50 protein-coding genes and 1 pseudogene are annotated in these 50,908 nt (G+C 64.7%); 20 read left to right on the top strand and 31 right to left on the bottom strand.

Annotated features, from left to right (window positions below; all coding sequences use genetic code 11):
- Together Q0030_RS37315 and Q0030_RS37310 are read left to right on the top strand one after the other, a co-directional pair.
- A partial coding sequence (locus tag Q0030_RS37315) for an ABC transporter substrate-binding protein (RefSeq protein WP_298379071.1) occupies positions 1–848 on the top strand: 848 nt, incomplete at its 5' end.
- 228 nt (positions 849–1,076) lie between these two features.
- Positions 1,077–2,360: a glycerate kinase gene (locus Q0030_RS37310; RefSeq protein WP_298379069.1), complete on the top strand. Its 1,284-nt coding sequence runs from the start codon at positions 1,077–1,079 to the stop codon at positions 2,358–2,360.
- Here Q0030_RS37310 and Q0030_RS37305 read toward each other — a convergent pair.
- Positions 2,329–3,546, bottom strand: coding sequence for a GNAT family N-acetyltransferase (locus Q0030_RS37305; RefSeq protein ID WP_298379067.1), 1,218 nt, complete (start codon positions 3,544–3,546; stop codon positions 2,329–2,331). The genes Q0030_RS37310 and Q0030_RS37305 overlap by 32 nt on opposite strands.
- Positions 3,547–3,860: 314 nt before the next feature.
- Here Q0030_RS37305 and Q0030_RS37300 point away from each other — a divergent pair, with 314 nt between their 5' ends.
- The gene (locus tag Q0030_RS37300; protein ID WP_298379065.1) at positions 3,861–4,658 is read left to right on the top strand and encodes an adenosylhopane nucleosidase; all 798 of its coding nucleotides are present in this window, start codon (positions 3,861–3,863) and stop codon (positions 4,656–4,658) included.
- Between the two features lie 66 nt (positions 4,659–4,724).
- Here Q0030_RS37300 and Q0030_RS37295 read toward each other — a convergent pair whose 3' ends face one another.
- On the bottom strand, positions 4,725–5,894 hold the full coding sequence (locus Q0030_RS37295) for a saccharopine dehydrogenase NADP-binding domain-containing protein (protein WP_298379062.1): 1,170 nt from the start codon (positions 5,892–5,894) through the stop codon (positions 4,725–4,727).
- 340 nt (positions 5,895–6,234) lie between these two features.
- On the opposite strand from Q0030_RS37295, the gene Q0030_RS37290 reads away from it, so the two are divergent.
- The gene (locus tag Q0030_RS37290; protein ID WP_298379058.1) at positions 6,235–6,720 is read left to right on the top strand and encodes an adenosine-specific kinase; all 486 of its coding nucleotides are present in this window, start codon (positions 6,235–6,237) and stop codon (positions 6,718–6,720) included.
- Positions 6,721–6,811: 91 nt separating this feature from the next.
- On the opposite strand, the gene Q0030_RS37285 is transcribed toward Q0030_RS37290, so the two are convergent.
- Positions 6,812–7,330 (bottom strand): MarR family transcriptional regulator, encoded by a 519-nt coding sequence (locus Q0030_RS37285; RefSeq protein ID WP_229167285.1) that lies wholly within the window; start codon positions 7,328–7,330, stop codon positions 6,812–6,814.
- 179 nt (positions 7,331–7,509) lie between these two features.
- Between Q0030_RS37285 and Q0030_RS37280 the strand changes: the two genes are divergently transcribed.
- Genes Q0030_RS37280 through Q0030_RS37270 form a run of 3 tightly spaced genes read left to right on the top strand, consistent with a single transcriptional unit; the run spans position 7,510 to position 11,053 of the window.
- Positions 7,510–8,550, top strand: a complete 1,041-nt coding sequence (locus Q0030_RS37280) for a branched-chain amino acid ABC transporter permease (RefSeq protein WP_298379053.1) — start codon at positions 7,510–7,512, stop codon at positions 8,548–8,550.
- Between the two features lie 5 nt (positions 8,551–8,555).
- Positions 8,556–10,325, top strand: a complete 1,770-nt coding sequence (locus Q0030_RS37275; protein ID WP_298379050.1) for a branched-chain amino acid ABC transporter ATP-binding protein/permease — start codon at positions 8,556–8,558, stop codon at positions 10,323–10,325.
- Positions 10,322–11,053 (top strand): ABC transporter ATP-binding protein, encoded by a 732-nt coding sequence (locus tag Q0030_RS37270; protein ID WP_298379047.1) that lies wholly within the window; start codon positions 10,322–10,324, stop codon positions 11,051–11,053. The genes Q0030_RS37275 and Q0030_RS37270 overlap by 4 nt, the downstream gene beginning before the upstream one ends.
- Positions 11,054–11,128: 75 nt before the next feature.
- Here the strand turns inward: Q0030_RS37270 and Q0030_RS37265 are convergent, their stop codons facing one another.
- From Q0030_RS37265 to Q0030_RS37225, 9 genes are all read right to left on the bottom strand, one after another.
- Entirely contained in the window at positions 11,129–12,280 is a 1,152-nt protein-coding gene (locus tag Q0030_RS37265; RefSeq protein ID WP_298379044.1) for an ABC transporter substrate-binding protein, read from the bottom strand.
- 151 nt (positions 12,281–12,431) lie between these two features.
- On the bottom strand, positions 12,432–12,851 hold the full coding sequence (locus tag Q0030_RS37260; protein WP_095731507.1) for a thioesterase family protein: 420 nt from the start codon (positions 12,849–12,851) through the stop codon (positions 12,432–12,434).
- Between the two features lie 63 nt (positions 12,852–12,914).
- Positions 12,915–13,676, bottom strand: a complete 762-nt coding sequence (locus Q0030_RS37255; protein WP_298379039.1) for an SDR family NAD(P)-dependent oxidoreductase — start codon at positions 13,674–13,676, stop codon at positions 12,915–12,917.
- Positions 13,677–13,696: 20 nt separating this feature from the next.
- Positions 13,697–15,580: a feruloyl-CoA synthase gene (locus Q0030_RS37250; protein ID WP_298379036.1), complete on the bottom strand. Its 1,884-nt coding sequence runs from the start codon at positions 15,578–15,580 to the stop codon at positions 13,697–13,699.
- Positions 15,577–16,371, bottom strand: coding sequence for a crotonase/enoyl-CoA hydratase family protein (locus Q0030_RS37245; RefSeq protein ID WP_298379033.1), 795 nt, complete (start codon positions 16,369–16,371; stop codon positions 15,577–15,579). Before Q0030_RS37245 ends, Q0030_RS37250 begins: the two co-directional genes overlap by 4 nt.
- Positions 16,372–16,628: 257 nt before the next feature.
- The gene (locus Q0030_RS37240; RefSeq protein ID WP_298379030.1) at positions 16,629–17,090 is read right to left on the bottom strand and encodes a DUF3237 domain-containing protein; all 462 of its coding nucleotides are present in this window, start codon (positions 17,088–17,090) and stop codon (positions 16,629–16,631) included.
- A gap of 89 nt (positions 17,091–17,179) precedes the next feature.
- On the bottom strand, positions 17,180–18,484 hold the full coding sequence (locus Q0030_RS37235) for a TRAP transporter permease (RefSeq protein WP_298379083.1): 1,305 nt from the start codon (positions 18,482–18,484) through the stop codon (positions 17,180–17,182).
- Between the two features lie 18 nt (positions 18,485–18,502).
- On the bottom strand, positions 18,503–19,012 hold the full coding sequence (locus Q0030_RS37230) for a TRAP transporter small permease (protein WP_298379080.1): 510 nt from the start codon (positions 19,010–19,012) through the stop codon (positions 18,503–18,505).
- 229 nt (positions 19,013–19,241) lie between these two features.
- Positions 19,242–20,267, bottom strand: coding sequence for a TRAP transporter substrate-binding protein (locus tag Q0030_RS37225; RefSeq protein WP_298379026.1), 1,026 nt, complete (start codon positions 20,265–20,267; stop codon positions 19,242–19,244).
- 268 nt (positions 20,268–20,535) lie between these two features.
- On the opposite strand from Q0030_RS37225, the gene pobA reads away from it, so the two are divergent.
- Positions 20,536–21,705 (top strand): 4-hydroxybenzoate 3-monooxygenase, encoded by a 1,170-nt coding sequence (pobA, locus tag Q0030_RS37220; protein WP_298379077.1) that lies wholly within the window; start codon positions 20,536–20,538, stop codon positions 21,703–21,705.
- 287 nt (positions 21,706–21,992) lie between these two features.
- Positions 21,993–22,448: a PaaI family thioesterase gene (locus Q0030_RS37215; RefSeq protein WP_298379023.1), complete on the top strand. Its 456-nt coding sequence runs from the start codon at positions 21,993–21,995 to the stop codon at positions 22,446–22,448.
- On the opposite strand, the gene Q0030_RS37210 is transcribed toward Q0030_RS37215, so the two are convergent.
- Entirely contained in the window at positions 22,445–23,338 is an 894-nt protein-coding gene (locus Q0030_RS37210; RefSeq protein ID WP_092119512.1) for a LysR family transcriptional regulator, read from the bottom strand. The genes Q0030_RS37215 and Q0030_RS37210 overlap by 4 nt on opposite strands.
- A gap of 119 nt (positions 23,339–23,457) precedes the next feature.
- Between Q0030_RS37210 and Q0030_RS37205 the strand changes: the two genes are divergently transcribed.
- On the top strand, positions 23,458–24,093 hold the full coding sequence (locus Q0030_RS37205) for a pyridoxamine 5'-phosphate oxidase family protein (protein ID WP_298379017.1): 636 nt from the start codon (positions 23,458–23,460) through the stop codon (positions 24,091–24,093).
- Here Q0030_RS37205 and Q0030_RS37200 read toward each other — a convergent pair.
- Positions 24,090–24,818: a glutathione S-transferase family protein gene (locus Q0030_RS37200; RefSeq protein WP_298379014.1), complete on the bottom strand. Its 729-nt coding sequence runs from the start codon at positions 24,816–24,818 to the stop codon at positions 24,090–24,092. The two genes, Q0030_RS37205 and Q0030_RS37200, sit on opposite strands and share 4 nt — an antisense overlap.
- A gap of 64 nt (positions 24,819–24,882) precedes the next feature.
- Complete coding sequence (locus Q0030_RS37195) at positions 24,883–25,116, bottom strand: hypothetical protein (protein ID WP_097677111.1); 234 nt, start codon at positions 25,114–25,116, stop codon at positions 24,883–24,885.
- A gap of 182 nt (positions 25,117–25,298) precedes the next feature.
- On the opposite strand from Q0030_RS37195, the gene Q0030_RS37190 reads away from it, so the two are divergent.
- Together Q0030_RS37190 and Q0030_RS37185 are read left to right on the top strand one after the other, a co-directional pair.
- Positions 25,299–25,997, top strand: a complete 699-nt coding sequence (locus tag Q0030_RS37190; RefSeq protein ID WP_092119525.1) for a YafY family protein — start codon at positions 25,299–25,301, stop codon at positions 25,995–25,997.
- Positions 25,997–26,332 carry a YkgJ family cysteine cluster protein gene (locus Q0030_RS37185; RefSeq protein WP_298379007.1) on the top strand — a complete coding sequence of 112 codons (336 nt, stop codon included), beginning with the start codon at positions 25,997–25,999 and terminating at the stop codon, positions 26,330–26,332. The genes Q0030_RS37190 and Q0030_RS37185 overlap by 1 nt, the downstream gene beginning before the upstream one ends.
- Positions 26,333–26,339: 7 nt before the next feature.
- Here the strand turns inward: Q0030_RS37185 and Q0030_RS37180 are convergent, their stop codons facing one another.
- On the bottom strand, positions 26,340–26,747 hold the full coding sequence (locus Q0030_RS37180; protein ID WP_298379004.1) for a hypothetical protein: 408 nt from the start codon (positions 26,745–26,747) through the stop codon (positions 26,340–26,342).
- A gap of 174 nt (positions 26,748–26,921) precedes the next feature.
- Positions 26,922–27,275, bottom strand: a complete 354-nt coding sequence (locus tag Q0030_RS37175; RefSeq protein ID WP_083991990.1) for a DUF3307 domain-containing protein — start codon at positions 27,273–27,275, stop codon at positions 26,922–26,924.
- Positions 27,276–27,694: 419 nt separating this feature from the next.
- Here Q0030_RS37175 and Q0030_RS37170 point away from each other — a divergent pair, with 419 nt between their 5' ends.
- Positions 27,695–29,095, top strand: a complete 1,401-nt coding sequence (locus Q0030_RS37170; protein WP_298378999.1) for a TAXI family TRAP transporter solute-binding subunit — start codon at positions 27,695–27,697, stop codon at positions 29,093–29,095.
- 376 nt (positions 29,096–29,471) lie between these two features.
- On the opposite strand, the gene Q0030_RS37165 is transcribed toward Q0030_RS37170, so the two are convergent.
- Positions 29,472–30,371, bottom strand: a complete 900-nt coding sequence (locus Q0030_RS37165; RefSeq protein WP_298378996.1) for a DUF6537 domain-containing protein — start codon at positions 30,369–30,371, stop codon at positions 29,472–29,474.
- A complete protein-coding gene (locus Q0030_RS37160) occupies positions 30,368–31,036 on the bottom strand; it encodes a Crp/Fnr family transcriptional regulator (RefSeq protein WP_176528717.1) in 669 nt (222 codons plus the stop codon). The genes Q0030_RS37165 and Q0030_RS37160 overlap by 4 nt, the downstream gene beginning before the upstream one ends.
- A 317-nt stretch (positions 31,037–31,353) precedes the next feature.
- Between Q0030_RS37160 and Q0030_RS37155 the strand changes: the two genes are divergently transcribed.
- Positions 31,354–32,466: a cyclic nucleotide-gated ion channel gene (locus Q0030_RS37155; protein WP_298378992.1), complete on the top strand. Its 1,113-nt coding sequence runs from the start codon at positions 31,354–31,356 to the stop codon at positions 32,464–32,466.
- A gap of 11 nt (positions 32,467–32,477) precedes the next feature.
- Positions 32,478–33,263, top strand: coding sequence for an enoyl-CoA hydratase/isomerase family protein (locus tag Q0030_RS37150; protein WP_298379074.1), 786 nt, complete (start codon positions 32,478–32,480; stop codon positions 33,261–33,263).
- A gap of 192 nt (positions 33,264–33,455) precedes the next feature.
- Here Q0030_RS37150 and Q0030_RS37145 read toward each other — a convergent pair whose 3' ends face one another.
- Both Q0030_RS37145 and Q0030_RS37140 read right to left on the bottom strand, forming a co-directional pair.
- Complete coding sequence (locus Q0030_RS37145; RefSeq protein WP_298378991.1) at positions 33,456–33,890, bottom strand: DUF6157 family protein; 435 nt, start codon at positions 33,888–33,890, stop codon at positions 33,456–33,458.
- A 14-nt stretch (positions 33,891–33,904) separates the two neighbouring features.
- The gene (locus Q0030_RS37140) at positions 33,905–34,558 is read right to left on the bottom strand and encodes a glutathione S-transferase family protein (RefSeq protein WP_298378990.1); all 654 of its coding nucleotides are present in this window, start codon (positions 34,556–34,558) and stop codon (positions 33,905–33,907) included.
- 84 nt (positions 34,559–34,642) lie between these two features.
- Between Q0030_RS37140 and Q0030_RS37135 the strand changes: the two genes are divergently transcribed.
- The gene (locus Q0030_RS37135) at positions 34,643–35,650 is read left to right on the top strand and encodes a YafY family protein (protein ID WP_298378989.1); all 1,008 of its coding nucleotides are present in this window, start codon (positions 34,643–34,645) and stop codon (positions 35,648–35,650) included.
- 200 nt (positions 35,651–35,850) lie between these two features.
- On the opposite strand, the gene Q0030_RS37130 is transcribed toward Q0030_RS37135, so the two are convergent.
- The 9 genes from Q0030_RS37130 to Q0030_RS37090 all read right to left on the bottom strand — a co-directional run bounded on the left by Q0030_RS37130 (position 35,851) and on the right by Q0030_RS37090 (position 45,401).
- On the bottom strand, positions 35,851–36,261 hold the full coding sequence (locus Q0030_RS37130) for a hypothetical protein (RefSeq protein ID WP_298378987.1): 411 nt from the start codon (positions 36,259–36,261) through the stop codon (positions 35,851–35,853).
- A gap of 78 nt (positions 36,262–36,339) precedes the next feature.
- Positions 36,340–37,038: a nitroreductase gene (locus Q0030_RS37125; RefSeq protein WP_298378985.1), complete on the bottom strand. Its 699-nt coding sequence runs from the start codon at positions 37,036–37,038 to the stop codon at positions 36,340–36,342.
- A 135-nt stretch (positions 37,039–37,173) separates the two neighbouring features.
- Positions 37,174–38,418, bottom strand: a complete 1,245-nt coding sequence (locus Q0030_RS37120) for an acyl-CoA dehydrogenase (RefSeq protein ID WP_298378982.1) — start codon at positions 38,416–38,418, stop codon at positions 37,174–37,176.
- A gap of 28 nt (positions 38,419–38,446) precedes the next feature.
- Entirely contained in the window at positions 38,447–39,694 is a 1,248-nt protein-coding gene (locus tag Q0030_RS37115) for an acyl-CoA dehydrogenase (RefSeq protein ID WP_298378981.1), read from the bottom strand.
- Positions 39,695–39,812: 118 nt separating this feature from the next.
- Positions 39,813–40,940 (bottom strand): acyl-CoA dehydrogenase family protein, encoded by a 1,128-nt coding sequence (locus tag Q0030_RS37110; protein ID WP_298378966.1) that lies wholly within the window; start codon positions 40,938–40,940, stop codon positions 39,813–39,815.
- Between the two features lie 111 nt (positions 40,941–41,051).
- Positions 41,052–42,920, bottom strand: a complete 1,869-nt coding sequence (locus tag Q0030_RS37105; protein ID WP_298378964.1) for an AMP-binding protein — start codon at positions 42,918–42,920, stop codon at positions 41,052–41,054.
- Between the two features lie 41 nt (positions 42,921–42,961).
- A complete protein-coding gene (locus Q0030_RS37100) occupies positions 42,962–43,768 on the bottom strand; it encodes an enoyl-CoA hydratase/isomerase family protein (protein WP_298378960.1) in 807 nt (268 codons plus the stop codon).
- A gap of 162 nt (positions 43,769–43,930) precedes the next feature.
- Positions 43,931–44,689: an SDR family NAD(P)-dependent oxidoreductase gene (locus Q0030_RS37095; protein ID WP_298378957.1), complete on the bottom strand. Its 759-nt coding sequence runs from the start codon at positions 44,687–44,689 to the stop codon at positions 43,931–43,933.
- A gap of 46 nt (positions 44,690–44,735) precedes the next feature.
- Positions 44,736–45,401: a TetR family transcriptional regulator gene (locus Q0030_RS37090; RefSeq protein WP_016847446.1), complete on the bottom strand. Its 666-nt coding sequence runs from the start codon at positions 45,399–45,401 to the stop codon at positions 44,736–44,738.
- A 175-nt stretch (positions 45,402–45,576) separates the two neighbouring features.
- Here Q0030_RS37090 and Q0030_RS37085 point away from each other — a divergent pair, with 175 nt between their 5' ends.
- Both Q0030_RS37085 and Q0030_RS37080 read left to right on the top strand, forming a co-directional pair.
- Positions 45,577–46,749, top strand: a complete 1,173-nt coding sequence (locus Q0030_RS37085) for an acetyl-CoA C-acetyltransferase (RefSeq protein WP_298378953.1) — start codon at positions 45,577–45,579, stop codon at positions 46,747–46,749.
- Between the two features lie 203 nt (positions 46,750–46,952).
- A complete protein-coding gene (locus Q0030_RS37080; RefSeq protein WP_298378951.1) occupies positions 46,953–48,497 on the top strand; it encodes an acyl-CoA synthetase in 1,545 nt (514 codons plus the stop codon).
- Positions 48,498–48,721: 224 nt separating this feature from the next.
- Here Q0030_RS37080 and Q0030_RS37075 read toward each other — a convergent pair whose 3' ends face one another.
- Positions 48,722–49,228, bottom strand: coding sequence for a hypothetical protein (locus tag Q0030_RS37075; protein WP_298378948.1), 507 nt, complete (start codon positions 49,226–49,228; stop codon positions 48,722–48,724).
- A 102-nt stretch (positions 49,229–49,330) separates the two neighbouring features.
- On the opposite strand from Q0030_RS37075, the gene Q0030_RS37070 reads away from it, so the two are divergent.
- Positions 49,331–50,476 (top strand): alpha/beta hydrolase, encoded by a 1,146-nt coding sequence (locus Q0030_RS37070; RefSeq protein ID WP_298378945.1) that lies wholly within the window; start codon positions 49,331–49,333, stop codon positions 50,474–50,476.
- 211 nt (positions 50,477–50,687) lie between these two features.
- A pseudogene (locus Q0030_RS37065) lies at positions 50,688–50,908 on the top strand (hypothetical protein); the annotation flags it as partial.

Raw genomic sequence — 50,908 nt, 5'->3', positions numbered from 1 at the left:
CCAAGAAGGTGCCGCAGCTGTTCGTCGCCACCGGCGCCACCAAGTGGAACGATCCGAAGGCGTTCCCATGGACCATGGGCTGGCTGCCGAGCTACCAGAGCGAGTCGCGGATCTATGCGAAATATCTGCTCAAGGAGAAGCCCTCCGCCAAGGTCGCGGTGCTCTACCAGAACGACGACATGGGCAAGGACTACCTCAAGGGCCTGGAAGACGGCTTCGCCAGCGACCCCGCGCGGATCGCCGCCAAGGAGAGCTACGAGGTTGCCGAGCCCACCATCGATTCCCATGTGGTGCGGCTGAAATCCGCCAATCCCGACGTCATCATCTTCTTCACCACGCCGAAGTTCGGCGCCCAGGCGATCAAGAAGCTCGGCGAGATGAACTGGAAGCCGATGACGATCGTCTCCAACGTTTCGGCCTCCACCGCGACCGTGATGCGTCCGGCCGGGCTCGACAATGCGCAGGGCGTGATCTCGGCGGCCTACGCCAAGGACGCCAGCGATCCGCAGTGGAAGGACGACGCCGGCATGAAGGCGTTCGACGAGCTGCTCGCCAAGTACATGCCCGACACCAACCGCGTCGATGCCTCGGCGATGACCGGCTACAACATGGCGACCACGATGGTCGAGGTGCTGCGCCGCTGCGGCGACGACCTCACCCGCGCCAATGTGATGAAGCAGGCGGCGAGCCTGAAGCAGTTTGCGCAGGGCGGCCTGCTGCCCGGCGTGACGCTGTCGACCGGGCCTGCCGACTTCCAGCCGATCGAGCAATTGCAGCTGATGCAGTTCAAGGGCGAGCGCTGGCAGTTGTTCGGCGACGTCATCAGCGGCGAAGTCGGCGGAAACTAAAGCCGGGATGGATATTGCTTCGATCGAAGCGGTCGCGATCTTCCCTTACCTCTCCCGCTTGCGGGGGAGGTCGGATCGCATCAAAGATGCGATCCGGGTGGGGGCTTTCTCCGCAATACGACTCGTGGCAGCACCCCCACCCTAACCCTCCCCCGCAAGCGGGAGAGGGAACAGAGCATGTAATGCGGCCCAATCTACCCACGTCCCGGCTCTCGTGAAGGTATAGCCATGACCGACCGTCGTCCTTTCCTGCGTTCGATCTTCGATGCCGCGGTGGCGGCTGCGCATCCCGATGTCGTGCTGGCATCGCGGCTGCGGCCGGCGCCGAAGGGACGCGTGATCTGCCTCGCCGCCGGCAAGGGCGCCGGCGCCATGGCCGCGGCGGCGGAGCGGCACTATCTCGACACGCTCGGCCTCGAACCGTCCCGGCTGGTCGGCATCGCCACCACCCGCCACGGCCATGGCGTGCCGACCCGCCGCATCAAGGTGGTCGAGGCCGGCCATCCCGTGCCCGATGAAGCCGGCCTGCGGGCGGCCGACGATACGCTGCGGCTGGCGGCGGAAGCCACGCCCGATGATCTGCTGCTGGTGCTGCTGACCGGCGGCGGCTCGGCGAACTGGATCGCGCCCGTCGAGGGCGTGAGCTTTGCCCAGAAGCAGCAGGTCAACCGCGCACTGCTGCGCTCCGGCGCGCCGATCGGCGAGATGAACATCGTCCGCAAGCATCTGTCACGCATCAAGGGCGGACGGCTGGCACGCGCCGGCCAGCACGCCGCCGAAATCGTCACGTTGGCGATATCAGACGTGCCGCATGACGATCCCTCCGCGATCGCCTCGGGGCCGACGGTGCCGGATCCGACCACGCTGGCGGATGCCCGCGCGCTGGTCGCCAAGTACAATCTCTCCATCGACGACGCGGTCCGCCGCGCGCTCGACGATTCCCGGAACGAGAGCTGCAAGCCCGGCGATCCCGCCTTTGCACGCGCGACATTCGAGCTGCTGGCAAAGCCCAAGGCCTCGATCGACGCTGCGGTGAAGGTCGCGCAGGACGCCGGCTACGAGACCATCGCGCTCGGCGCCGATCTCGAGGGCGAGGCCCGCGACGTCGCGGCCGCGCACGCACAGCTGGCGCTGAAGGCGCGCAGCGAGGGCAAGCGCGTTGCGATCATCTCCGGCGGCGAGCTCACGGTGACCGTGCGCGGCAACGGCCGCGGCGGCCCCAACCAGGAATACGCGCTGGCGCTGGCGGACCTGCTCAAGGATACGCCCGACATCTCCGCGCTCGCGGCCGACACCGACGGCGCCGATGGCGGCGCCGGCAGCGCGACCGACCCCGCGGGGGCCGTGATCGATCAGGCAACCTTCGCGAAGATGAAGTCGATCGGCCTCGATCCCCGAGCCTATCTCGAGAACAACGATGCCACCGGCTTCTTCGCGCAGACCGGGGATTTGCTGCTGACCGGGCCGACGCTGACCAACGTCAACGACGTGCGCGTGATCCTGGTGGATTAGGCCGTGTACTCGACGGACCTGGGCTAGTCTCAGGCTGCGCCCAAAGCTCGTGATAATTGCGAAACTTCGTAAGCGTCTCGTCATATCGCGTCGGCTCAAGCGCCGGCAGAATGCGCTTCAACACTGCGTTGATCGACGTCGAGGTGTGCCGAACGTATAAGTCAATCGGGTCAAGCGAGTGCCTCAGGTGCAGCTTGGGATCATAATTCAGCCCGCTGCTGCGAAACCATTTGTACCCGTTGACGATTGCCCAGCTCACCATGTCACGAAATACATAATGATAGAGATGCAGGTCTAGGGCGACATTGTAGTCGAGTCCTATGTACTCCGCATAGATCGTGTCACCGTGCACTATGCACGCCGCAAACGCGACGATCCGCTCGTTCTGACGCCAGAGGAAGAAGCGGACCCTGTCTCCCATCCGCCGTCCCAGGCCGCGGAAGTATTGCTCCGTCAGCTTCTCGAAGTGCAGTTTCGAACGCTGATAGACTTGGAGATACAATGGATAGATCTGCGCGATCACCGGCGTCGCGTCGTTGACGACGCTCATCTCGACACGCGGGGAGGCTCGCGCCGTCGCCTCAAACTTCTTGCGTAGCTTCTTGCGGGTGGCGCTATTGAGAGCGTGATTCATATAGTCATCGAAGCTGGCGTAATCGATGCAAAGCCTGGTCATGGGCAGGCTGGGGATGCGGGTGAATCCATGAGTAGTCAGGCAGTCGAGGGGCGCTCGGTATCGCGCGGGAAACTCCTTGAATACGATCAACCGTGCCCCGAACGTGTGAGCATGTCTTGCAATCGTTGAAGTCAGCAGTTCCGCGCTGGCCCGATGGCAGGCCTCGTCCCCATCAAGATGACCTTCCCCGGCAACGCATCCCACCATGAGCGCACGGGCACGCATCAGGCGCGGCCACATCCGGCGAATGGTGTCGATGAGCATGCCAAATCGCGGGCTCGCACCGACCAGTAAATCCAGGTCCATCAGGAAAAAGGGCTGTACGGAACAAACCTGGTCAACAGCGTCCTTGATGACAAAATACCGGTAATCGAACTCAGGATGAAGGGTATCCTCGACCAATTCATAATATCGGTGATCCTTACGCTCGTTCGCGAAAGCGAACTGCCAGCGCGGACAATGCTGCAAATCATCCCGCACAATGACTTCAAGACGCCGCGCATATTGCATCGGCTCGTATCCCGAGGAGGCGCCGATTTGGCTCGTCGAGTGCGCTGTTCCAGCTTCCGGCACGATCTCGCGCTCGCCACCGATCCTGCCCGTGGGGCAGCATTTATCACAACGCCAAAACAGAACAGCTGACTTATCCGTCAGAAACTAACTCATTAGTCATTTGCGACTTGGTGTTGGAGCGGAACATCCTGCCTGACACGGCCGCATGCATTGGCATCATTGATACGAGTGGCCCGCCGATCGCCCTGCGGTGCGCGGGCACCCGCGAATTATCATGCGCGCCGTCCAGCGCGACATTCGGGAGGGGACTCATGGCAGTCGTGATTGGAGTCACGGGACTTGCATTCGAGGCGCGGATCGCTGCAGACCTGCACACGGAGGCGATCTGCGGTGGCGACGGCAGCACGCTCGCAGCGTCCATTGCGTCGGCAGTTGCCGAGGATTGCTCCGGTCTCATCAGTTTTGGTATCGCAGGCGGCCTTTCGCCCGATCTCCCGGCAGGCGCATGCATCGTAGCATCGACGATCATTTCGGAAACGATTCAGCTCTCCACTGATCGGAATTGGTCGCAAGCCTTGCTTCGGCTCATCCCCGATTCGATTTGTGGTCCTATCGCCGGTGTGACAACCGTCGCCATGCATACAGAGGCGAAGCGATCACTGCATATGAGTACGGGCGCGCTGGCGGTCGATAACGAATCCCATGTGGCGGCGAGTGTCGCTGCTGCGCACGGCCTCCCTATGACTGCCGTCCGCGTGATCATGGATCCGGCCGGTCGACAGCTTCCTGCTGCCGCCTTGGCCGCAGTGCGTGCAAACGGGACGATCGATCTCGCCGCACTGGTCCGTGCGATAATGAAACGACCGAGCGAGTTACCGATGCTGCTTCGGACCGGTCTCGATGCATTGTTCGGATTCGCGGCGCTGCTTCGCTGCCGTCAATTGCTTGGCCCGGGCTTAGGGCTGCCTTCCCTGCAAGCATGTGAGCCGGAGCCAAGCTCAAGCATCGTGTATTCCGAATGCAGCCTGGATGAGCGCAATCTGAGGTGCCCGCGATACGCAATATCGCAAGCTTGCTCGGATGGGCGCGAGCGTAGCGGCGTTCGTTGACGCTCTCTACGATGAGCAGACAGTTGAGGTGCTCAGCATCATTGGTCATGCCGACTGCGCGCGACCTCAACGCGCGCTGAAAGTGAGACCGGCACGCGCCTTCAGACGCTCGCGCAAGGCCGGTCCCATCAGCGCACCTAGCGTCCAGATGCCGCCCTCGCCCTGCACGTCGCGCACGAGGCAGAGTGCGCTCTCGGCGATCATCTTGCTGGTCGAGCCGTAGCCCGGATCGCGGTCGCCGGTGACGACGGCCTCGACCCGTCCGCCATCCGGCACCTCGCCCAGAAAGAAGATGTCGTAGAAGCCCCTCTCGCGCGCTTCCCGGGTCGGGCCTGCGCCGCGTTTGAGACCGCCGGTCCCGAACAAGGACAGCACCGTGGCGAACGTCTCCGTCGTCACGCTCGCGATGTCCCCAAGTCCCGGCGCCACCATCATCTCGTCATAAACAAAGTCCCTGCCGTACGGATGTCCCAACAGAAAGTTCGTGCGGTGCACGTTCTTGGTGTTGATCGGCGCCATTGGGAACGGCACGAGCCACGCGTGCATGCTCGTGTCATATTCGGGGACGAGGCCCGACGGCTGAGACGGCCCGGTGAAGCCCGGCGTCAACGCGAACGGATCGGTCAGCAGCCGGATCAGGGCCGGGTCGCGCGCCGCGGCGGCCAGCGTCGCCTGAGCGCTCGCTGCGGTACCACCGGACATGCCGCCCTTCACCTTGCGCAGACGGGCCTTGACCCGCCGCGCCGGGCGTCCGAATTTCTCGCGCGCTTTCTCCTGCAACGTGAGCACACCGAGGTCGAACGGGATGGAATCGAAGCCACAGGAGAAGACGATGCGCGCGCCGGTCCGTTTCGCCTCTTCGTGATGGACGTCGATCATGCGCCGCATCCAGCCCGGTTCGCCGCAAAGATCGACATAAGCCGTGCCGGTGGCCGCGCAGGCCGCCACTAGCTCGGGACCGTGGAGCTGATAGGGCCCGACCGTGGTGACGACCACGGCCGCGCGCTCGCACATCGAACGCAGGCTGGCCGGCTCGGCAGCATCCGCCTTCACCAACGGCAAATCGTCCGGTGCGCCGATATCGGCACGCACCTTCTGGAGTTTGTCGGTCGAACGTCCCGCAATTGCCCAGGACGGAGCATCGTCGCCGCGATAGGACGTCGCCAGATATTCGGCGATCAGACGGCCGGTGTAACCCGTTGCGCCATAGACGATGAGATCGAAGTCCCGCTTCACGGCGTTGATCCTCCTCGAGCCCCCCTGGAAGCGCTCCCTTCAGATCCGTCGGCAAACGCTCGGTCCGCTTCGCGGTCGCTTTGGCGAGGGGCCGTGCAACATTCGCGCACGTCCTGTCGCGCTTGATGGAGGATACCACAGTTCCCGCTCTTGGGCGCGCAACCTCCCGGCGATTTCCGGTCTTCCCTTGAGAGCCGTCGTGAGTGAGTACGGATGCTGGGTCTGATCGGCGTGAGCCGGAAAAGCAGACAGCCGGCACATTTGAGCGCCTGTGGCCGCTTGCAAACGCGCTCCGGCGGCCTACCATGGATTGGGGAGCTCACCGTGCAGGAGCGAAGCCATGGAACTCACCGTGGTGCCCATCGTCAAGCCGGATGAGACCAACTTCATCTTCGGCCAGTCGCATTTCATCAAGACCGTGGAAGACCTTCACGAAGCGCTGGTGGGCGCGGTCCCGCGCATCCGCTTTGGGGTGGCTTTCTGCGAGGCCTCCGGCAAGCGGTTGGTGCGCTGCTCCGGTAACGACGACGCCTCGCTCGCCCTGGCACGCGACAACGCATTGGCGATCGGCGCCGGTCACACCTTCCTGATTTTCCTCGGCGACGGGTTCTTTCCCGTCAACGTGCTGGCGGCGGTGCGCGCAGTGCCGGAGGTCTGCCGCATCTATTGCGCGACGGCCAATCCCACACAGGTGATCGTCGCGCAGACGGAGCTCGGGCGCGGCGTGCTCGGAGTGGTGGATGGCGCCTCGCCGCTCGGCGTCGAAACCGACGCCGACATAGTGTGGCGGAAGGATCTGCTGCGAAACATCGGCTACAAGCTTTAGACCGCGACGGGTTCGTCGCCTGGCGACGCCCGCACGTCGGATATGTATCAACCCAACGCGTCATTGCGAGCGGATGGGCCGTCACGCCCCCTCAAAACTCCTGCGCGAGCTTCGCCAGCATCTCCAGCAGCGCGGCATGGTTGGCCGGGCCGAGCACCTCGATCAGCCGTGCCTCGTGCTTGTTGGCGACCAGCTTCTTGGCGCGCGCCAGCACGGCGCGGCCCCTGTCGGTCAGGACGAGGATGTGGGAGCGGCGGTCATTGGTGGAACGCATCCGCGCGCAAAGGTCGCGGCTCTCCAGCGCGTCGAGCATCGCGACGAAGTTCGGCCTGAGGATGCCGAGCGTGTTGGCGATCTCGGTCTGGTTGCGGCCCGGATTCTTGTCGAGCAGCAGCAGCACCGAGAACTGCGCCGGCGTCAGCTGCAGCGGTGCGACGCAGCGCAGGAAGTCCTCGAACACCTTGAGCTGCGCACGCTTCAACGAATAGCCGAGCAATCCGGACAGTTCGCCCAGTTGCAGCATGCTGTCGTCCCCGGCAGGATCGACCGGTTCCCTGCGCAGGGCACGCGACGATCTGACGGCATCGGAGGCGGTTTTGGAAACAGTCATCGCTCCAGGCTCGCAATCCCGGTACAAAAACCCCGCGGGACGCTCGGGGACCTTGAGATTATATCTAATAATCGTTATGCACCATATCAAATATCGGCGGCTATCAACAGCCGGTATCGGCCGACCCGACCGGCACAGCCGGCTGCGGCGGTCCGACGCTTAAGGGGGAGCGCTCGGCCTTGAACACAACGATCATGCTGTTCCTGCTGCAGGACGGCATCACCAATGGCGCGATCTACGCACTGCTCGGGCTGGCCCTGGTGCTGGTGTTCGCGGTGACGCGGGTGATCCTGATCCCGCAGGGCGAGTTCGTCACCTACGGCGCGTTGAGCTACGCCATGCTGGCGACCGGGCAGGTGCCCGGCACGGTGCGCCTTGCCGTCGCGATGGGCCTCGTCGCCTTCGCGCTCGATCTGTTCTTCGCCCGCAAGGCGCTGCATGTCCGGCTGGTGATGCGCTCGGTCGCGCTCAACATCGTCTTCCCTGTCGCGCTGCTCGGCCTCGTCTATGCGCTGGTCGGTCCCAACACGCCGATCGCCGTCAACATCGCGCTCGCGCTGCTGATCGTGGCGGCGATCGGGCTGTTCCTCTATCGCATCGCGTTCCAGCCGATCGCGCACACTTCCGTGCTGGTGCTCCTGATCGCCTCGGTCGGCTGCCATCTGGCGCTGCAAGGCCTCGGCCTGGTGTTCTTCGGCGCCGAGGGCCTGCGCGCCCCGGCGCTGTCGAGTGCCGCGGTGACCGCAGGTCCGCTGCGCTTCACCGGCCAGAGCCTCGCCGTCTACGGCCTGACGATCGGCTTCATCGTGGGGCTGTGGCTGTTCTTCGGCTACACCAAGACCGGCAAGGCGCTGCGCGCCACCGCGGTCAATCGCCTCGGCGCCCGCCTGGTCGGCATCCGCACCACGTTGTCGGGCCAGATCGCGTTCCTGCTCGCCTCCGTGATCGGCGCGATTTCAGGCATCCTGATCGTGCCGATCACGACGCTCTATTACGACACCGGCTTCCTGATCGGCCTGAAGGGCTTTATCGCCGCCATCATCGGCGGCCTGGTCAGCTATCCCCTGACCGCGGTCGCGGCCATCGTGGTCGGCATCGTCGAGGCCTTCTCGTCGTTCTACGCGAGCAATTTCAAGGAAGTCATCGTGTTCACGCTGATCCTTCCCGTCCTGGTGCTGCGCTCGCTCGCAGCGCCCCAGGTCGAAGAAGAGAAGGACTGAGCGCGATGACGCAGCGGCTTCCTCTCATCATCTTCGCGCTCGTGATGGCGGTGATCCCGCTTCTGCCGGGCATCCCGCCGTTCTGGATCGTGCTGCTCGACAATATCGGCCTTGCCGCGCTGGTCGCGATGGGGCTGGTGCTGCTCACCGGCGTCGGCGGCCTCACCTCGTTCGGACAGGCCGCGTTCTGCGGCTTCGGTGCCTACACCACGGCGGTGCTGACCACCGCCTACGGCGTCTCGCCGTGGCTGACGCTGCCGGCTTCGCTCCTGGTCAGCGGCATTGCCGCGGTGTTGCTCGGCCTCGTCACGGTGCGACTGTCGGGCCATTATCTGCCGCTCGGCACCATCGCCTGGGGCATCGGCCTGTTCTATCTGTTCAGCAAGCTGGAATTCCTCGGCCGCAACGACGGCATTTCGGGCATTCCGCCGCTCTCGATCGGCGCATTCAAGATGCTGAGCCCGGATACGATCTATTATGCGATCTGGGTCGCGGTGCTGCTCTCTGCTCTCTTGACCATGAACCTCTTGGATTCCCGCACCGGCCGCGCCATCCGCGCGCTGCGGCGCGGCCATATTGCGGCCGAGGCATTCGGCGTGCAGACGCCGCGCGCCAAGCTCCTGGTGTTCATCTATGCCGCGGTGCTGGCCGGGCTGTCCGGCTGGCTCTACGCGCATTTCCAGCGTGCCGCCAACCCGACGCCGTTCGGCGCGCAGGCCGGCATCGAGTATCTGTTCATCGCCGTCGTCGGCGGCGCCGGTTACGTCTGGGGCGGCGTGCTCGGCGCCGGCATCGTCGTGATCCTGAAAGAGGTGCTGCAGAGCTACCTGCCCTACATCTTCGGCGGCCAGAGCCAGCTCGAGACCATCGTGTTCGGCATCATGCTGGTGCTGCTGTTGCAACTCGCACCACAGGGCGTCTGGCCCTGGCTGATGTCGCGCCTGCCGCTCAAGCCCGCCCGCAAGACGCGGGACACGTCGGTGAAGCTGGAGCACCGCGAGCGGGCGGCGGGAACCTCTCCGGTTCTCCTGCACATCGACAAGGCGCGCAAACAGTTCGGCGGCGTGCTTGCGGTGAACGATGTCTCGTTCGACGTCAACGCCCGCGAGATCGTCGCGCTGATCGGCCCGAACGGCGCCGGCAAGAGCACGACCTTCAACCTGATCACCGGCGTGCTGGCCGCAACGAGCGGCAAGATCGCCGTGCTCGGCAACGAGGTTGCGAACGCCCCGCCGCAGGAGGTGGTCAAGCTCGGCGTCGCCCGCACGTTCCAGCACGTCAAGCTGGTGCCCGACATGACCGTGCTGGAGAACGTCGCGATCGGCGCGCATCTGCGCGGCAATTCCGGCGCGATCTCCAGCATGCTGCGGCTCGACCGCGCTGACGAGGCGAAACTGCTGGCGGAAGCCGCGCGGCAGATCGAACGCGTCGGCCTGTCCGAGCAGATCGACCAGCTCGCGGGCTCGCTGTCGCTCGGGCAGCAGCGCATCGTCGAGATCGCGCGTGCGCTGTGCGTCGATCCGATGCTTCTGTTGCTCGACGAACCGGCCGCCGGCCTGCGCCACATGGAGAAGCAGCGGCTGGCCGCGCTGCTCCGGCAGTTGCGCGACGGCGGCATGTCGGTGCTGCTGGTCGAGCACGACATGGGGTTCGTGATGGATCTCGCCGACCGCATCGTGGTGCTCGATTTCGGCACCAAGATCGCCGAGGGCACGCCGGCCGCGATCAAGCGCAACCCCGACGTGATCAAGGCTTATCTCGGAGCCGCCGCATGAGTGCGCTGCTATCGGTTGCCGACGTCCATATCGCCTACGGCAAGGTCGAGGCCGTGCGCGGCGTCTCGCTCGACGTCGCCGACAACGAGATCGTCACCATCATCGGGGCCAACGGCGCCGGCAAGACCACGCTGCTCAACGCCATCATGGGCGTGCTGCCGCTGAGGGGCCGCACCACCTTTGCCGGCGTCGACATGGCGCCGCTCGATATCGAGGACCGCGTCGCCACCGGCCTGAGCCTGGTGCCCGAGCATCGCGAGTTGTTCGGCACCATGAATGTCGAGGACAATCTCGAGCTCGGTGCCTTCCGGATCGCGAAGGCTGTCGCGGCCACCTCGCTGGAGCGGGTCTACACGCTGTTTCCGCGGCTCAAGGAGCGTCGCAAGCAGCTCGCCGGCACGCTCTCCGGCGGCGAGCAGCAGATGCTGGCGATGGGCCGCGCGCTGATGGGGGCGCCGAAACTGCTGATGCTGGACGAGCCGAGCCTCGGCCTCGCCCCGATCATCGTCGCCGACATCTTCCGCATCGTCGGCGAGCTTCGCTCAGCCGGCGTCTCGGTGCTGCTGGTCGAGCAGAACGCCCAGGCCGCGCTGCAGATCGCCGACCGCGCCTATGTGATGGAGCTCGGCGAGTTCGTGCTGTCCGGCCCGGCCAGCGAGATCGCCGCCAACGAGGGCGTCGCCGCGAGCTATCTCGGCTTCCAGCACGAGGGCGAGAGCGTGATCTAGGCGCCATCGCCCGCTCATGAAGAAGCCGGCCCCTCATCGGGACCGGCTTCTTTCGTTATACGGATCGCAACCAGCTCACATCGCCGGGATGTATTTGCCGTCCTTGACCGTCAGCAGGATGCGCGAGCGGTCGTCGAGGCCGTAGCGATCCTTTTCGGTCCAGTTGTAGACGCCCTGGGACGCGACGATCTCCTTCTCGGAGATGAACGCCTGGCGAATCGCCTCGCGGAATTCCGGCGTGCCGGGCTTGGCGGTCTTCAGCGCCGTCGGGATGATGCGCTTCAGCACCTCGAAGGCGTCGAAGGAATGGCCGGCGAACTGGCTGCGGCTGTTGGCGCCGTACTTGGCTTCATAGGCCGCGTTCAGCGTCAGGCCGGGCTTCTTGGTCAGCGCGCTGTCCGCTTGCGTTTCCGGCGACATGATCGGGCCGGCCGACATGATGACGCCTTCCGCCGACGCGCCCGCGATGCGGATGAAGTCCATCGTGGCCGCACCATGGGTCTGGTAGATCAGGCCCTTGTAGCCGCGCTCGCGCAGCGCGGACTGCGGCAGCGCCGCGGCGGTGCCGGAGGCGCCGACCAGGATGGCGTCGGGATTGGCGGCGACGAGCTTCAGCACCTGGCCCGCGACCGACGTATCCGGACGCGCGAAGCGCTCCTCGTCGGTCATGGTCAGGCCCATCGGCACGGCCTGCGCCTTGAAGTCGTTGACCCAGAGATCGCCGTAGGAATCCGAATAGCCGATGTAGCCGACGGTCTTGATGTTGTGCGCCTTCATGTGCTCGTAGAGCACCTTGCCCATGATCGGAATCGACTGCGGCAGGTCGACCGACCATTTTGCGCGGGCGTCATTGATCGGGAACGGCGCGAGCCCGAGATGCGGGATGCCGGCCTCGTTGGCGACCGTCGACACCGCGATCGTCGTCGGAGTGATGCAGGAGCCCATGATGATGTCGGCCTTGGACTCGGTGACGAAGCGCCGCGTATTAGTGGTCGCAGCCGTCGGATCGCCGGCGTCGTCGAGCACGATCAGCTTCAGCGGCACGCCGCCGATCTCCTTCGGCACGAAATCGAGCGCGTTGCGCTCGGGAATGCCGAGCGCCGCGGCGGGGCCCGTGGTCGAGATCGAGATGCCGATGGTGATCTCATTGGTCTGCGCCAGCGCGGGTGCGCCCGGCAGCGCGAAAACTGCTGCGAGCGCCGCTGCGGCGAGAGTGGCCTTCCTCATTCATTCCTCCCTGCGGATATGTTTTTTGGGTTTAAACCAGTTTTGCTTTGCGGGCCAATTCAGCCCCTTCTTTAAAGCATGATCCGGAAAAGTGGAAACCGGTTTTCCGAGAGGATCATGCTCCAAAAGTCGAGTCATGAGAGGCTGCAAGTCAGCCCTTCATGAAGCGGTCGATGACCTCCTGCGGAAATGGCGCCGATTTCAGCCTGGCGGGATCATCCGGGTGGCGGCCGACCAGCACCCTTGTCTCGAACGCCTCGATCGCCAACGCCTCGCCCTTGAACACGCGATGCACCACCTCGAAGCTCGAGCGCTTGATGCTCTCGATCCGGCTCTCGATGGTAATCCAGTCGCCATGGGTTGACGGGATATGGAATTTCGCCCGCGTGTCGACCATGGGAATGCCGACAAGGCCGTATTTGTGGACGAGGTCCTGTTTCGAGCAACCGGCGGCTTCGAACATGATCGAGGTCGAGTCGTCGAACATCGCGAAGTAGCGCGGGTAATAGACGATGTTGGCGGGATCGCAATCGCCCCACTGGATCTGCACGTCGCGCCGATTGACGAACATGGTCTGTCCTCGATTGAGCGTGGGCGATCCGGAAGGGCGTTTCACGCTCTTCCGGATCATGCTTCAGCGCGGCGCCATCCGGAGCGCGGCATCGAGCCGCACCACTTCGCCGTTCAGATAGGGATTGTCGATCATGTGCAGCGCCAGCGAGGCGAACTCGTCGGCTTGCCCCAGCCGGCGCGGGAACGGGATCGCGGCGGCGAGCGAATCCTGCGCCTCCTGCGGCAGGCCGGCCAGCAAGGGTGTCATGAACAGGCCGGGCGCGATGGTCAGCACACGGATGCCGAACTGCGCGAGCTCGCGCGCGATCGGCAGCGTCATCGCGACGATGCCGCCCTTGGACGCCGAATACGCCGCCTGCCCGATCTGGCCGTCATAGGCCGCGACCGAAGCCGTCGAGATCACGACGCCGCGCTCGCCGGTCGCCAGCGGCTCGAGCTTCGCCATCTCGGCGGTCGCAACCCGCAGCATGTTGAAGGAGCCGATCAGATTGACCTTGATCACCTTGTCGAAGTCGGCGAGCGCCATCGGCCCCTCGCGCCCGATCACGCGTTTCGCCACGCCGATGCCGGCGCAGTTGACCAGCACTCGCGCCGGGCCATGCGCCTTGGCGGCGGCAGCGACCGCGGCTTCGGCAGCCGCTGCATCGGCGACGTCGCAGACGAGCGGAATGCCGCCGATCTCGGCGGCGACGCTCTCGGCGAGCTTGGCATTGAGGTCGCAGACCGCGACCTTGGCGCCCTGCGCTGCCAGCCGGCGCGCGGTAGCCGCGCCCAATCCCGATGCGCCGCCGGTGACGATGGCGGCTTGGTCCTTCAACTGCATGGCATTCTCTCCTTGAATGGTCAGACGAGTGTGATCACCGATGCCGGCGGCACCGGCGCATAGAGCGCCTCGATGATGTCAGTGCGATGCTCCAGCACCGCGCGCTGGTTGATCGAGCCCTTGTCGGTGACCTCGCCGCGATCGATCGACAGCGGCGTGTCGAGCAGGATCGCCCGCGCGATCCGGTTCGATGAACCCGTGGCGCTGGCAAGGACCCGCGCAAGACGTTCGCGGAAGGCAGCACGCACCAGCGGGTCGCTGGCCGCGGCCGCGATATCGCCAGCGGCCAGCGCCGGATTGATCAGGCGGCAGCCGTCGAGATCGAGGATCACGATTGCCGCCAGCTCGTCGCGGTTGAGCCCCGCGATCACGACGTCGCGCACCAGCGGCGCGCAGGTGCCGACGAAGCGCGCCCGCAACGGACCGACGCTGACCCAGGTGCCACTCGCCAGCTTGAAATCCTCGGCGATGCGGCCATCGAAATCGAAACCGGCATCGAGATCACCGGCATTGGCCGGCTTCAGCGCGTCGCCGAACTTGTAGAAGCCTTCCTCGTCGAACGCCTTGGCAGTCAGTTCGGGCTGCCGCCAATAGCCGGGCGTCACGTTCGGGCCCTTGGCGCGGACCTCGAGCTTGCCGTTGTTCGGAACGAGCTTGGCGTCATTGCCCGACACCGGAAGCCCGACATGGCCGGAGCGGCTGGTATCGGGCCGCACCGACATGAAGAACGGCGAAGTCTCGGTGGCTCCGAGGCCGGTCAGGACAGGCACGCGATAGCCCTTCTCCTGCACCGCGAGCGCATCGAGGCTATTCCAGATGAACGGCGACAGCGCCGCGCCCGAGAAGAACATCGCATGCAGCCGCTCGAAGAATTTCGCCCGCAGCCCGGCGTCGTCGCGCAGATAAGGCAGCAGCGATTCATAGCCCTTGGGCACGTTGAAATAGACCGTCGGCGAGATCTCGCGAAGGTTTCGCACGGTCTCCTCGATGCCGCCGGGCATCGGCTTGCCTTCGTCGAGATACATCGAACCGCCGTTGAAGAGCGTCAGCCCGACATTGTGATTGCCGCCGAAGGTGTGATTCCACGGCAGCCAGTCGACGATGACCGGCGGCTCATCTTTCAGGAACGCCAGCGTCTCGCGCAGCATCACCTGGTTGGCGCAGATCATGCGCTGGGTGTTGATGACGGCCTTGGGATTGCCGGTCGAGCCCGACGTCAGCAGGAATTTCGCGATGGTATCGGGACCGATCCCCGCATGGGTCGCGTCGAGGCGCGGATCTTCCGGCGTTGCCATCAGATCGGCGAGCCGCGTCACCTCGCGGCCGGGCACGGTCCCGCCGCTTGCCGCGATCTCGACACCGGGCCCGACATTGGCGCGCAGGGCGTCGGCGAATTTGTCGGCGTCGTCGACGAAGACGAGGCCGGGCGTGAGCAGCTTGATGACGAAGCCGAGCTTGCCGTAGTCGCGCGACACCAGCGAATAGGCCGGCGACACCGGGCAGAACGGAATCCCGGCATAGAGCGCGCCGAGCGCGATCAGCGCGTGATCGATCGAATTGCCCGACAGGATCACGATCGGCCGTTCGGCCGACAATCCGCGCGCGATCAGGGCGGAGGCGATGCGCCGCGTGGTCACGAGCAATTGCGCGTAGGTGATCTGGCGCCAGCCGCCGCCGGCTGCGCGCTCGGCCATGAACACGCGGTTCGGCTCGGCGTTTGCCCAGTGATGCAGGCGATCGGTGAGACGAACGGGGTAATCGGCGAGATTGAGCTTCGGGCGAAGATAAATCGTGCCGTCGTCGCGGCGCTCGACGGTGACGTCGGGATTGCCGAACGAGATCGGACGCAGCGGGTGCGCACCCGCGATGGACGCAGACGCAGAAATATCAGCCTTGGCGCTCATGTCGGCTTCACCTTGGCGGTCTTGCGATCCAGGAAGGCACGGATGCGCTTCTTGGCTTCCTTGTCGCTCTGCGCCACCGTCGCCATCAGCGATTCCATCAAGAGCCCGGTCTGCGGATTGGCCTCGGCGATCATCGGCAGCGCCTGCAGCACCGCGAAATTGGTCAGCGGCGCATTGGCGGCGACGCGGTCGGCCAACTCCAGCGCTTTCGGCAGCGCACCGTCCGCCTCGGTGAGATATTGCGAGAAGCCGTAGGCCGCGCCTTCGGTCGCCGAATAGACGCGGCCGGTCAGCATCATGTCCGCCATTCGCGGCACGCCGATCAGGCGCGGCAGCCGCACCGACCCACCGCCGCCGACGAAGATGCCGCGCTGGCCCTCCGGCAGCGCGAAATAGGCCGACGGCTCGGCGACCCGGATATGCGCCGCGCAGGCAAGCTCCAGCCCGCCGCCGATCACCGCGCCCTTCAGCGCCGCGATGACGGGCACGCGGCAATACTGGATGCGGTCGAACACGCGGTGCCACATCTGGGAATGCACCAGGCCCTCGGTGGCGTCGCGCTCGGTCAGTTCGGAGAGATCGAGGCCGGACGAGAAGTGATCGCCGACGCCATGGATCACGACGGCGCCGACCGCGTCGGGAATCGCGGAAAAGCAGTCCCGCAGCGCCAGGATGATGCCGTCGTTGAGCGCATTGCGCTTGGCCGGCCGGTTGAGCCCGACAGTCAGCACCGCCCCTCGCGTCTCGATCCTGAGCAGCGAGGCATCACCCGCGTCGGCAGCGTTTCCCATGGCGTTATTGTTTCCTATTCAGAATAGTTATGTTTTATAACTATCATCGCAGGAGTCAAGACGCGCATGGCGGCGCAGGACTTCACCCTCCCCTGGAGGGGGAGGGTCGGCTCACATGAAGCGAAGCGGAATGTGAGACGGGGTGGGGTGACGGTCTTTCCACCCGGACAGTGCCCGTGTGGAGAGATCACCCCACCTCGCCGCGCATTTTCATGCGCGTCGATCCTCCCCCTCCAGGGGAGGATGACGGCGGAGCCTCACAACACCTGATGCACGTCGATCACGACGCGGTCGGCGTGGCGGGCGGCGGAGCCGATGAAGATATGCTCCATCAGCCAGCGGTAGTTTTCGGCGCCGGTTTCGAATTTCGGCACGGTGCGGAAATAGATCAGCTTCGGGTCGACCGGCTCGCCGCGCTTGAGCTTCTCGAGCAGATCGACCGGCCCGAAGCGGATGCCCTTGTTCTCGACATAGACGACGGCGCCGTCATCGGTCTCGAAGGCATATTTTGCTTCCAGGTCGATCAGCTCACTCGGCCGGATGATCTGGAAGTCGGCGCCGAAGGGCAGCACCTTGCCGTTGATCCCCTCGCCTTTCACCTCGCCGCCGATGATCGGGATGATCCGGCGGACGCCGGTGCCGATGTCGCCGGCGGAGATCACCTCTGCGATCCGCGCGGTGATGGTGAAGACGTATCTGGTCTGAAGTTCGGGCGCCATGCATAACCTATATTTTTAGGCATGATCCCCGCGCAAACGCCTTGCGTTTGTCGCAGGGAAAACCGGGTCCCACTTTTCCGGGATCATGCCTAGCCTATCATGCGCTGCGGCAGCCAGGTCGCGAGCAGCGGGAACAGGATCAGGATCACCAGCCGGATCAGATCGGTGATCACGAACGGCAGCACGCCGACGAAGATCGTCGACATGTTGACGTCCTTGATCACGCTCTTGATCACGAACACGTTCATGCCGACCGGAGGATGGATCAGGCCGAGCTCCACCGTCATGACGATGATGATGCCGAACCAGATCGGGTCGAAGCCGAGCGCGGTCACCACCGGAAACACGATCGGCACGGTGAGGATCACCATCGCCATCGCGTCCATCAGGCAGCCGAGCACCAGATACATCATCAGGATCAGCGCCAGCACGCCATAGGGACCGATGCCGAGCCCGGTGAGGAATTCAGTGACGTTCTGCGGGGTCTGGGTGATGGTGAGGAAATAGCCGAAGCACAGCGCGCCGATCAGCACCGTGAACACCGCTGCCGCGGTGCGCGTCGCTTGCAGCAGCGATTGCAGGATTCCGTCCTTGGTCAGCTTGCCCCTGAGAATGCCGATGATGAAGGCACCGACCGCGCCGACTGCGCCCGCTTCGGTCGGGACAAAGAAGCCGCCATAGAGCCCGCCGATCACGAACAAAAACAGCAGCAGCGGCGACCAGACGTCGCGCATCGCAAGCACGCGCTCATGCCACGACGCCTTCTTGCCAGCCGGCAGGAACCCCGGCCGCGTCACGCCGATGATGCCGATCGTGATCATGTGCATCAGGATCGCGAGCAGACCCGGCACCACGCCGGCGATGAACAGCTTGCCAATGTCCTGCTGGGTGATGATGCCGTAGACCGCGAGCACGGTGGATGGCGGCAGCATCGCCCCGAGCGTGCCGCCGACCGCGATCACGCCGGTGGAGAACGACTGCGGATAGCCGAAGCGGCGCATCTCGGGATAGGCCACCGCCGAGAAGGTCGCGGCGGTGGCAACCGACGAGCCCGAGATCGCGGCAAAGCCGCCGCAGGCTGCGATGGTCGCAATGCCGAGCCCGCCCTTCCAGTGGCCGACAAAGGTGTTGGCGGCGCGGAACAGCTCGCGGCTGATGCCCGAGACGGACACGAAGGCGCCCATCAGGAGGAACATCGGAATCACACCGAAGGAATAATCCGTCACCGTGCGCATCGTGGTCTGGCCAACGAGCTTCAGCGCCGGGGCAAAGCCGGTGAGGTAGCCAAAGCCGGTGATGCCGACGAGGCCCATCGCCATGCCGACGGGGACACGCAACAGCATTAGCGCGAACAGGCTGACAAAGCCGATAACGGCGACGGCCTCGGGGCTCAAATCGAGACTCATGGCCGTCTACTCCGCGGTCTTGATCTTGGCATCGTGGATATCTTCCGGATGGAAGATCAGGCGGTAGGTCCGGATCGCAATCAGCAGCACCGCGGAGACGTCGCCGAGCCACGACACCAGGAAGAACGGCCAGACCGGCACGCCGAGATCCATGGTGACGATGTGGCTGTTCCTGGTGTCGATCACCTTGTCGACCAGCGTGTAGGTCTGCACCGTCACCACGAACAGCAGCACCAGCGTCGCGAAGATGTCGATCCAGCGCTGATGGCGCGGCGAGGCATTGGCCCAGACCAGATCCACGGTGATGTGGGTGCCGCGATAGCTCGTCGCCGCGATGCCCCAGAAGATCAGGATGCCGAGCAGGAACTGGCCGAAATTGTAGTAGTCGGGGATCGTCACCGCGAAGAACTTGCGCATGAACACCGCGGTGAAGGTGTTGAGCGCGACGACGCCGACGAAGAAGGCCGCCACCCATTCGATCGAATCGATGAAGCGGTCCATGAAATTCTTGCGCACCGGCTCGGGTGGACCGGTGATCGCGCCGTCCTGGGAGACTTCAGCAGATTGCGTCATGCGTTGCTTCGATGAGCCCCCTCGCCCCGCTCTTGCGGGGAGAGGGCTGGGGTGAGGGGCTGCTTCCACGAGTTGTGAACGCGGTGAGACCTGTACCCCCTCACCCGGATCGCATCTGACGATGCGATCCGACCTCTCCCCGCAAGCGGGACGAGGTGAAGGGGCAACGGGATTAGATCCCCGCCTCGTACTTCTTCAGCGTGGCCTGCAGGTCGGCCTCGATCTTCTCGGCATCGCCGCCTGCCTTCTTCACCGCCTCGGCCCAGCTGTCGCGCAGCGGCTTGGCCGCCTTCTTCCACTCGGCGAGCTGATCTGCTGTCAACGGATAAACCTCGTGGCCTTGCAGGGCCTTCATCTTGGTGCGGCCATTGGCTTCGAACTCGGTCCAGGGATCGGTGACCTTGGAGGCCCATTCCGGCGTGCAGTGATCGTCGATCACCTTTTTCTGGGCGTCCGACATCGCATTGTATTTGGCGAGGTTCATGTTGTAGGTGAACACCGTCGTGTAGAGCGGCACGTCCATATGGTACTTCACCACCTTGTCGATGCCGAACAGGAAGATCGAGCCCCAGGGGAAGGTGATCTCGTCGGCGACGCCGCGCTCGATCGCGTCGCGCGATTCCGGCGCGGAGGCCTGCACATTGGTGCCGCCGAACATCTTCACCATCTCGCCGATGGTGCTCTGCGCGGGCCGCACCTTCACGCCGGAGAGGTCGCTCGGCAGCAGGATCTTCTTCTTGCCGTGCAGCGCGCCCGGATCGTGGATGAAGGCGAAGCAGAGCTTGGTGTCCTTCATCTCGGTCGGCGCGTATTTGTGATACCACTCGTTGAGCGCCAGCGTGCCCTTCTTGCCGTCCGAGAACACGAATGGGAGCTGGCCCGCGGCCGCGATCGGGAAGCGGCCGGGCTGGTAGCCGGGATTGACATAGGTGACGTCGGCGATGCCGTCGCGCGCCATGTCGTAATGGTCGAACGCCTTGCCGAGCTGCTCGGACGGAAACACCGTGACCTTGATGGTGCCGCCCGATGCCTTCTCGATGTCGGCGGCCCAGGCCTGCGTCGCCGGAACCAGCGGATGCGCCGGCGGCACCCAGAGCGACACTTTGAGATTGACGGTCTTGTCCTGCGCCTGCGAAGGACCTGCGGCCGGCACGATGGCGGCGGCTGCCATCAGCAGCGCCAACAAACTCTTCCTCATCACCTCTCCTCCTCTCCAGGACGGGCTTCGTGCCCGGTCTCATTACTTAACATGTTATCTAATTCGCGCAGATATTCAAGACGAAATCCGCAGGGACGACGCCTCGCCGCACCCGGCCCCTCCGGCATCTTGCGCTGCGGCGAACGCAGGTCCCACGCAAATCCGCCTTGCCAAAACTGTTATATGATATAGTTGCCTTGGCAAGTTGATGACGGCCGCCCGGCGCAAGCGCCCGGCTGGAAGCCTATCCGATCGGGAGGAGCAGGTGTTGCGGACAAAAGTAGCAATCATAGGCGCAGGTCCGGCCGGACTGTTGCTTGGGCAACTACTTCATACTTTCGGCGTAGACAACGTCATTCTCGAGCGGCAGACGCCGGATTACGTGCTGGGGCGGATCCGCGCCGGCCTGCTCGAGGAAGGCACCGTGTCGCTGCTCGACAGCGTCGGCGCCGCCGCCCGGCTGCACCAAGAAGGCCTGGTTCATCACGGCGTCGAGCTGGCGTTCGGCGGGGCGCGGCACCGCATCGACATGCATGCGGCGACCGGCAAGACCGTGACCATCTACGGCCAGACCGAGGTGACGCTCGATCTGATGAACGCGCGCAAGGCGGCCGGCCTGACCACGGTCTACTCCGCCGCCGACGTCAAGCCGCACGATTTCGACACCGACCATCCGCGCGTCAGCTACGTCAAGGACGGCGTCACCCACGAGATCGCCTGCGATTTCATCGCCGGTTGCGACGGCTTCCACGGCGTCAGCCGCGCCAGCGTGCCGGCGTCGTCGATCACCAGCTATGAACGGGTGTATCCGTTCGGCTGGCTCGGCATCCTCTCGGAGACGCCGCCGGTCTCGCCGGAGCTGATCTACAACAACCATGAGCGCGGCTTTGCGCTCTGCACGATGCGCTCGACCCATCGCAGCCGCTATTACGTGCAGTGCCCGCTCGACGATCATGTCGATCAATGGTCGGACGAGCGGTTCTGGGACGAGTTGAAGCGACGCCTCGACCAGAAGGCGGCCGACGAGATCATCACTGGCCCCTCGATCGAAAAGAGCATCGCGCCGCTACGCAGCTTCGTCGCCGAGCCGATGCGGTTCGGCCGGATGTTCCTCGCCGGCGACGCCTCGCACATCGTGCCGCCGACCGGCGCCAAGGGGCTGAACCTGGCCGCCAGCGACGTGCATTATCTGTCACAGGCGCTGCGCGAATATTACGACGAGAAATCCACTGATGGCCTCGACCGCTATTCGGCCAAGGCGCTGGCGCGGGTCTGGAAGGCGGTGCGCTTCTCCTGGTGGATGACCTCGATGCTGCACAAATTCCCCGACGAAGGCGAATTCGCCGCGCGCATCCAGATCGCCGAGCTCGACTACCTCGTCAGCTCGAAGGCGGCATCGACCTCACTGTCGGAGAACTATGTGGGGCTGCCGTTCTAGGGCAGGTCGCTGTTTCCTTCGTCGAGCACCCTCGCCGATACACCCTCAGCCGTCATACCCCGCGCATGCGGGGTATCCAGTACGCCGCGGCTTCTCGATTCATGCCGTATGGTCTCTGGAATACTGGATCGCCCGGTCAAGCCGGGCGATGACAGCGGGAGATGTGGCGACAGGCCGGAGCCACATTCAAACATCTGCGCAAATCCCGTTTAAAACTTTGTAGGCGGTGAAACCGCGATCGACATCGCGTTCAATGGCGTCAACGCAACGTCATGCACGAGATTCAGATGACCACCGATACGCAAGTCGCCCCCGACATTCCCCAAGATGTCCCCGAAAGCTTCGAGCCGCTGTTCCGCAAGAGCCCGCTCACCGAGCCCTGGGAGCCGCTTTACCAGAAGAAAACCGAGCGATCCGTCATCATCGGCCTGCGGCTGGCGCGGCCGCACACCAACGGCCGCGGCCTGATCCATGGCGGGTTGATCGCAGCGCTTGCCGACAACGCGATGGGCTATAGCTGCGGCCAGGCGACCGGCTGGACCACCTCGTATGTGACGATCTCGCTCACGGTCGATTTCGTCGGCTCGGCCAATGTCGGGCAGTGGCTCGCGATCGAGAGCGACGTGATCAAGACCGGCAGCACGATCTGCTTCGCACAGAGCCTGATCAAGGCCGACGGCGTGACGATCGCCCGCGCCAGCGGCACGTTCCGCGTGGTGCCGAAGAAGGCGCCGGTGACCTAACCGAAGTGCCAGTCGGTGATCTCGGTGACGAGATCGATGAAGGTCCGCACTTTGGCCGACAACAGCCGGGATGTCGGGTAGACGACATGGATCGGCACCGGCGGCTGCTCGAATTCGGCGAGCACGATCCTGAGCCGCCGCGCTTTGAGCGATTCGGCGGCCTGGTAGGCCATCACCCGGGTCAGGCCGCCGTCCTGCTCGGCGTACTGGATGGCCGCATCCGAACTGTTGCTGGTGAAGCGCGGCGTGGGCGTGATGCGGATCTCCTGGCCGTCCTCCATGAAGCGCCAATCCGGGGTCGCGGTCATCGCGCCGAACTGGATGGTGTCATGGGCGGTGAGGTCGGCCGGCCGCTTCGGCTCGCCGCGAAGCTTGAGATAGCCGGCCGAAGCCACCACGATGCGGCGCATCTGGCCGACATGCCGCGCCACCAGTGTTGAATCCGGCAGGTGCCCGAGCCTGACCGCGAGGTCGACGCCGTCCTCGACGAGGTTGATCCGGCGATCCGACAGCCGCAGGTCGACGCCGACGTCGGGATAGCGTTTGAGGTAGGCGGTCACGACCGGGCTGACATGCAGCCGCCCGAAGCCGAACGGCGCCGAGATCACGAGCCGGCCTTCGGGGCGGGTGCGCTCGCTCTCCACCGCGTCCTCGGCCTCCTCGACGTCGGCCAGGATCCGCCGCGCCCGTTCGAGGTAGCGCGAGCCGGCGTCGGTCAGCGTCACCTGCCGCGTCGTGCGTTGCAGGAGGCGCGCACCGAGCCGCTCCTCCAGCGCCGCGATCAGCCGCGTGATGGCGGATGGCGACAGGCCGAGCTTGCGGGCCGCGGGGGCAAACCCCTCGAGGTCCGCCACCGCGACGAAGGCCTGCATGGCATCGATCCGGTCCATGGCACTATTGCATAATCGGCAACAGTGAAGTGTCAATGCACCAGATTGCCTACGATCCGGAAATACCCATGTTAGGGGCCGAGGACGGCCGCTTTGTCGCCCGTGGGCGGGAGGCTGAGATGTCAGAGGTTCACAGCTATTCGAGCGATGTCGGGTTCACCCCGGCGGTGAAGGAAATCCAGACCCGCAAGGGTTCGCGCGCGACCTATGCCGAGGTCGAGGCCCATGGCGGCTGGCAAACCGAGGTCGACGACAACCTCGCCGCCTTCCTCGCCAACACCAACAGCTTCTATCTTGCCACCGCCTCGGCCGGCGGTCAGCCCTACATCCAGCATCGCGGCGGGCCGAAGGGGTTCATCAAGGTGCTCGACAAGCACACCATCGCGTTCGCCGATTACAGCGGTAACCGGCAGTTCATCACCCAGGGCAATCTCTCGGAGAACCCGAATGCCTACATCTTCGTGATGAATTACGCGCACCGGCAGCGGGTGAAGATCTGGGGCGAGGCGCGGGTCGTGGAAGACGATCCGGCGCTGACGCGCTCGCTGATGCCGCAGGGCTATCGCGCGCGGCCTGAGCAGGTGATCCTGTTCAAGGTCGCGGCGTGGGACACCAACTGCCCGCAGCACATCCCGCAGAAGTTTGACGCCGCCGATGTGGCGACCGCCCTTGCCTCGCGCGACCAGCGCATCGCCGAGCTCGAGGCGGAGCTCGCCGCATTGAAGGGCGAGCCCGCTCCTGCACCGGCCGGTTAGGCCGCCTGCTGTAGCGGCGCCCAGGCGAATTCCGGATAATATTGCTGCATCATTCGGCCGACATAGGCGGTGAGATTGTCGAATTTCTCGGTGCGCTCGCGTAGCGGCGAATCGAAGAACGGCGTCAGGATTCCCGCCAGCGCGCCGAATGCCGTGGCGTCGGTGCCGCACGGGGCGTTGCCCATCAGGTAGGGCTTGTCGCCGAGTTGCACCGACAGCGCAAACAGCGAGCGGAGCGCGAGATCGACGTCCTCATCGGGTCCGTGACGGCCAAGCCCGCTCAACAGATAGTTCTCGGCGACGCGGAACTGGGCGTCCTCGCGCATCTTGTCGCGCAGATGATCGGGCGCGCCGTCGAAGAAATGCGCGGGCCCCTTGGCGAAATTGGTGTCGTCGACCCAGCGCGCGCCGACCAGCGCCCAGTAGACGTGATGCTCGATCATGCGCTCGAAGGCCCAGGCCTGCGCGCGCGCCTGCAGGCTCAGCGGCGCGTCGAAATCGAAGCCGTATTTGCCCTCGATATGGGCACGGATGAAGGTCGAATCGGCGATCGTCTCGCCGTCATCAGCGATGAAGGGCAGCTGGCCCTTGGGAGAAGCCGGCGGCGTCGCCTTTTCCTTGCGATACTCAAGCCCGGCCATCTTGAGCTGGACCTCGGTCTTGGTCACGAATGGGCTGATTTCCGGCAAGCCGAAGCCCGTGCCAAAGCCAAAAAGCGTAATCATATGAAGCTCCCGATCGCCTGTGGTCGTGAATTGAAGCTAGCTGCCCCCTGCTGCCAGCATGGTGTCAGCAGTAGTGGCATTCACTGTCGAGCGGGCCGACGGGCGCGAGGCGGCGAACCGCCTCGCGAACGCGCTTGACCAGCCGTGCCCGCCCGTAGGACCAGGCTGCGCTGATGGACTGAGCGACCAGCGCGACCAGGGCCCAACGCAGGTCGCCGGAGGTGGAGTAGACCGTGACCAGCTGTTCCAGCGCGAAGCTCTGCGCCTGCCTGAAACCGAGTTCGTCAAGATTCGTCATGGACAAATTCCCTTCACTTGAGGTGTTGTCCTGATATAGCCCCCACCTGCTGCCAACATGCTGTCAGCAGCAGTGACAGGGGGCGCGAAAAGACTGCGCGCCGAGACACTGCGAGACCCGTCAAGACACTCGTCAAGACAGCTGCCAAAACGACTGCCAAGAGAGCGACCGAGAGAATTGCCATGAGACGCGCCGACCGGCTGTTTCAGATCATCCAAGTGCTCCGCCGCACCCGTAAGCCTTTGACAGCGGATGCGATCGCAGCCGAACTCGAGACATCGAAGCGGACCATCTATCGCGACATCGCCAGCCTGATCGAGCAGCGGGTGCCGATCCGCGGCGAGGCCGGCATGGGCTACATCCTGGAGAAGGGCTTTGACCTGCCGCCCTTGATGCTGACACCCGACGAGATCGAGGCCTGCGTGCTCGGCGCGCAATGGGTGGTCGGTCACGCCGATCCGGCATTGGCGCGCGCGGCCGAGGACCTGATGGCCAAGATCGCCGAGACCGTGCCCGACCGGCTGCGGCCGTTCGTGCTGGAGCCGGCGAGCCGCGCCCGCTCCGCCTGGAACCGGGAGCCGGACCGCATCGACATGGTCAGGACCCGCAGCCAGATCCACGAGGGCAAGAAGATCACGCTGAACTATCGCGACGAGCACGGCCGTGACTCTGAGCGCACGATCTGGCCGATCGCGGTCGGCTATCACGAGGCGGTGCGGCTGCTCGCCGCCTGGTGCGAGCTGCGCAAGGATTTCCGCAGCTTCCGCACCGATCGCGTCGTCACGGCGATCTATCACGACGAGAAGTATCCGGAGCGGCGCGACCTGCTCAGGGCACGCTGGCGGCGCAGCCTGGTGTGGGAAGCACCGAGGGACACCTGATGACCGGCAACGCGATCGACGCGGCGGACGTGAGCCCCTGCCAATCCTGCGGCGCCTGCTGCAGCTATTCGGAGAACTGGCCGCGCTTTACCGTGGAAGACGACGCGCAGCTCGATCTGATCCCGCCGCGATTCGTCAACGCGCGACAGTCTGGGATGCGCTGCGAGGGCGACCGCTGCTCGGCGCTGTCAGGCCGGGTCGGAGAGGCAACGCGCTGCGAGGTTTATGCGGTGCGGCCGGAGGTGTGCCGAACCTGTCTGCCGGGCGACGCGGAATGCGCGATGGCGCGGCGCCGGCACGGGCTGCCGCTCATCCCGAGCGCGCAGCCGGATTGAGCACAGCTTAAGCCGTCACAGTCACCGTCTCGCTGACGTCCTCGTCGTCGAGCTCGTCATCGACAACAGGCGCGAAGCTCGACAGCGGCTTGGTCGACAGCGTGATCGGCTTGCGGCCGCCATGCGATACGGTCGCAACGCGAGCCGGCTCGCGCGACAACGCGTACAGCGTCGACCCGACACGGCCGCCGCAATTGGCCAGCTCCCACTCGCTGCAGCTCGACGCAATCGCCAGTGCGAGTGCATGCAGATGGCTGCGGCGATAGCAGAACAGCGCCAGCATCGCCCTGACGTCGGGCGCGACATTGGCAACCAGCAGCGAAAGCCCGTTCGGATTGGCGCGGTACATCTGGCCGAGCAGGTCGTCCGCAACTGGGCAGGCATCGTTCTCGAACGCGTCGCGGCTTGAAAACATTTGCAAATCCCCCTCGATCGGGAAGATGCCGCGCAATCCTCTAACGAAAGGTTAACCACGGCCTCCGGTCGCCTCCGGGGCCCCTTGCCCGTTGCACGCGAATCACATCCGCCCGCAGCAAGCCGCAGGGTCGTGGTCAGGGACGGGATGTGGAAAGAGGCGTCCGCGAGCCGCTCAGTTCGCGGCCATGTAGATCGACAGCGCGAATCCGGTGAGATGGTGCAGCGCCTGGTCGACCCCGATCAGGGTCCAGAACCAGGGATGGCCGGACTCCAGCGTCACGCCGAAATGCGAGGCGCAGATGCCCTTGCAGCGATCGACGATGATGTGGATCACGAAGTCGACGAAGGCGACGTACCAGAAGCGTGGCGCCACCACCAGGATCAGCGCCAGCGCGACCGCGAGATGGACCAGGCAATGCGCGAGCAGCGGCATGGCCCAGCCGGTCTTCTGGTCCTTGCCGATCGCCATCCAGGCGTTCTGCAGCATGAAGTCAGCGATGATGTGCTTTGCGGTGAGAAGCAACATCCATCCCACCAGCGCACCAACCGACACCGACGATGACATGGAAGGAAACAACAAGCTGACGCCCTTTTACTTCGATGAATGTGATTGCAAGAAATCCGGGTCAAGCCGTCAGCACGATTCCGCAAAGCGAAGCTTGTCTCATTTATGACATCTCCGGCGGCGGAATGCACCTGCGGCCCCTCGAAAATCACATCTGGGTTCGGACGTCGATAGTGGCGATGGTCATGTGGCATCGCGGCGCAGGCGAACCGGGATTAAGGTTACGGCGGGTGGCCGGTTTGCATTCCCGCCGGGGAGGTATATCGTCGGCGGCATAGGAAATTTTCTTTCTTTTGTAGTCATTTACGGATTCACCGGGCAGCGCCGCGCCGTTGCGGCAACGGACCGTCCCGGACGGGTGATGAGCCAGGTGATCAGCCATGAGCGCCGAAGCCCCCGCGCCTTCGCCAATGCTGCCGCGACCACGCCCTCCGGTCGCCAAGAGCAACCGCGCGCAGATCATCATCTTCACCCTGCTGACGCTGTTCTTGAGCGCGATCACCGTGGTCGGCGGCCGGGTCTGGCTGCGCAATTCGGAAACGCTGGTGTTCGCGGTCGGCGATACCAACGGCCCGGAGGCCAAGTTCGCCGCCCGCCTCGCCACCGTGCTGAAGAACAATTCGTCGCGGCTGCGGTTGAAGATCGCGCCGAACCCTGACAACGCCAAGGCGCTGGCGCAGTTCGATCGCCGGGACGCGACGCTTGCGATCCTGCGCACCGATGCGAAGGTGCCGCCGCGCGCCCGCGCCATCGCGATCCTCGAGCATGACGTGGTGCTGGTGCTGAGCCCCGGCGGCAAGAAGATCAAGTCGCTCACCGAACTGAAGAGGAAGAAGATCGCAGTCGTCGGCGACGGCGAGAACAACGTCAATTTCGTCCGCAGCGCGCTGGAGATTTCCGACAGCCCGGATGCGGCGCAGCGGGTGCAGCAGGCGCCGCCGAACACGCCGTTCGACAGATTGTTCGCCTCCGGCTTCGCCGCCGTGGTCGCGATCGAGCATGCCTCAAAGATCATCAAGGACAAGACCTACGAGCAATATGCCAAGCGCGCCGGCGGCTTCACCTTGAACGCGATCGACGAGGCCAAGGCGCTGGCACGCAAATATCCGGCAATCTCGGAGGAGACCGTCTCGACCGGCATGCTGTCATCCTCGCCGGCGATCCCCGACGACGACGTCGACACCATCGGGTTGGAATGGCTGCTGGTCGCGCAATCCTGGATGCCCACGACCACGGCGGCCGAACTCGCACGCATCGTCTATGAGAACAAGTCCGAGCTCGCGCTCGACGACGGCTTCGCCTCCAGGATCGAGCCGGCGGCGACCGACAAGGACGCCTTCATCGTCGCCCATCAGGGCGCGGCCGAATACATCAACGACGATACCAAATCGTTCATGGATCGCTACAGCGACGTGATGTATCTCGCCGCCGCCGCGCTGAGCATCATCGGCTCGATCTTCGCTGGGATCTACACCAAGATCACCCGCGTCGCGCCGGAGAAGGCCAGCGAACTGGCGGGCCGGATCCTCGACATCGGCGAGCGCGTCGCGCACACCACCTGCGCCGAACATCTCGACGAATTGCAGGACGAGCTCGAGGCGATCCTGCGCGGCGCGGTGATCGGCCTGCGGGACGGCACCGTTTCCAGCGACGGCCTCGACACCTTCAAGCTCGGCTACGAGCTGGTCCGCGACGAGATCGCCCTGCGCCGCGACCATCTCAAGCGCCACCCGCCGGCAGTCGATGACAATCTCGTGGTGGTGAAGACCGCGAACGGGTGAGAGGCAGTTGCGCTACAGACACGCCCGTCCGCGCGGTCGCGCCAAATCCACCGCTGTCGTCCTGGCGAAAGCCAGGACCCATTACCACCGCTTTCGGTGCTGAACGGGGATCGCGGCCCCGGCGCTGCGCAACAATTGAAATTGGGGTAATGGGTCCTGGCTTTCGCCAGGACGACACCGCGCATATCAAGCGATAGTCGGGCCGTCGACCCTTCGAGGGCTGCTGAAGAGCGGCCACCTCAGGGTGACGGTGATAGATTTTTCCGCGTCATTGCGAGCGAAGCGAAGCAATCCATAGCGCCGCAAGTTGAGCTGTGGATTGCTTCGTCGCTTTGCTCCTCGCAATGACGACGGAGAATATCAGGGTCCTTCACACCTACGCCGCCGGCACCCGCGCGCGAATCTCGGCGATCTTGCGCTTCAGCGCGGCCTGCCGCGGATCGGGCATCATGGCGGCGCGGGCCTCGGTGATGGCGGCGGCAAGATCGGGAAGCGCGAGCACGCCGTCGAAGGTCGGCTTGACCAGCCCATCGATGATCACGTGCCAGTCCGCGATGCCCTGACGATAGGGATCGCCGTAGCCCTGGATCATGGTCGCGGTCTCTACGACCGCCGGGGCCGCGCCCGGCTGCTTGGTCAGGCTGCGGTCGATCATGTGCAGCCAGCGCTCGACCCAGATCCGCTCCTTGGCGTAACGCCCCGAGAACAGCCGCCAGCGCTTCAGGCCCGCCTCGATCCTGAGCCGGCGAATGCTGAAGCGATTGTTGGCGCTGAAGCGGATCGAGACCCGGCGGCGCCGCCAACCGAGCTGATCGAGCGCGCCGAGGATCGGATCGGCGACCATCGCCGGCAGGGCGTCGACCAACTCGTCGAGGCGGAGCTTCTTGACGTCGTCGGCCGAGCGCGCCGCAAGGCCGCCCGCCGCGTTGACTTCGCCGAGCTTGAGCTGCGCGATGCGGATCGCGTCCTCATAGGCCATGCGCTCGGCCATCAGCCGCGCGATCTCGGCAAGCAGCGCGTCGTCAACGCCGCGGCGGCCGACGAAGCGCTTGAGCCGGTCGATATAGAGCTGGGCGTAGCTCGTGCTCTGATAGGCGATCAACAGATCAATGGCCTCGGTGACCGCCGGTCCGAGGTGATCCGGGCAGGCGTCGGGCAGCACCGGTGGCCCCTCGTCCTCATCGCCGATGATGTCGGCAAAAAGATAGCGAAGCGAAGCCAGCAGACTGTCGTCATCCGGCACTGCGGCGCCTCCAGAACTCGTCGCGGGGCTCATGCAGGTTTGGGCTCCGCGACCTGTGGGGTGGCGTGCTGCGCGAGCCGCTGCTCGAGCGTCGAGATATTCTCGAACAGGCGGGCGCTGAACAGACGCAGGAGGTAGAAGCCGAACGCCGGGTTCTGAACGTAAAGCTGCTCGACCTGGTCATAGGTCACCGACAGCACCATGCCGGTTTCGACGCACTCCAGGGTCTGGGTGCGCGTGTTCGACGGCGACAGCATGCCGAACTCGCCGACCAGGGCGCCGACCGGCAGCTCGATGCCGGATTCGACCAGGCGAAAGCGGCCGCTGACGATGTAGAACATGCTGTCGGCCTTCTCGTCCTTGTAGAACAGGACTTCGCCCGCGGTGCATTTGCGCTCCGTCGTGAACGGCCTGAGCCAATCCATCGACAGATCGCTGTTGACCGATTTCTTCACATTGCGGACCAGCTGCAGCATCTGGTGCAGCCGATAGGTGTTCACCGGCAGCAGCACGGCATGCAGGATCAGCGTCGCGTAATTGTGGGTCGGGACCGCGGTCGCGATCAGGATGATGTTGGTCAGGATGGCGAAGACGCGCAACGGGATCATGGTCCGCATCGACAGCGTGGCGACCACGAAGATCGATGCGAAGAAACTGCCGGCGGCGCCGGCGTGCTCCGCGAGATGTGAGGTATCCATCGGAAACCAACCAATTTCTCAAGAAGTGAACAAGATCGCCTTATTAGTCGCTTCATTCCGGCCGAGGTCGCATCGGTGACCAGCATCCCTGATATACGGTGAAAAAGCGACGATTTGTCTGATTTCTCACATTCGCGGGCGCAAAAACGGGCCAACATGGTTAGGCCATTCGTCCAACATTTCGGACTTTCGCCGCGATCATCCCGCCACCGCCTGCGCGTTGACGGCCTCAACCGGGAGAGGCACGTTGTGACACAGGCTCCGCCGTTCGCAGGGCCTCGATTCCAGCAGTTCAGCGACAGGCAAGCTCCGTTCCGATGTCCAAGCCGCTCGTCCTTCCGGCCTTGACGCGCTTCGTTTCCGCCACCGCCGGCCGCAACATGACCACGGCGGCCTATGTCGCGGTCACGGTCGGTGTCGCCATGATGACGCTGCTGACGGTCGCGCCGGCCTATGACGCGGTCCCGCACTGGGTCGATGCGCTGTTGTGGGCCTGCCTTGCCTATTTCGTGTTCGAATGGCTGGTGCGGCTGCGGCACATGCGGCGGCAGGACAAGTTCTGGTTCTACGCGCTGTCAAGCGCCGGCATCGTCGATGCGATCGGCGCGCTGGCGGTGCCGTTGGCGCTGCTTGCCGGCATTGAGCCGAAGACTGCGTGGCTGCTCGGTGTGCTCTGGGTGCTCAAGGTGGTGCCGGGCATTCCCGGCCTGCGCCAGCTCCGGCGGGTGCTCGTGGTGGAATCCGGCCCGCTGCTCAGTGTGCTGGTGATCTTCCTGATGGTGGTGTTCCTGGCTTCGGTCGCCGAATACTTCCTGGAGCGGGACGTCCAGCCGCAGACCTTCGGCAGCGTGCCGGCAGCGCTGTGGTGGGCGGTAGTGACGCTGACCACGACAGGCTATGGCGACGTGGTGCCGATCACCCCGCTCGGCCGCATCGTCGCCGCCATGGTGATGATCTCGGGCCTCGGTGTGTTCGGGCTGTGGACCGGTATTCTGGCGACCGGTTTTGCCGCGGAAACCCGCCGCGACAATTTTCTGAGAACCTGGGAGACCGTCAGCAAGGTGCCGTTCTTCGCCCATCTCGGCCCGGCCGCGATCGCCGACGTCACCCAGGTGCTACGGACCATGGACCTGCCGCCGCGCACCATGATCATCCGCAAGGACACCAATGGCGATTGCATGTATTTCGTCGCCGCCGGCGAGGTGGAGGTCGACCTGCCCGGACGCAAGGTGAAGCTCGGCGAAGGCGCGTTCTTCGGCGAGATGGCGCTGCTCGGCAACGCCAAGCGGGGCGCCAGCGTCTCGACCAGCAAGGTGACCCGGCTGTTGGTGCTTGACCTCGTCGATTTCCGCCTGTTGATGGCAAGGCATCCCGATCTCGCCGAGACCATCGACGCCGAGGCGAAACGGCGCGAACGTGAGAACCAATGATGGAGACCAAGATGGCCGACGCGGCCGACACCGCCAGTGGACCCGTGCTCGAAATTGCCGGCGCCCGCGCAACGATCCGCCTCAATCGGCCGAAGCATCTCAACCGCCTGCAGGCCGAGGATCTCGGCGACCTCGTCAGGCTGTTCGATCGGATCGAGGCCGACCCTGCGATCCGCGTGCTGGTGCTGACCGGAACCGGCCGCGCGTTCTCCGCCGGCTACGACCTCAACTCGGTGGCCGAGCGCGCGGTCAGCGCCAATGAACAGCAGAGCGCGGGCTCGGCGTTCGAGGTCGTGGTCAACCGTCTCGAGGATCTGAGCGTACCGACGATCTGCCGGCTCAATGGCGGCGTCTATGGCGGCTCGACCGACCTCGCGCTCGCCTGCGACTTCCGCATCGGCGTCGACACCGCGGAGATGTTCATGCCCGCGGCGCGGCTCGGGCTGCATTATTACAAGAGCGGCATCCAGCGCTACGTCACGAGGCTCGGCGTCGACAACGCCAAGATGCTGTTCCTGACCGCGCAGAAGATATCAGCGCCGGAGATGTTGCGGATCGGCTACCTCACCGCGATGGTGTCGCTCGACCTGCTCGACGAGGAGGTCGACAAGCTCGCGACGGTTTTGGCGGGCAATGCGCCGAAGGCAATGGCCGGCATGAAGCGCGCAATCAACGAATTCGCCCGCGGCGAGCTGGATGAGGCGGCCGCCGACCAGCGCCACCGCGACAGCATGCGCGGCGACGAGATCAAGGAAGGCATCAAGGCCTTCGCCGAGAAGCGGGCGCCGAGGTTTTAGCGATCACGGCACGTGCCCCTTCACCCTCCCCTGGAGGGGGAGGGTCGGCTCGCATGGAGCGCAGCGGAATGTGAGACGGGGTGGGGTGATCTCTCAACACGAGCGGTGCCCGAGGAGAGATCACCCCACCTCGGTTCGCATTGCATGCGAACCGATCCTCCCCCTCCAGGGGAGGATGAGAGCAGCATCTCCTTACGCCCGCTTGCTCCGCATCGCGCGTGTCTGCGCGATCTCCGGGTCGCGGGCGAGCGCCTGGTAGCGCTTGCTGTCGACGGCGTAGAGCGCGATGCGGCCTTCGGCGTCGGCGTGGACGCCCCAGCCGAAACGCTTTCCCAGCGGCGAGGCGCGCATGCAGGCCTGGCCACGCGAGAAGAACGTCTCGCGGGCGAGGCTGCGTTCCTTCTTCGCAGCCTTTGCATCAAGCGCGCGGCCGGCCGACGACGTCGCGAACACCACGTCGTCGGAGGTGTATTTGTACGGCGCGCCTGCGATCATCCGGAATTGCAGCACGGCAACCGTCGGCTGGCCGCCACGCAGCTGCGGCTCCTCGCCGCGCTGCGCCGGACAATCCTCCGCGACGCGGATCAGAGTGTTGAAGCAGTTGGTGCTGTACAGCGGTTTCGCCATCGGCACGATCCGTATCACACTCCGGCGACCGCTGCATGCTGCGCCGCCATCTCGTCGTCAGACTTCGAGATCCGGATGAAAGCCGGGCGTGCGGAGATACGTTCGGCATAGCGGACGAAGACGTCCCTTTTCGGCACGTTGCCGAACATCATGGTCCAGCTGAGCGCGATGCCCCAGAGGATGTCGGCCGCCGTGATCGCTTCGCCGAAGAGATAGGGCCCCTTTGCGAGCTGCACCTCGAGCGTGCCCAGCATGGTATCGTAATCGGCATAGGGCGATTGCGTGATCGGTGCCGGCTCGCGCTTCATGAAATGGTCGATCACGGCCGGCTCGAACGACGAGCCGTAATAGGCGATCCAGCGCAGATACGGGCCGCGGCGCGGGTCGTTCAGCGCGGGCGTCAGGCCCGCCTGCGGAAACAGATCGGCGAGATAGATGAAGATCGCGACCTGCTCGGTCACCAGCCCGCCGCGATGGCCGATCGCAGGCACCTTGCCGAGCGGATTGATCGCGAGATAGGCATCCTGGCGCTGCTCGGCTGCCTTCATGTTGAGGACGTGCAGATCGTAGGGTGCGCCGAGCTCCTCCAGCAGCACGCGGGTGCCGGTGGCACGGCTCTGCGGCGAGTAATACAGCGTGACGCGGTCGGTGGTGGCAGCGGTGGTCATCAGCGGATCTCCTTGCGCCATCAGGGCGCATGGCCTCCTTATGTCCGCCTATACCTGACATCTTGTGTCAGGTATGATTTGGCCATGCGCGCGAGCCGGCTGTTTTCCATCCTCACCACCCTGCAGGCGCGGGGACAGGTCACCGCGCCCGAACTGGCGGAAGCCTGCGAGGTCTCGGTGCGCACGATCTATCGCGACATCGATGCGCTCTCGGCCGCCGGCGTCCCGGTCTATGCCGACCGCGGCGCCGAGGGCGGCTACCGGCTGCTCGACGGCTATCGGGTGCGGCTGAACGGGCTGTCGCAGGGCGAGGCCGAGGCGCTGTTCATGGCCGGCCTGCCCGGCCCGGCCGCCGCGCTCGGCCTCGATGCCGCGATGGCGGCGGCGCAGACCAAGCTGATGGCGGCGCTGCCGGAGAATCTGCGCCCCAATGCGCGGGGCATGCAGCAGCGCTTCCATCTCGACGCGCCGGGCTGGTTCGGCGAGACCGAGGAGCCGAAGCATCTGCGCGCGATTGCAGCCTCGGTGCTGCGCGAGACCCTGATCGAGATCCGCTACCAGAGCTGGAAAGCCGAGAAGCGGCGGCGCGTGGCGCCACTCGGCCTCGTGCTGAAGGGCGGCAGCTGGTATCTCGCCGGCCTGGTCGACGGCAATGTCCGCACCTACCGCGTCGCGCGCGTGCTGGATTGCACGGCGCTGGAGACGCCGTTCGCGCGGCCGGCGGAGTTCGATCTCGCGACCTACTGGCGCGCCTCGATCGCGCGGCTCGAGGCCGAGCTGCATCCGAACGAGGCCACAGTGCGGCTGTCGCCGCTCGGGCTGCAGCTGTTCGATGCGCTGGCGCATCCTTACGTGAAGGCACGGATGCGGCTTGCCGATGGCACTGAGCCCGACGGCTGGCGGACCGCCACCATGCCGGTCGGCAAGACGGTGTGGCACGCCGCCTCGGAGCTGCTCCGGCTCGGCGCCGAGGCCGAAGTGATCGAACCGCAGGAGCTGCGCGAGAAGATGGCCGAGCTGGCGGGCGCGATGGCCGCGCGCTATGCGGACGCCCCGCCGCGCCGCGCGGTGGCAGGCGCTAAAGCGCGATGAGATTGGGTTGAATGGCGCGGCATAGTCGCTGCACCTCTCCCGCTTGCGGGGGAGGTCGGATCGCATCGACAGATGCGATCCGGGTGAGGGCTCTCTCCTCGATATGACTCGCGGATAGAGCCCCCACCCTAGCCCTCCCCCGCAAGCGGGAGAGGGGACGCGGTTCCGATGCCGCTGATACTTGCTTCATCATGCCCTAGTCAGTAGCGGCTGTCGGAACTGATGACGAAGCGATCGAGAAAGTTGACGGGCAGGATCTTGAACCGGTCGAGCGTGAGCGTCGTTCCGGTCACGAAGTCGACGCCCTTGATCGTGCCCTCGAGATCGATCCGCCGGCCGCGGCGCAGGCCGCGTGTTTCCGGATGTTGCTCGATGTCGATATAGGCATAGATCGGGTTGTCGAGCCGCGAATGGCGATGCCAGCCGCGCTGCAGGAAGCTGAACTGCAGCACGGAGCCCGCGCCCCAGTCGATCGCGTCGAAGAAGCGGGTCTTCCAGGCAACAGGCTGTCCCAGGTATTGCGCGGCGATGAACGCGTCGCGCTCAAGCGCAGGCAGACGGTGCAGTTGCCAGCTGATCTCCGCCGGCGTCAGGGAGGCGTTATTCGCCATTGTTGTTCTAGTCGTTCTTCTTGTCGTTTCTTCTTGTCCTCGGCGGGAGGGTGAGCCGACCTTCCCGCCTTGAGGAAACTATACATCCATAAATGTGACAGTATCCGCCATAGTTGCGCGCGACGTGCGGTAGCTGTTCACCTTGTGCGCGTGATCCGCATAGCCGAACGAGATACCGCAGACAACCCGGCGATCCCCAGCCAGGTTGAAATGGCGGCGGATCAGGCCGGAATGGCGCGCGATCGCCGCCTGCGGAATGGTGCCGAGCCCGAGCGCCTGCGCGGCGAGCATGAAGTTCGAGACATAGCCGCCGCAGTCGATCGCACCATAGATGCCGAGCAGCTCATTGGTGTGGATCACGGCAATGTGCGGCGCGCCGAAGAAATTGTAGTTCTCCAGCGCCTGCTTTGCGTAGGCCGCCCTGTCGCCACGCGCGATGCCGAGCGTGTTGTAGAGCTGGAAGCCGCTCTCGCGGCGGCGCTCCAGATAGACCCCGACATATTCGCGCGGCGGCGTGAAGTCGTAGTCGTCGCCGAGGCCGCGCGAGGCCTCGGCATAGATCGCCTTGCGGAACCGCTCCTTGGCCTCGCCGGACACGATCAGGACTTCCCAGGGCTGGCTGTTGCACCAGGACGCGGTGCGCTGCGCGGTGCTGAGGATGTGCTCGATGACGTCGCGCGGCACCTCGCGCGGCTGGAACGCGCGCACCGAGTAGCGCTCGTTGAGCAGCTCCTCGAGCGCGCCGATGCGGTTGTCTTGTTTCACGACAGCGTCCATTGGTGCTCGCTTTCCTGCCCCGGACGCAGCGCAGCACGAAGTGATGCGCTGCTGAGCCGGGGCACATACAAGAGGTGGGTCCCGGCTCTGCGGCGCGGCACTACGCGCCGCATCGCGTCCGGGACACGAGAATCGTCAACGCCCTTTGGTCGGGATCTTGTTGTAGGGCACGTCCTTGTCGACCCGGATGTCGCCCGGCAGGCCCAGCACGCGCTCGGCGATGATGTTGCGCAGGATCTCGTCGGTGCCGCCGGCGATCCGCATCGAGGGCGACGACAGCAGCATCTGCTGGAACTGGCCGTTGGCCTGCTCCTCGTCGGTGCCGGTGAGGCTGCCCGCAGCGCCCTCGAGGTCCATCGCGTAGGTCGCGATGTCCTGCAGCATCAGGCCGGAGACGAGCTTGCCGATGGAATTTTCCGGACCGGGCCGCTCGCCCTTCGACAGCGCCGAGATCGCGCGGTAGCTGGTGTATTTCAGCCCGCTCGCCTTCACCGCCCAGCTCGCAAGCTTGGAGCGCACCGCCGGATCGTCGATCGCGAGACCATCTTCCAGCATCAAATTGGAGCAGAACTCGAACATTTCAGGGACACCGGTCGCGAGCCGCGATCCGATCGACATGCGCTCGTTCATCAGTGTGGTCAGCGACACGCTCCAGCCCTCGCCGACCGCACCCAAGCGCTGGCTGTCCGGGATCACGACGTCGGTGAAATAGACCTCGTTGAACTCCTGCATGCCGTTGGCCTGCTTGATCGGCCGCACCTCGACGCCGGGGCTCTTCATGTCGAGGAAGAACATGGTGAGGCCCTTGTGCTTGGGCACATTCGGGTCGGTGCGTGCGATCAACAGGCCGTAGTCGGAGTAGTGCGCGCCGGAGGTCCAGATCTTCTGACCGTTGACGACCCAGTTGTCGCCCTTCTTCTCGGCCCGGGTGCGCAGGCCGGCGACGTCGGAGCCGGCCGACGGCTCGGAGAACAGCTGGCACCAGATCTCCTCGCCCGCAGCGAGCTTCGGCAGATAGCGGCGCTTGGCCTCCTCAGAGCCCCAAGCCATCACGGTCGGACCACACATGCCCTCGCCGATCTGGAACGGCTGGGTCAGTTTGCCGTAGACGCCCTCTTCCTGCTGCCAGATCACGCGCTCGATCGGCGTCGCGCCGCGGCCACCATATTCCTTCGGCCAGTGCAGGCAGGCCCAGCCGCCCTCCGCCTTCTTCTTCTGCCAGGCCTTGCCGACCTCGACCATGTCGTGCTTCGCAAGCCTGATGCGGCCGAGCGAGGATTTTGACAACTCCTCCTCGAATTCCTTCGGCGCATTGGCGGCAATCCAGGTGCGCGCAACTTTGCGGAATTCGGCTTCCTGCGGGGTGTCATCGAAATTCATGGCGAACCTCTTTTGATTTTCCGCGCGCTCAGGCGCGGCCCTTGGTCGGGATCTTGTTGAAGGGAACGTCCTTGTCGACCCTGATGTCGCCGGGCAGGCCCAGCACGCGCTCGGCGATGATGTTGCGCATGATCTCGTCGGTGCCGCCCTCGACGCGGGTGCCCGGCGCACGCAGCAGCATCGCCTGGAACTTGCCGGCGACCTCGGCATCCTCGGGTCCGTTCAAGGCGCCTGCGGCGCCCTGCAGGTCGAGCGCGTAGGTCGCGACGTCCTGGATCATCGAGCCGGCGACCAGCTTGCCGATCGAGTTCTCCGGTCCCGGGCGTTCGCCACGGGACAGCGCGGAGATCGCGCGCATGCTGGTGTATTTCAGCCCGCTCGCCTTCACCGCCCAGTTCGCAAGCTTCGAACGCACCGCGCGGTTCTCGATCGCGGGGCCGTCCTCGAGCATCAGGCTGTTGCAGAAATCGAACAGCTCGGGGAAGCCAGTCGAGACGCCGGCGCCGATCGACATCCGCTCGTTCATCAGCGTGGTCAGCGACACGTTCCAGCCGTCATTGACATTGCCGAGCCGCTGCGAATCCGGAATGCGCACGTCGGTGAAATAGACCTCGTTGAAGTCGGAGGCGCCGCTCGCCTGCTTGATCGGCCGCACCTCGACGCCCGGGCTCTTCATGTCCAGGAAGAACATGGTGAGGCCCTTGTGCTTCGCGACCGTCGGATCGGTGCGGGTCAAGAGGATGCCGTAGTCGGAGTAATGCGCGCCCGACGTCCAGATCTTCTGGCCGTTGATCACCCATTCGTCGCCGTTCTTCTCGGCGCGGGTGCGCAGGCCTGCGACGTCGGAGCCGCCGGCCGGCTCGGAGAACAGCTGGCACCAGATCTTCTCGCCGGAGGCGAGCGGCGGCAGGTATTTGCGCTTCTGCTCCTCGCCGGCGAACGCCATCATGGTCGGGCCGCACATGCCGTGGCCGATGATGAACATCGAGCTGAGGCGGCCGAACGGGCCCTCCTCCTGCTGCCAGATCACGCGCTCGATCGGCGACGAGCCGCGACCGCCATATTCCTTCGGCCAATGCAGGCAGGCCCAGCCGGCATCGGCTTTCTTCCTCTGCCAGGCCTTCGCGACCTCGAGAATGTTGGCGCCCTTGAGCGCAACGCGGCCGAGCGAGGCCTTGCGCAGCTCTTCCTCATATTGCTTGGGCGCATTGGCCGCGATCCAGGCTTTCGCCTCTGCGCGGAATGCGGCTTCCTGCGGGGTGTCGTCGAAATTCATGGTCTGTCATCCTTCGCCGGTGTCGTAGGATGGGTAGAGCGAAGCGAAACCCATCTTTGGACCACCCGCGTCATGATGGGTTTCGCTGCGCTCTACCCATCCTACAAATCATCAACGGTTACGCCGCGTTCTTCTTGCGCATGCGATCGATCAGCGCGTCTTCCCAATAGGACAGACTGCCGAGGCCGAGCGCCACGGCATTGGCGCGGCGGTAGTACATGTGGCAGTCGAACTCCCAGGTGAAGCCCATGCCGCCATGGACCTGGATGTTGTTCTTGGCGCAGTGCTGGAACGCCTGCGTCGCGCTGATGCGCGCGGCAGCTGCTGCCTCCGGCAATTCGCCGGCATTGGTCGAGAGCGCCCAGGCGCCGTAGTAGCAGTTCGAGCGCGCCAGCGTCGCCGAGACATACATGTCGGCCAGCATGTGCTTGACCGCCTGGAACGAGCCGATCGGACGGCCGAACGCGATGCGGTCGAGCGCGTAGTCGCGGCCCATCTCGAGCGCGCGGTCGGCACCGCCGACCTGCTCGAATGCCGTCAGCACAGCTGCGCGATCCAGCACCTGGGTGATCACGCTCCAGCCCTCGCCGGCTGCACCGAGCGGCTCGGCCTTGGCGTCCTTGAAGGTGATCTCGGCCTGGCCGCGGGTCAGATCGATGTTGGTGAGCGACTTGACCTCGACGCCGCCCGCCTTGAGGTCGACGATGAACAGCGAGATATCGGACTCGCGCCCGCTGGAGCCGGTGCGCGCCGCGACCACGGCGAAATCGGCGATCGCACCGTCGGCGACCGGCTTCTTGACGCCGTTGAGCACGCCGCCATTGGCGGTGACCTTGATCGCGTTCGGCGACGGATTGCCCTTGCCCTCGAACAGCGCCAGCGTGCCGATGGCATCGCCGGAGGCGATCTTCGGCAGCCACTTCTGCTTCTGCGCGTCACTGCCTGCGATCAGGAGTGCTTCCGCGGCAAGATAGACGGTGGAAGAGAACGGCACCGGCGCCAGCGCGCGGCCCATTTCCTCCGCGATCACGCAGAGCTCGAGATGGCCGGCACCCGCGCCGCCGAACTGCTCCGGGATCGCGACGCCGAGGAAGCCCATCTCGGCGAGGCCCTTCCACAGCGCCTTGTCATAGGGCGCCTTGCCGTCGAGCACCTCGCGCACCGCCTTCGGCGGGCACTGTTCGCTGAGGAATTTCCGCGCCTCATCGCGCATCTGCTTCTGTTCGTCGGAGAAATCGAAATTCATGGCGCTTACCCGCGTTGCTGTTGTTGTTCGTAGGATGGGTGGAGCGAAGCGATACCCATCGGTTGCTTGTTCGGAAGTGATGGGTTTCGCTGCGCTCTACCCATCCTACGGTCAGTTCAAAATAATCACGTCGTCGCCGGGCTTGCCGGCGTAGAGCTTCTCCACCAATGCGGCGCGGCGTTCGAGGCCGGCGCGCTGGTTGATGTAGCCCTTGTCGGTGAGCTCGTTGCCGTCGATTGACGGCGGCTCGACCATCAGCATCGCACGCGCGATGCGCATGCTGCTGCCGGTGGTGGATGCATTGTGCGCCTGCAAGCCCTTCCTGAGGCAATCGACCACCTCGGGATGCCGGATCACGTCCTCGTAGCTCGCACCCGCATTGCCGACGAGCTGGCGGCAGGCATGCAGGTTGGGCCAGCACAGCAGACCGATGAACTCGCGATCCTGTCCTGCGACCAGCGCGTCATGCACGACCGGCGTCGCGGCAGCGATCGCATCGGTGCGCAGCGAGCCGACATGGACGAAGGTGCCGGTGGTCAGCTTGAAGTCCTCGACCACGCGGCCGGCGAAGATGATGCCCTGCAGCGGATCTTCGGGATCGACGAACACGCCGGCATCGCCGATGCAGTAGAAGCCTTCTTCATCGAACATCTTCGCGGTGAGGTCGGGCTGGCCGAAATAGCCGGGTGTGACGTTGACGCCGCGCAGCCGCAGTTCGTATTTCGAACCGCACGGCACCATCTTCAGCTCGACGCCGGGGAACGGCAGGCCGATCAGGCCGACGCGCTCGGTGTCCCAATAGGTGCCGGTCGAGGTCGGCGCGGTCTCGGTCGAGCCCCAGCCGGTGTAGAACACGATGCGCTCGCCTGTGGTCCTCACCGCCAGCGCCTGCATGCGATCATAGAGATCGTCAGGCAGCCGGGCGCCGCCATAGGCCATGATCGAGAGGTTCTTGAAGAAGCTCCGGCACAGCGCCTCATCCTTCTCCATCGCGGCTGCGAGCGCCGCATAGCCGGCCGGCACGTTGGCGTAATAGGTCGGCGAGACCTCGCGCAGGTTCCTGATGGTCTCCTCGAGCTGGCCCGGCATCGGCCGGCCGTCGTCGATATAGAGCGTGCCACCATCGACCAACACCGGATTGAAGGCGGCGTTGCCGCCCATGGTGTGATTCCACGGCATCCAGTCGAGCACGGTCGGGATCGGCCCGGCGGTTTCGCGCGGACGCACCTGCATCATCATCGCCGCATTGGCGCACATCATCTGCTGGGTGTTGATGACGGCCTTGGGCATACCGGTCGAGCCCGAGGTGAACAGCAGCTTGCCGACCGTATCCGGCGTGATCTTCGCGATCGACGCGCCGACATCGGCCGTTACCTTCGTCGCCGCGAACTCGGCGAAGCCCACGCTCTTGATGCCGTCGCAGGGGCGCAGGACGTGAACGACCGTGATGCCGGTAAGGTCGATCGCCTTCAGCGCCTTCTCGAAGGTCGGACCGTCCTGCACCATCACGACGGCAGGCTTGATCAGGTTGAAGAGGTACTTGAGCTTGAGATGATCCTGACTCATCAGCGAATAGGCCGGCGACACCGGCGCGGCGGGCAGCCGCGCCTGCATCGCAGCCTGCGTCATCAGCGCGTGCTCGATCGAATTGCCTGACAGGATCGCGACAGGTCGGCTGTCACCTACACCGAGGTTGAGCAGGCCTTGCGTCAGCGCATCGACGGTGCGCTTGGCTTCACCATAGGAGACCTTGCGCCACCGCCGGTCGGGGCCACCGCGTTGCGCCAGCCAGATCCGTTCCGGCGCCTGCGCCGCCCATTTGGCGAGATAGGCCGGGATATGCGTCTCGTAGGCCTGCAGCGGGATCCGCGATTTCAGGACGACGGTACCGTCAGCGCGACGCTCGACCGCGATGTCACGTGCGAGCCAGTCCACCTTGCGAAAGGCAGGCTTCGTCAGCATCGCCGCGTCTCCATCCATTTTGCGTCTCCCGGAATTCTTGTCCTTTTGAGGATCTGTTCTCAGCGCCTGATATAGACAGGCTTTCGTTTCTCGAGAAAGGCCCTGATGCCCTCCTGGAAATCTTCCGAGCGGCTGCACAGCACCTGATTGCGATCTTCCATTGCGATCACGGCCTCGATCGAGCCGGCATCGACGCTCATGTTGATGCATTCCTTCGAGAGGCGAAGGCCGACCGGCGAAGCCGTCATCATCGCCTCGACGTAAGGATTGGCCGCAGTGTCGAGATCGGCGGCCTCGACCACCTCCGATACCAGGCCAACCGCGAGCGCACGGTCGGCATGGATGAAACGCCCGGTGAGGATCAGTTCGGAGGCGACCGACACGCCGACGAGGCGCGGCAGGAAATAGCTGGTGCCGATGTCGCAGCCCCCCAAGCCGAGCTTGATGAAGGCACAGTTCATCCGCGCGTTTTTCGCGGCGATGCGGATGTCGGCGGCGAGCGCCAGCGCGAAGCCGCCGCCGGCCGCAGCCCCCTGCACCAGCGCGATGATCGGCTGCGGACAGCGCCGCATCAGCATCACGATGTCAGCAATGCGGCGCTGCGAGTCCAGCGACTCGGTGACGCCGGGCGGCTCGGCCTGTCCGCCACGGCGCGCCATCGCGTGCTTGAGGTCGAGCCCGGCGCAGAAATTCGCGCCGGCGCCCTTCAGCACCACGACACGGGTGTCGCGATTGCGCTGCAGGCCCTGGAAGTAGGTATTGAGCGCGTCGATCATCGCAGGATCGAGCGCGTTGAGGCTTTCCGGGCGATTGAGCGTAACCCAATCGACCCCGTCATGATGTTCGATCAGCAGTGGTTGAGACACGCGCATGGTCCTCCCGACCGTCGTCCCGGCCAAGCGAAGCGCGAGCCGGGACCCATAACCACAGGCTTTTGTTGTTTTGCGCGACGTCTGCCAGGTTTGCCTGTTACAGACGCCGCGGAGTATGGGTCCCTGCTTTCGCAGGGACGACAGCGGAATTCGCCGTTAGCGCGGCGCCATGCGGATGGCGCCGTCGAGACGGATGGTCTCGCCGTTGAGCATCGGGTTCTCGACGATGTGGACGGCGAGGTTGCCGTATTCCGAGGCATCGCCAAGGCGAGCCGGATGCGGCACCTGGGCGCCCAGGCTCTTGCGGGCTTCCTCGTTGAGACCCATCAGCAGTGGCGTCAGGAACAGGCCGGGCGCGATGGTGTTGACGCGGATCTTCAGGCTGGCGAGGTCGCGCGCGGCCGGCAGCGTGAGGCCGACGACGCCGCCCTTCGAGGCGGAATAGGCGATCTGGCCGATCTGGCCTTCATAGGCCGCGACCGACGCGGTGTTGATCACGACGCCGCGCTCTTCGCCGATCGCCTCGGCGGTGGCGAGGCGCTCGGCGAACAGGCGGAGCACGTTGAAGGTGCCGATCAGGTTGACGTTGATGATGCGGGCGAACTTCGCCAGCGGATAGACGCCGTCCTTGCCAACGATGCGCTGCGAGCCGCCGATGCCGGCGCAGTTCATCAGCACACGCGCGATACCGTGCGCGGCTTCGGCCTTGGCGATCGCCGCCTTGATCGCTTCCTCGTCGGTGACGTCGGCATGCAGGGCAACGCCCTTCACTTCGGCGGCGACCTTCTCGGCGTTTTCCTTGTTCTGGTCGATCACGCCGATCTTGGCGCCCTTGGCGGCCATGGCACGCGCGGTTGCGGCACCGAGGCCGGAGCCACCGCCGGTGATGAGAACGGCAACGTCTTTCAACTGCATGGGAACAACCTTTCCTTGGGCGTTTCTTCTCTAGACTTCGAACTTGTTATCCGGCGGCGACCGCTGCCGTTTCCTTATCGGGATTGAGCACGCCGCCGAAGATCAAGGCTTCCATGTGCTTGATGTATTCGCGGCAGACCTCGTCGGTGACCGGGCCGACGCCAACCGCGCGCGACATCGCGTGGCGGCCGAAGAACAGGTGATCGCAGGCGCCGATCAGGCTGGTGTAGAACAGCACCGGATCGATCTTGCGGAATTCGCCGGCCTTGATGCCCTCGGCCAGCAGCCGGCGGTGAAAATCCAGCAGCGGCGCGACGAAGAATTTCGACACCTCGTTCGCGGCCGCAGGCGAGCTCTCGTGCAGGAGATAATGAATCAGCCGGTTCATATAGGGGAACTGGTGATAGGCGCGGATGATGCCGCCGATATGCAGCCGCAGTTTCGCCGACGGCGTGATCGGCTGGCTGATGAGATATTCGAGCTGCGATATCTCGGTGGCGGCGTCGCGCGCCAAGAGCGCCAGCAACAGCCCGTCCTTGTTACCGAAATGATATTTCACCAGGGCGGCGTTGACGCCGGACTTCTGGGCGATGTCGGACAGCGACACCTCGATCGAGGCGCGCTCGATCATCAGCTCGCTGGCTGCGACCAATAGCTTGTCGGCAGTAGCATTTTTGCCGGCCGGAAGTTTCGTCGGTACGCTGGTATTCAACTGCGCTCTGGTCCCGCTCTGTCTCAGGGCTCGACGGTAAATCGAGGCCGCACATAAGCCCATGGCGGGGCTGCACTCAAGAGTTAATTGATTGATTGACTAAATGCTGAGCCACCCCTTAAATCCGGCCCAACTTTCAAAACCTCACAATCCAGAAACACCAGGGAGATCAGACATGGCCGAGGCATATATCGTCGCCGCCGCCCGCACCGCCGGCGGCCGCAAGGGAGGGCGCCTCGCCGGCTGGCATCCGGCCGATCTGGCCGCCACCGTGCTCAATGCGCTCGTCGAACGATCAGGCGCCGACCCGGCGCAGGTCGAGGACGTGATCATGGGCTGCGTGATGCAGACCGGCGAGCAATCCACCAACGTCGCGCGCAACGCAGTGATGGCCTCGAAGTTGCCGGAGAGCGTGCCCGCGACCTCGATTGACCGCCAGTGCGGCTCCTCGCAGCAGGCGCTGCACTTCGCGGCTCAGGCCGTGATGAGCGGCACCATGGACTGCGTGATCGCCGCCGGCGTGGAATCGATGACCCGCGTGCCGATGGGGCTCGCCTCCTCGCTGCCCGCCAAGAACGGCTTCGGCCACTACAAGAGCCCCGGCATCGAGGCGAAGTATCCCAACATCGTGTTCAGCCAGTTCACCGGCGCGGAGATGATGGCCGAGAAGTACGGCCTGTCGAAGGACGAGCTCGACGAATTCTCCTACAACAGCCATCAGCGCGCGATCGCGGCCACGCAAGCCGGCCACTTCAAGGACGAGATCGTGCCGGTGAAGATCACCCGCGCCGACGGCTCGACCGACACCCACCATATCGATGAAGGCATCCGCTTCGACGCCAGCCTCGACGGCATCAAGGGCGTCAAGCTGATCGCCGAGAACGGCAAGCTGACCGCGGCCAGCGCCAGCCAGATCTGCGACGGCGCCTCCGGCGTGATGGTCGTCAACGAGAAGGGCCTGAAGGCGCTCGGCGTCAAGCCGATGGCACGCATCCATCACCTCACCATGATGGGCGGCGACCCCGTGATCATGCTGGAAGCGCCGCTGCCGGCAACGCAGCGCGCGCTGCAGAGGGCCGGCATGAAAATCGACGACATCGACCTGTTCGAGGTCAACGAAGCCTTCGCCTCGGTGCCGACCGCGTGGCTGAAGACCACCGGCGCCGATCCGGCCCGGCTCAATGTCAATGGCGGTGCGATCGCGCTCGGCCATCCGCTCGGCGGCAGCGGCACCAAGCTGATGACGACGCTGCTGCACGCACTCAAGCAGCGCAACAAGCGTTACGGCCTGCAAACCATGTGCGAAGGCGGCGGCATGGCGAATGTGACGATTGTCGAGCGGCTGTAAGAAGCGTTCGATTAGGTCCGAAGGGCCTCCACGAAAAAAGTGTCGTCCCGGCGAAAGCCGGGACCCATAACCATAGATGCTTGTGGTTATGCCGGGCTGCGGCCCCAACTCAGTCAACAACATAAATCGATGGTTATGAGTCCCTGCTCCCGTGCGCAATCGCGCACTAGGCAGGGACGACCACCTTGTTTGAGGAAACATCTTTGACCCACCCGTCGATCCACGCGCGTAACCATCCGAACAAGATCGCCTACCAGATGGCGGCGTCCGGCAAGGCGATCACCTATCGCGAGCTCGACGAGCTTTCGAACCAGGGCGCGCATCTGTTCCGCTCGCTAGGCCTGAAGGCCGGCGACCACATCGCGCTGCTGATGGAAAACCGCCTCGCCTTCATGGAGATCTGCTGGGCCGCGCAGCGCTCGGGGCTCTATTACACAGCGATCAGCCGCTACCTGACCGAAGAGGAGATCGCCTACATCATCAAAGACTGCGGAGCGAAGGTGTTCATCACCACGCCGCAATGCGCCGACAAGGTGAAGGGCCTGATCAAGGGCGAGCCAGGCGAACCGCTGTTCTACATGATGGACGAACCCGCACCGGGCTTCCGCTCCTACGACAAGGAGGCCGGCGCGCAGCCGACCACGCCCGTTGCCGACGAGATCGCAGGCTACGACATGCTGTATTCCTCTGGCACCACCGGTCGGCCCAAGGGCATCAAGAAGGAATTCGAGGGCAACCGGATCGACGTGCCGAACCCGTTCCTGCGGATTCTCACCGCCGACATGTGCGGCATGAATGCCGACTCGATCTATCTGTCGCCGGCGCCGCTCTATCACGCGGCCCCGCTGCGCTTCAACATGATGGCAACCGTGCTCGGGGGCACCTCCGTCATCATGGAGCATTTCGACGCCGAGGAATTCTTGAAGCAGATCGAGGAGCACAAGGTGACGCAGTCACAGCTGGTGCCGACCATGTTCGTGCGCATGCTGAAGCTGCCCGACGAGGTTCGCGCCCGCTACAAGGTCTCGTCGCTGAAAGGCGCGATCCACGCCGCGGCGCCCTGCCCGGTCGACGTCAAGGCGAAGATGATCGAATGGTGGGGACCGATCCTGATCGAGTATTACGCCGGCTCCGAAGGCAACGGCGTCACGGTCTCGACCTCGCAGCAATGGCTGACCCATCGCGGCACCGTGGGCCGCGCCGTGGTCGGCAAGGTCAAAATTCTCGACGAGAACGACGAGGAGGCGCCGACCGGCCAGATCGGCCAGGTCTATTTCGCCGACGCGCCTGTCTTCACCTATCACAACGATCCCGAGAAGACGAAGAAGGCCTACAACGCCAAGGGCTGGTCCACGCTCGGCGACGTCGGCTACCTCGACGAAGAAGGCTTCCTCTATCTCACCGACCGCAAGAGCTACATGATCATCTCTGGCGGCGTGAACATCTACCCGCAGGAAACCGAGGACGTGCTGATCACGCATCCCGCGATCTCCGACGTCGCGGTGTTCGGCGTGCCGAACGAGGAGATGGGCGAAGAGGTCAAGGCCGTGGTGCAGCCGCACGACATCGCCAAGGCGGGCAAGGAGCTCGAGGCCGAATTGATCGCATTCTGCCGCCAGCATCTGTCACCGATCAAATGCCCGAAGAGCATCGATTTCGAGCAAGAGTTGCCACGCACGCCGACCGGGAAACTGGTGAAGCGGCATCTGCGTGACAGGTACTGGCCGAAGGCTCCCGCCAAAGCGTAATTCCTCTTATCCTCCCCTGGAGGGGTCGAGACGAGCGGAGCTCGCTCTGGGATCGGTTCGCATGGAATGCGAACCGAGGTGGGGTGAAGGTCCCTCGTATCGGTGCCTTCCCGTGTTGAGAGATCACCCCACCCCGCCTCACATCTCGCTTCGCTCGCTGTGAGCCGACCCTCCCCCTCCAGGGGAGGGTGAAGGATGGACAACGCTTCCAGCGTTATGCAGCACTACAAATCCTCCGCCGGTCCGCACGCCACCGACGCCGCAGCGCGCAGATGCAGTTGGCCGTGCTTACCGGATGCGGTGGAGGTCCACTGCGCATCGATCTGCTGAAGATCTTCCGATAGCTTGCCGCGATGGCTGCCGTCGGTCTCGAACGCTCCGTTGCCGTCGGGCGAGCGTTCGAAGATCTCGACCTCGAGATCGGACAGCCGGATGAACATCTCGACATCGATCTTGCTCACGTGACGGCCGACCTCGTATGAACCGCAGCCGCGCGCTTCCGCGTTCTGCTCGTTCAGGGCCTGCACCTTGTCGAAAGTGATGACAACGTTCTGCACCGTGTTGTCGCCATCCCAGAGGAATTCGCCGATATAGGCGCGCGGCAATTTTTCGGTGAGCTCCTTGATGTCGGCCGCGCGGACCGCAGGCACCAGCAACAGACCGGCGGCCACGATCATCACACCGAGACGCGACATCCAGCCGGGCAGCTCTGCAATCCTCGCGTGGCGCATGCGGTATGCATCCCGTAGCCAAAGTTGCTATCGTTCACCAATGGCCGCCAGCATACAGCCAAATGCGCTGGTTGTGCGGCGATGCCCAACAGGTGATTTGCGATGGAAACGCTCCCCGACGTCCCGCTCCCCTCCACCATCCGCTCGCGTTATGTCGACGGGATCAATGGCCTGCGCATGCATGTGCTCGAAGCAGGCTTCGAAACATCCGGCCGGCCTTGCCTGCTGCTGCTGCACGGTTTTCCGGAGCTGGCGTTTTCCTGGCGCAAGGTGATGCCGAAGCTCGCCGCGGCCGGCTATCACGTGATCGCGCCAGACCAGCGCGGCTATGGCCGCACGTCAGGCTGGAGCGCGGAGTATGACGGTAATCTCAGCGCGTTTCGCCTGCCCAATCTGGTGCGCGATGCGCTGGGGCTGGTCGCGGCGTTCGGCTACACGCATGTCGATGCGGTGATCGGGCATGATTTCGGCTCGTCGGTCGCGGCGTGGTGCGCGCTGATCCGCCCCGACGTGTTCCGCGCGGTCGTGATGATGAGCGCGCCGTTCGCAGGACCGCCGTCGCTGCCATTCAACATCGCCAATGAACCAGCGAAGCCCGCGAGGGAAGACCCCGTGCATCGCGAGCTGGCCGCGCTGCCGCGGCCGCGCAAGCATTATCAATGGTACTATTCGACGCGCCCGGCCAATGCCGACATGCATCGCGCGCCGCAGGGCGTGCACGACTTCCTGCGCGCCTATTATCATCACAAGAGCGCGGACTGGAAAGACAACAAGCCGTATCCGCTGCAATCCTGGTCGGCGGGCGAGCTGGCCAAATTGCCGACCTACTACGTGATGGATCTCGCCAAGGACATGGCTGCGACGGTCGCCGAAGAGATGCCGTCGCGCGAGGCGATCGCCGCCAACACTTGGCTGCCGGATCGCGAGCTGGCTTATTACAGCGCCGAGTATCAGCGCACGGGATTCCAGGGCGGGCTGCAATGGTATCGCTGCGGCACGTCAGGCGCGTTCACCGCGGAATTGCAGACCTGGAGCGGCCGCAGCATCGACCAGCCGTCCGCTTTCATCTCGGGCAAGCAGGATTGGGGCACCTATCAGCGGCCCGGCGTGTTCGAGACGATGCAGACCAAGGCCTGTACCAAAATGATCGGCTGTTATCTGGTCGACGGCGCCGGCCACTGGGTGCAGCAGGAGCAGCCGGAGGAAGTGAGCCGGTTGCTGCTGCAGTTCCTCGATCGCGCAAGGTAGAGCCACTTCGGTTCTGATCGAATCAGTCGCTCTAGATTCTTGTTCTGGCAGGTTTCTTCGCGCGAGCCGACATCCGTCCCGCGTCAGATGCAGGTGCCTGCCGCCACGATCCCGTCACAGGGCGTTAATGCGCGGTTCACGAAACATTGCGCAATGATCGGCGTTGCTAGAAACCGGCGCTCGGTCCGGCGACTTTTTGAGGAGAGCAAAGATGGATAGGAAAATCGCTGGACTTCTGGGAGCGGTGGCCGCGTTCGGCGCGGTCGGTGCCGCCGAAGCTGCGCCTGGGCCGAACCCGGCCGACGTTCTGCAGGCGAATTCATACGCGGACCTGCTGGAGCCGATCTCGAACGCCTCCGCAAAGCTGCAGGCGCTCGACGAGGCTGCGCCCGCTCCGGTCCGCGAGAACGTGCAGCTTGCGCAGTACTACTA

Origin of the sequence: uncultured Bradyrhizobium sp. (assembly GCF_947648125.1) — a bacterium.
Classification (GTDB): Bacteria; Pseudomonadota; Alphaproteobacteria; order Rhizobiales; family Xanthobacteraceae; genus Bradyrhizobium.
Note: the sequence above shows the minus strand (reverse complement) of the source record. Positions and strands in the feature narration are given on the sequence as shown.

Bases quoted from the DNA above. Each gene is read 5' to 3' on its own strand.
- Q0030_RS37185 (WP_298379007.1), top strand. From the start codon at position 25,997: ATGACCGGCAACGCGATCGACGCGGCGGACGTGAGCCCCTGCCAATCC.
- Q0030_RS37150 (WP_298379074.1), top strand. From the start codon at position 32,478: ATGGCCGACGCGGCCGACACCGCCAGTGGACCCGTGCTCGAAATTGCC.
- Q0030_RS37290 (WP_298379058.1), top strand. From the start codon at position 6,235: ATGGAACTCACCGTGGTGCCCATCGTCAAGCCGGATGAGACCAACTTC.
- Q0030_RS37200 (WP_298379014.1), bottom strand. From the start codon at position 24,818: ATGATTACGCTTTTTGGCTTTGGCACGGGCTTCGGCTTGCCGGAAATC.
- Q0030_RS37305 (WP_298379067.1), bottom strand. From the start codon at position 3,546: ATGCAATATGCGCGGCGTCTTGAAGTCATTGTGCGGGATGATTTGCAG.
- Q0030_RS37275 (WP_298379050.1), top strand. From the start codon at position 8,556: ATGACGCAGCGGCTTCCTCTCATCATCTTCGCGCTCGTGATGGCGGTG.
- Q0030_RS37070 (WP_298378945.1), top strand. From the start codon at position 49,331: ATGGAAACGCTCCCCGACGTCCCGCTCCCCTCCACCATCCGCTCGCGT.
- Q0030_RS37195 (WP_097677111.1), bottom strand. From the start codon at position 25,116: ATGACGAATCTTGACGAACTCGGTTTCAGGCAGGCGCAGAGCTTCGCG.
- Q0030_RS37285 (WP_229167285.1), bottom strand. From the start codon at position 7,330: ATGACTGTTTCCAAAACCGCCTCCGATGCCGTCAGATCGTCGCGTGCC.
- Q0030_RS37075 (WP_298378948.1), bottom strand. From the start codon at position 49,228: ATGCGCCACGCGAGGATTGCAGAGCTGCCCGGCTGGATGTCGCGTCTC.
- Q0030_RS37125 (WP_298378985.1), bottom strand. From the start codon at position 37,038: ATGGACGCTGTCGTGAAACAAGACAACCGCATCGGCGCGCTCGAGGAG.
- Q0030_RS37205 (WP_298379017.1), top strand. From the start codon at position 23,458: ATGTCAGAGGTTCACAGCTATTCGAGCGATGTCGGGTTCACCCCGGCG.
- Q0030_RS37270 (WP_298379047.1), top strand. From the start codon at position 10,322: ATGAGTGCGCTGCTATCGGTTGCCGACGTCCATATCGCCTACGGCAAG.
- Q0030_RS37160 (WP_176528717.1), bottom strand. From the start codon at position 31,036: ATGGATACCTCACATCTCGCGGAGCACGCCGGCGCCGCCGGCAGTTTC.
- Q0030_RS37180 (WP_298379004.1), bottom strand. From the start codon at position 26,747: ATGTTTTCAAGCCGCGACGCGTTCGAGAACGATGCCTGCCCAGTTGCG.
- Q0030_RS37130 (WP_298378987.1), bottom strand. From the start codon at position 36,261: ATGGCGAATAACGCCTCCCTGACGCCGGCGGAGATCAGCTGGCAACTG.
- Q0030_RS37300 (WP_298379065.1), top strand. From the start codon at position 3,861: ATGGCAGTCGTGATTGGAGTCACGGGACTTGCATTCGAGGCGCGGATC.
- Q0030_RS37260 (WP_095731507.1), bottom strand. From the start codon at position 12,851: ATGTTCGTCAATCGGCGCGACGTGCAGATCCAGTGGGGCGATTGCGAT.
- Q0030_RS37225 (WP_298379026.1), bottom strand. From the start codon at position 20,267: ATGAGGAAGAGTTTGTTGGCGCTGCTGATGGCAGCCGCCGCCATCGTG.
- Q0030_RS37120 (WP_298378982.1), bottom strand. From the start codon at position 38,418: ATGAATTTCGATGACACCCCGCAGGAAGCCGAATTCCGCAAAGTTGCG.
- Q0030_RS37095 (WP_298378957.1), bottom strand. From the start codon at position 44,689: ATGCAGTTGAAAGACGTTGCCGTTCTCATCACCGGCGGTGGCTCCGGC.
- Q0030_RS37210 (WP_092119512.1), bottom strand. From the start codon at position 23,338: ATGGACCGGATCGATGCCATGCAGGCCTTCGTCGCGGTGGCGGACCTC.
- Q0030_RS37175 (WP_083991990.1), bottom strand. From the start codon at position 27,275: ATGTTGCTTCTCACCGCAAAGCACATCATCGCTGACTTCATGCTGCAG.
- Q0030_RS37265 (WP_298379044.1), bottom strand. From the start codon at position 12,280: ATGAGGAAGGCCACTCTCGCCGCAGCGGCGCTCGCAGCAGTTTTCGCG.
- Q0030_RS37255 (WP_298379039.1), bottom strand. From the start codon at position 13,676: ATGCAGTTGAAGGACCAAGCCGCCATCGTCACCGGCGGCGCATCGGGA.
- Q0030_RS37140 (WP_298378990.1), bottom strand. From the start codon at position 34,558: ATGACCACCGCTGCCACCACCGACCGCGTCACGCTGTATTACTCGCCG.
- Q0030_RS37310 (WP_298379069.1), top strand. From the start codon at position 1,077: ATGACCGACCGTCGTCCTTTCCTGCGTTCGATCTTCGATGCCGCGGTG.
- Q0030_RS37165 (WP_298378996.1), bottom strand. From the start codon at position 30,371: ATGAGCCCCGCGACGAGTTCTGGAGGCGCCGCAGTGCCGGATGACGAC.
- Q0030_RS37110 (WP_298378966.1), bottom strand. From the start codon at position 40,940: ATGAATTTCGATTTCTCCGACGAACAGAAGCAGATGCGCGATGAGGCG.
- Q0030_RS37190 (WP_092119525.1), top strand. From the start codon at position 25,299: ATGAGACGCGCCGACCGGCTGTTTCAGATCATCCAAGTGCTCCGCCGC.
- Q0030_RS37115 (WP_298378981.1), bottom strand. From the start codon at position 39,694: ATGAATTTCGACGACACCCCGCAGGAAGCCGCATTCCGCGCAGAGGCG.
- Q0030_RS37155 (WP_298378992.1), top strand. From the start codon at position 31,354: ATGTCCAAGCCGCTCGTCCTTCCGGCCTTGACGCGCTTCGTTTCCGCC.
- Q0030_RS37105 (WP_298378964.1), bottom strand. From the start codon at position 42,920: ATGGATGGAGACGCGGCGATGCTGACGAAGCCTGCCTTTCGCAAGGTG.
- Q0030_RS37145 (WP_298378991.1), bottom strand. From the start codon at position 33,890: ATGGCGAAACCGCTGTACAGCACCAACTGCTTCAACACTCTGATCCGC.
- Q0030_RS37135 (WP_298378989.1), top strand. From the start codon at position 34,643: ATGCGCGCGAGCCGGCTGTTTTCCATCCTCACCACCCTGCAGGCGCGG.
- Q0030_RS37245 (WP_298379033.1), bottom strand. From the start codon at position 16,371: ATGGGAAACGCTGCCGACGCGGGTGATGCCTCGCTGCTCAGGATCGAG.
- Q0030_RS37215 (WP_298379023.1), top strand. From the start codon at position 21,993: ATGACCACCGATACGCAAGTCGCCCCCGACATTCCCCAAGATGTCCCC.
- Q0030_RS37250 (WP_298379036.1), bottom strand. From the start codon at position 15,580: ATGAGCGCCAAGGCTGATATTTCTGCGTCTGCGTCCATCGCGGGTGCG.
- Q0030_RS37170 (WP_298378999.1), top strand. From the start codon at position 27,695: ATGAGCGCCGAAGCCCCCGCGCCTTCGCCAATGCTGCCGCGACCACGC.
- Q0030_RS37085 (WP_298378953.1), top strand. From the start codon at position 45,577: ATGGCCGAGGCATATATCGTCGCCGCCGCCCGCACCGCCGGCGGCCGC.
- Q0030_RS37240 (WP_298379030.1), bottom strand. From the start codon at position 17,090: ATGGCGCCCGAACTTCAGACCAGATACGTCTTCACCATCACCGCGCGG.